The organism is Pantoea sp. CS_6, from assembly GCF_041954745.1.
Taxonomy (GTDB): Bacteria; Pseudomonadota; Gammaproteobacteria; order Enterobacterales; family Enterobacteriaceae; genus Pantoea; species Pantoea stewartii.
The window spans coordinates 1-46,053 of record NZ_JAVAYG010000017.1 but is presented as its reverse complement, the minus strand read 5'-3'; the positions used below and the strand labels follow the sequence as shown (position 1 = coordinate 46,053).

The window sequence follows — 46,053 nt, the reverse complement described above, 5'->3', positions numbered from 1 at the left end:
TAAACATTTGTTAGCATTTATTTCAAAATGTCTTTAAAGTTTTCAACATGATAGTCGATAAGCTTTATTAAGCGGTATGGGTCTATTGCCGGCTGCGAATAATTTCCTTTACCGGCTATCAGGGTGGAATTATGTTTATTACGCGGACGTTTTCCGATATGAAAATGGGGAAAAAGCTGGGTCTCAGCTTTTTTGTGCTGATAATGGCAACTCTGGCTATCGCGCTGTTAGCGTACAAGGGCTTTCAGGCCATTAAAGAGAATGCGCAAAAACAGGATATCACCGTCGATTTTGTCAACAGCCTTGGTAAAGCACGGACCAGTCGGCTGCTTTATCAGTACACAAAAGACAATCAATATGCGCAGGTCAATGCAAAAGCGCTGGGCGATTTAACGGCGCAGGTAAATAAACTTAAAACGTTTAGCTGGGACAGTCAGGGCGAAAATATTCTCAATACTGCCGCAAGCGAACTGGAAAACTACAAGACGCATCGCGACGTTTTTTATAATGCCTCCCAGAAAACGTTTGCTGCTGCATCCATCCTTCAAAATAACGATCTCCTCATGGTCGGCCAACAGCTTGACGGTGTCACGCTACCCACTCAGCCTGAAGCGATGCTTCAGGTACTGCGCTTAGCGTCGATACTGAAAGAGATCGCCGGCGATGTAGAGCGTTTCGTCGACAAACCGACCGAATCCAGTAAAAGTGAAATCAGCGACAATATTACTACCGTTTCCCAGTTGCGGGCGCAGCTACTCGAGCTGTCTGTGCCAGATATCCAGGCGGTGCTGGCGACGCAGAAAACGGATTTGACGCAACTCAGGCAGGCCTTCACTGACTATCTGTCAGCAGTGGCTTTAGAGACAGCTGCATCAAAGCAACTCAGTTCCACAGCCGAAAGACTGAATACGTCCGTTGCGGAGCTTTTTAACTATCAGGGGGCTGAATCCGCAAATGTGTTACACAAAGCAGAAATGCAGATTGCACTTGTCGCTGTAATTTGTGTTCTTCTTAGTCTGCTGATCGCCTGGCGAATAACACTTTCCATCACGGTTCCGTTGAAAGAAACGCTCAGCGTAGCCAAACGCATAGCTGAAGGCGATTTGACCACCTCGCTGTCCACGGCTCGTCGTGATGAACTGGGGCAATTGATGCAGGCCGTCAGCGTGATGAACGAAAGCCTGCAAAACATCATTACCCATGTACGCGACGGCGTGAACAGCGTGGCTCGGGCTTCCTCAGAGATCGCTGCCGGCAATATGGATCTGTCTTCCCGGACCGAGCAACAGTCTGCCGCTGTGGTGCAAACTGCGGCCAGTATGGAAGAGTTAACCTCCACCGTGAAACAGAATGCGGAAAACGCGCATCACGCCAGCCAACTCGCTACAGAAGCTTCTGCCAATGCCGGACGCGGCGGTGAGATCATCCGAAGCGTTGTCACCACCATGCAAGGCATTACGACCAGTTCAGGTAAGATTGGCGAAATTATCAGTGTCATTAACGGTATTTCCTTCCAGACGAATATTCTGGCCCTGAACGCTGCCGTGGAGGCGGCACGTGCCGGCGAACAAGGGCGTGGTTTTGCCGTTGTCGCTGGCGAAGTCAGAAACCTGGCGCAGCGCAGCGCTGTTGCGGCTAAGGAAATTGAGACGCTGATCCGCGATTCACTGAATCGGGTCAATGAAGGTTCGACCCTGGTGGATCAGGCGGGAACGACAATGGACGAGATCGTGCTGTCGGTGACTCAGGTTAAAGATATTATGAGCGAAATCGCGGCAGCCTCGGATGAGCAGAATCGTGGCATCTCGCAGATCGCCCAGGCGATGACAGAGATGGATACCACGACGCAACAGAACGCCGCGCTGGTTGAAGAGTCCTCAGCCGCTGCCAGCTCACTGGAATCGCAGGCAGAAGCGCTGGAAAAAACGGTTGCTGTATTCCGGGTACCCAGTAACAAGAAAAGTGTGGTGGCCAGTCAGGCTGTATCGTCCGCAGCACCTAAAGTCGTGGTGTCTGCACGCCAGTCCAGCGTAACTGAAGCCAACTGGGAAACGTTCTGATACCGGAAACAGTGACGCCGGCAAGCTGCCGGCGTCACTGTGGTTGGCTGAAAAGAGCGGTGCAACACGTATCCTGAACTGATTTTGTTGCCCTGCTTTGTAACGATGCCGGTTCCGACCTGGTCATTTCAGTCGGTTTTTTGCGGCTTAATGCACATACAGAGTAATCCTGCCAGCACCAACATGACGCCGACCATCGCGCCTGTATGAAAGGGCTCAGCGAACAGCGGCAGAGTGATTGCCATCAACCAGACCAGTACATAGCTGATGCTCAGCAACGGATAGGCCCGGCTGAGCGGCAGATGGCGCAGTGCCAGAAACCAGCTCACCATCGAACAGGCGTAAGCAGTCAGTCCGCCACACAGAATCAGCAGCGGCAGCCAGTTCACGGGGTGCTGGATCAACACGGCCTGCAAACTGGGCAACTGAAGCATCGCCCAGCGCAGCATTAACTGAGCGAGTGTCACCAGCAAAACGCTGCATAAGGCCAGCAAATAACCCTTCATGCGTAGCTCCCTATCAGGGCGACGCCTGCGACAATCAGTACCGTGCCAGCCCATTGCAGAGGCGACATTCTTTCACGCCAGATAAACCGTGCGGCCAGGGCAACCAGAATAAAGTTAATACTCAGCATCGGGTAGGCCAGGCTTACCGGCAAACGCTGCAGCACCAGCAACCAGGCCACCATCCCCAGCGCTAACATGATAAGACTGGCCAGCAGCCAGCCGGCCAGGTTAGCCCTGTTTGTTTGCCGTGCCGCCTGTTTCTGACAGAGCTGACCTGCGCAGGTGAGTAAACTGGTCAGCAGCACCAATAATAAACTCACGATCAGTTAGCCGCATTGTATTGCAGTAACAGCATCCGACCGTTGCGATAGACCGCATCCGCTGGCGGTAAATCTGTGGGTGTCGCTTCACCGCGTTCCAGCATCATGATCAACGAGACATTGCCCTGCTTACGGTGCGCCTGAAGCCATTGCGGGAAATCCTCGCTGCTGACATAGGCAGACTGGGCATCGGGATAGCTAAGACCATACTGCAGCTCGCCCTTTTGACTGTAGGCAATGATATCGCTGCGTTTCAGCGTCCAGGCGATGGCTGACGACACGCCGGAATTATCACTTAAGATATAGCGGCTGTTCGCCAGGCTGTTTTCAATACTGCGGATGAAGACCTGGGGTTGCTTAGTATTCTCAACGCTTTCCGGAATTGCCGAACCGACACAGAGCGCCAGCGCCAAAGGGCAAAGCGCGGCGGCCAGCCAGTTGCGTTGTGGCGATTTCAGGCTGAAAGCCCCCGCGACAGCCCAGCCCGCAAACGCGATCACGGCCATAATGAGTGCAACCAGCTGATGTGCGCCATAGAGCGGACGATGGCTTAATCCCCAGGGTGCCAGCACGACCAGCAATGCAACCACACAGATCGCGCCAAACAGGATATTGATCCAGGCGTTGACTTTAAAGACGCGCGTGTTCTCACCCACTTTACGCCAGGCATAGTCCGCCATCAGCAGCGCCAGCGGCGCAAAGCAAGGCAGGATATACGTCGGCAGTTTCCCTTTCGCAATGCTGAAAAACACCAAGGGGATCACGACCCAGCTCAACAGATAAACACCACCTGAGGACTGCTGGCGTTCGGTCCAGCCTGAACGCAGTGCGCCCGGTAACAACGCCAGCCAGGGCAGCGCGCCGGCAATCAGCACTGGCAGGTAGTACCAGAAAGGTGCCTTATGCTGTGCGTTGTCTTCGGCAAAACGCTGGATATGCTCAACCCAGAAAAAGTAATGCCAGAAATCAGGTTGCTGCTGCTGAATGGCAATCGCCCAGGGTGCACTGATGGCTGCCGCACTGACAATCGCCAGTGGGCCATAAATAACCAGTTCCCGAAAACGCTGGTTCCAGATCGCCCATGGAAGGATCGCCAGTACAGGAACCGCCAGGGCAAGGAAACCTTTGGTCATAAAGCCCATGCCGCAGGCTAAGCCCAAAATCAGATAACGGAGGATACGTTGCCGCACATTTTGCGCTTCGCTGGCGAACCAGTAGCTGCACATCGCCGCAACCATCCATAACGTCAGCATCGGATCCAGCACGGCATAAGTACCAATACCGTAGACCAGAAGTGAGGTCATAAAGATAACGCTGGCCGTGAGAGCAACGGTACGGCGAGCAAACAGGCGACAACCCAGCCAGTAAATCAGGATGGCGCTCATCAGGGTTGAAAAGACCGAACCAATCCTGACGGCGAAGTTATTGTGACCAAAAATGGCCTGTCCAACAGTATTGAACCAGTAACCGGCGATGGGTTTTTCGAAATAACGCAGACCGAAGAAGTGCGGCGTAATCCAGTTGCCGTTTTGCAGCATTTCACGGCTGATTTCGGCATAACGCGTTTCATCGGGCTGCCAGAGATTGCGGAACTCCAGAGGAAGTAAATAATAAAGAACGAAAAGTGAAACCAGTAGTACCGTCTTTTTGGTGGCAGTCATGGTGCTTACCTTGTTAAATTCTCACAACCCAACCAGCCTTCCCGGCCAGCAATGTGCCCACGAACAACCTTGCCGACAGGCAATGTGTCGAGGTCGTCAGGCAAGAGGTCGCTCAGCGGGCAAAATTGTATTCCCTGCTCGCGGGCACGCTGTAACAACGTATCGAACGCATTGAGTTGACTGATACCTTCGACTTCAGCATGGATGGTATACACCGGGGTGCCCTGATCGGCGTGGATCTGTTCCAGGATGTAATCGTTGAACCGTTCAGCACTCAGCGTGGGACCGACCACTTCGTCCCAGGTGGGTAACGTCACGGGGATCTGTACCGTACCCGGCTCGCCATTTCTCAACTGTGGGCGAAAAGGCGCGGTACCGCGGCAATCGCTGTTGTACGCAAAACCAAATGTTTGCTTGGCCTGAATAACACGACCATCCGCGCGCCAGCCCGCCACGGCGGAACAGGTGACAGGTTTGCCGATAATGGCCTCCAGCGCATCCCGTCCTTTCGCAATCTGCTGAATAAGCTGTTCTTCATTCCAGACGCCTGCCCACGTTTGCCAGGCAAAGTGATCCCAGGCGTGCAGGCCAACTTCATGGTAATCGGCCGTCATGCGGATAATATCGCGCATCCCTGCCCCAATCTGTTTTCCTGGCCAGGCGGTCCCGGCCAACAGGATATCCCAGCCATAAAGCGATGCTGCGCGTGAGCGCAGCATTTTCCACAGAAAGCGCGGCTTCATCAGACGCCATAAATGGCGTCCCATGTTGTCAGGCCCGACACTGAAGAAAAAGGATGACTGGACATCGTGTTTTTTGAAGACCTCAATCAGCGCGGGCACGCCAAGTTTTGTCCCGCGCCAGGTATCGACATCGACACGTAGACCGACTTTCCTCATGCCTTATCGTCCTGAAGCTCAACGGTGCGCAGGAAGAAGTCGAGAGTGTTATCGATGGTCGTATTCATTTGCACTTCAGGTGTCCAGCCCAGCAGGCGTTTTGCATTACGGATTGAAGGCTTACGGTGCTCAACATCCTGATAGCCCTTGCCATAATAGCTGCTGCTTTCCACTTCACGGAAACCGGCAAACGGCGGGAAGCTGGCACGCAGCGGGTGACGCTCAAAGCTCTCCAGCAGACGTTCTGCCAGCTCTTTGATACTCGCTTCGTTGTCTGGATTACCGATGTTAATGATCTGCCCGTCGCAGTTATTGTTTTTGTTTTCAATAATTCTGAACAGGGCTTCAACACCATCACTGATATCTGTAAAACAGCGCTTCTGACGACCACCATCAAACAGCTTGATAGGCGAACCTTCCACCAGGTTTAAAATCAACTGGGTAATGGCACGCGAACTTCCGATGCGCGCGGCATTGAGGTTGTCCAGGCGCGGACCCATCCAGTTAAACGGACGGAACAGGGTGAAGCGCAGACCTTCTTTTTCACCGTAAGCCCAGATGACCCGGTCTAACAGCTGCTTGGAAACCGAGTAAATCCAGCGCTGTTTGTTAATCGGACCGACGACCAGGTTCGAGTGGTCTTCATCAAAGTTGCTGTCGGTACACATCCCATACACTTCGGACGTTGACGGGAAAATGATACGTTTGCCGTACTTCACACAGTCGCGAACAATTTTGAGGTTTTCTTCAAAATCCAGCTCAAAGACACGCAGCGGGTTGCGGGTATACTCAATCGGCGTGGCGATAGCGACCAACGGCAGAATGACGTCACATTTTTTAATGTGGTATTCGATCCACTCTGAGTGGATGCTGATATCGCCTTCAACAAACTGGAAGCGCGGATGACCAACAAAGCGGCTGATCGCGTCGGAACCAATATCCAGGCCAAACACTTCGAAGTTGTCGTCCTGCAGCAGGCGCTCGGTCAGATGGTTACCAATAAAGCCGTTAACACCCAGGATCAACACGCGGGTGCGACGCTTCACGGCGGCCACAGCCTGAGAATACAGCAGTGCGCCATTTACCATGCCCAGATGTTGCGCCAGCTGAACACCGTTCATGTAAACGCTGTTCGGGGTTTGCCCCGTCTGGATTTCCAGCGCGCCTTCACCACAAGCCACGACAAACGGATCGGCTGACAGCACGGTTCCCGGACGAGCGTTGTGCGCGGTCGTTAAAACTTTGGCTTTCCAGACCACAAACTTTGTGGTGCCGGCAAACGCAAACGCGCCCGGCCATGGATCGGTAACGGCACGGACCAGATTATTGATTTGCTTAGCAGGCAGGCTCCAGTTGATGCGACCATCTTCTGGTGTTCTGCGACCCACAACCGTGGCTTCCGCTTCGTTTTGCGGCTTGCCGACGATATTGCCCTGTTTCATCGCGGGCAAGGTGCTTTCCAGCAGCTCACTGGCACAGTCAACCAGTTTGCGGTGCAGGGTTAACGCGTTGTCTTCTTCAGCAATGGCGATGCGCTGTTGCGCGATGATTTCACCCGCATCGGCTTTTTTCACCATGCGGTGTAAGGTCACACCGGTTTCCGTTTCGCCATTCACCAGCGCCCAGTTTAATGGCGCACGACCGCGGTATTTTGGCAGCAGTGAACCGTGCAGGTTAAAAGCGCCCTGCTTCGCGCAGTTCAGAATGTCGTCACACAACAGGTTGCGGTAGTAGAAGGAGAAAATAACATCAGGTTCTGCTGATTTAATGCGATCGATCCACAGCGGATGGTTAACCTCATCCGGAGCATAAACCGGGATTGAATTTTCAGCCGCAATTCGCGCCACTGAGCCAAAAAAGTGATTTTCTGACGCCGTGTCGGCATGGGTGTAGATGGCGCTGATAGTGAAGCCTGCTTTCAACAGCGCATTAATGCCCGCACAACCCATGTCGTGATAAGCGAAGACGATAGTTTTCATTACTCGGTTTCCTGTACAGAACGGTCTTTCTGAGGATTGATAACACGTTGAATAAAATAGCGTGGACGGGCACGTACATCGTTGTAGATACGACCAATGTATTCACCCAGCAGTCCCATGCCGATAAATTGCGCGCCGATAAAGATAAACAGGACGGCAAACAACATAAAAACACCATCGCCAGCCCAGGCTGCGCCCAGAAACAGCCGCAGCAGAATCAGAATCACGGAGAACGCAAAACCTGCAATCGCAATCAGGCTGCCCAGTACACTTAGCATGCGTAGTGGTGTGGTTGTGAGACAGGTGACAAGGTCGTACATCAGGTTAATCAGGCGCATAAAGCTGTACTTCGAACTGCCGTGTTCACGTTCTGCGTGAGTAACCGGGAGTTCAATCGTACGACGCGCAAAGGTGTTAGCCAGGATCGGGATAAACGTGCTGCGCTCATGGCAGTTAAGCATGGCATCGATAATGTGACGGCGATAAGCCCGCAGCATACAACCGTAATCCCCCATCGATTTACCGGTCACGCGTTGAATCATCTGGTTGATGGTGCGTGATGCCTGACGACGGAACCAGCTGTCCTGACGATTCTGGCGTACCGTGCCGACAACGTCATAGCCTTCCTGAGCGGCGGCCACCAGACGGGGAATTTCTTCGGGTGGGTTTTGCAAATCGGCATCCAGCGTGATGATGAGATCGCCGCTGACATTGCTGAATCCCGCCATAATCGCGGAGTGCTGACCATAGTTACGGTTGAGCAAAACGGCGACAATATGACTGCCGGGCAGTGAGGCTGCATCGGCGATCATCGTCGCGGACGCATCCTGGCTGCCGTCGTCGACCAGCAGAATTTCATAGTCCAGGTTCAGGCTCTTACAGGCATCATCGGTACGCTGAATCAATGCCGGTAAGCTTTCCTGCTCATTGTAAACCGGGATGACTACCGATACTTTTTCAATCTTTTTATCGTCGAACATTTAAACCCCAGCCAGTCCACGTAGTGCGCTGATAACGCGTTCAACGTCATCGTCAGTCATGTCGGGAAACAACGGAATGGAACAAATACGCTCGCTGTTCCACTCAGTGGCAGGCAGCGATAAATGCGGATAATGCTCACGGTAATATTTGTGCGTATGCGCTGCACGGAAATGCAGCCCCGTGCCGATGTCCTGCTCTTTCAGCGCCTGCATCAGTGCATCACGGGTCATACCGCACGCCTGCTCATCAACGCGAATAATGAAGAGATGCCAGGCGTGCTGATGCTGCCAGGCGGGCGGAACAAGAGGCTTAAACGGCGTATCTTTAAGGGCATCGAGGTAACGTTGCGCTATCGCCGCGCGACGCTGATTGATTTCGGGGAGCTTCTCCAGCTGAACCAGCGCAATGGCCGCGCTGATATCCGGCAGATTGTATTTAAAGCCCGGCATAATCACTTCTGCCTGCGGCTGACGACCGTGTGTTTGACGATCAAACGCGTCGACGCCCAGACCATGAAACTTCAGGCTGCGAATGCGATCGGCCAGAGCCGCGTCGTCGGTGACGACCAGGCCACCTTCTGCGCAGGTCATGTTTTTGATGGCATGGAAGGAAAAAATAGCATTTCCCTGGCCACCCACGTGTTTACCTTTGTAGTAGGTACCGGCCGCATGCGCGGCATCTTCAATGACCGGAATGCCATGGCGTTGGCCGATAGCATAGATCGCGTCCATATCCGCAGGCGCACCCGCATAATGGACAGGGATAATCGCCCTGGTTTTCGGCGTAATCGCCGCTTCGATAGCTTCAGGGGTCACCATCAGATTATCGATATCCACATCGATCATCACCGGCATCGCACCAAGTAACGTGATGATATTTAATGTAGAAACCCAGGTCAGGGAAGGTGTGATGACTTCATCACCGGCTTTAATGCCCAACGCCATTAACATGACGTGCATACCGGCAGTAGCAGACGTGACGGCAATAGCGTGTTGATTGCCGGTTAACTGGCAAAATGCGCGCTCAAGTTCAGCACACTTCGGCCCGGTCGTAATCCAGCCAGACGCAAAGACCTCACGCACTGCAGACAATTCAGTCTCGCCTAAAGAAGGACGAGAAAACGGAAGAAACGCCATTAAGTAATGTCCTTAAACTGTTTTGCCTTTTTTCCAGAAGAAAGAGGATAAGTTTGAAATATGAAAACAGCCAAAATGTAATCTTATGCTCATTTTTTTCCGTTAAAATCCGCGAAAAGAGGCAAAGTACACTGACCTCTGATCGTGAAGTCAAATATTAGAAAAATATTCACTTCATAACGATGCCAAATGATACGCTCGTAACCTTAACCAAACATTAAACGCTTCATTCAATTCACAAATTGACACGATCTTTATTAGGTTTACCAGATTAATCACATTAAATAAACAGATATGTTTGACAGTTTCATGAAGAGATTACCGCACATTCTGCAAATGCTGCCAGGCGGTATCTACATTGTTGACAGATAGCATTTTCTAAGGGAAAGTCGGAGTTTTGATACACGCGTTGCACTCATAATGTGACGGTGATCACTTTTCTAACTTTTAGATTTTTTTCTTATGAACAAGGAATTAGGCGTCACTACATCGTCAGTTGAACCTGCTGATTCTGGCTTCTGGAATTCGATGGTGCCGGAACTGACTGTCACTGATTTTGCCAGATCCTTTGCGTTTTATGTCGATGAACTGGGGTTTACTTTGAGAATAAGACGCATTCATTCAGACTTCGCTTATCTCTGTTATGGTGAAGCGCAATTAATGATTTAACAGCAGCATGACGCGGGCTGGCACACCGCAGAGATGCAGTATCCTTTGGGACGCGGTATTAACTTCCAGACAGAAGTCTCCAATATTCAGCAGCTTCACACGCGCCTGGTGAAAACGGGCACGCCCTTGTTCCGACCACTTAGCGAAAACGCCTACTCTACGGGTGAGAAATATGAACGCCAGCAGGAGTTACTGGTTCAGGATCCAGATGGCTACCTGCTGCGTTTTTGTCAGGTCTTAGACTGAAAAAACATTACAGCGCGACCACCTCGCTGACCTGATGGTGAAAGACATAGGGATCGGAGATCAACCCAAACTGTTCGTCATCCGCATAGGTAACTGCCACCGGGTAATCCTCGCCAGCAAACGCTTTCACTGCCGCCAGATCCCGCCAGTATGTGGCCAGAAAGAAATGCTGCCACTCTCCCTGTGCAACCTGATGAATAAAAGCGCCTGTGTTACCGGGTACCGATTCTGCATGCTGCACGCCCGTCTTCTGTAGATGCGTAAAAAATGCCTCTGCGTGCTGCTGAGGGACACAACCATGCCAGGTTCTGACAATCATCGTTTTCTCCTTTTAATGACGTAATGTCATGGTAACACGCTGTTTTTATAAAAAATTAAGACTGGCAGTGAAAAATAATGTTGTCGGCTGGCACAAATCCGAATTTGTTCTACATTTAGTGGCCCGACCAGGGGAACGACATTCATCACAGCAAAAAACAAAAACGGTAAAAATTATGGAATTGAGCAAGTTTGAGGTCAGAACGGGCCTGTGGCCACACATGCATTTCACGGATATTGAATACGATCACCGTGGCGGAAGTTACGAAATTTATGCCACCGATGTGACCAATCAAACCAAGAGTAAACTGTTTATCTGTCGTACCACGGATGAACAACAGGCGAAGCAACTGGCGGAGCAATTTAAAATCTGGCTGCCCAAAGTTAACAGCAGAAAGCGTAAAGCGACGGCGAAATCCGCACTTACCGGTTATGATCGCGTCGCGTGCCATAAAGGGTAAATACGGATTCATGCTGGCCGCCCCGTAGCAGATGAAGGCTGCTGTGGGGCGGCCTTGCACAGAAGCGATAAATCACGCGACCGATCAGGTTTGCGCCAGACATTACGCGGCGGCGTTATTAAACCGGGCGGTTTTTCATCGTATCAGTCGGACAGCCTTGTATGAACGTCACCTGGCCTGCCCGTAACCACTTCCTGCCCGGCACCATGCCAGTCTTGCCTGAGCAAAACGCTCACCATAAAAGTGACAGTGTCATTTTTTCTGCCCAGCGCTAACGCATCGGCATCGCAGACATTCCCCACACTGAGCAACCCCCGTAATGCCTTAAACGTAAACGTCTGACTCCGCCTGGTCAGCCGTTTGATAACAACATGAAAAAGCGTCTGATGTCCGTTCATTATTTCTGATCGAGCCCTTTTTCATCACGTTTTTTTATTAGGCGTATTGTTTTTCTCTCTGGCATCCTGCGCATTCCCTTCTCTTCCTCCAGCCGACATTAAACTGACCATGTCTTGCCGATTTTTTCAGGTTATTATCGTTTTGCTTAATCACATTAAATGCAGACGACACGGCTGACATGCCAATAGAGCGGTGCGGGCACATACGGGAAATGAGGGAGAAAAAGTCAAAGTGGCCCCAATGAAGTCTAAACGTGTACTGATTATCGAAGATGATGCCGATGCAGCCGGCGTACTTGAAGCCTATCTTAAACGTGAAGGCTACACGGTGATGATTGCTGGCGATGGAATGACAGGACTTGACCACGCGCAACGGTGGCAGCCCGATCTCATTCTGCTTGATGTGATGCTGCCCGTCATGAACGGCACGGAAGTTCTGGCGGCCCTTCGACGCAGGGGAAATACACCAGTGATTATGGTGACAGCGATGGGAGATGCCCCCGACAGGATCGGCGCATTACGCTATGGTGCAGATGATTATGTGGTGAAACCCTACCATCCTGGCGAGGTCGTCGCACGTGTTCAGGCCGTTTTACGTCGCACCCAACAAAGTACCGTCCCCGACAGCACATTGTGTTGGGCGGGCCTGGAAGTCGACACTGAATCGCTGACAGCGGTAGTAAAAAATGAACAGGGCATTCAGCGGCTCGATCTGACCCCAACGGAGTTTTCGATTCTGGTGACGTTGATGCGCGCCCCAACCCGCCCGTTTAGTCGCTTATTCTTGCTTGAACACTGCCTGCCTGAAAGTGATGCGCTTGAGCGCGTGGTTGATACCCATGTTTATAACCTGCGACGCAAACTGGAAGCCGCAGGCATGTCAGATATCTTACCTGCGGTTCGCAGCGCGGGTTACAGGTTCAGACAACCATGAAACTAAAAACGCACGACTCAATGTGGCGCTGGATCTGCATCCGTATTTTGATAATCGGTCTGGGAAGCGTCATCCTTATCGCGTTTTGCATGTGGCTGCGTTTCGCGCTGCAAATGCTCTGGGTTTACTCTCGCATGCCTGCGGACGTCTGGGCGGAGTTTTCCCGCATACGGTTACACCCGGAGCAGGCACCGGCTCGCTTTCATCAGATTGTCGATCAGTGGTGGGGCGTCGGCTTTTCCGACCCGTCAATCGCCTCGGCTGACTGGCTGACGGTCGCCGTGCTGGTCGCCGTGGTGATTCCGTTCTTTATTGTAATGGGGCTGCGCTTCGCCCGACCGCTGGCGAAACAGTTTAGTCAGCTGGCGAATGCGGCACGCGATGTGGCACAGGGGAAATTCGGCACATCGGTCGGTCAGGTCGACGGCGCGCCACAGGAATTAGTGCGGTTTACGGAAGACTTTAATCTGATGACCCAGCAGTTAGCCCGTTACGAACGCGAACTTAAAGCTTCGCAGGTTGCCATTGCTCATGAACTACGATCGCCACTCACCGCAGCCATTGGCCGCTTACAAGGCATTGTCGACGGCGTATTTGCGCCGGAACCTCAGCAGTTCTCCATGATCATGAAGCAGCTGACGCAGCTGAGCCGCCTGACGGATGAACTGCACTTATTATCGTTAGCGGAAGCTGGCCAGCTTACGCTCAGCCTGAGCCGGTTTAACCTTACCGAACTGTTACGCGAACGTACGGCGTGGCTAGCGCCTCAGGCTGAAGCCGAACAGATGGTGATTGAGGTGCAGTCACCCGGCCAACTCTCTTTCACTGGCGATGTCTCCCGGCTGGGCCAGGTGGTAACCATCTTAACGGAAAATGCACTGCGCTATGCCGCAGAGGGGAAACGGTTTTATGTGACCGCTCATACCTCGCCCGCCGCTGTCACACTGCAGTTTCGTGACTATGGGCCGGGCGTGGATCCTCAGTTTCTGCCTGTCATTTTCGACCGTTTCACCCGGGCAGAATCGTCACGCGCACGGCATTCCGGCGGAAGCGGTCTCGGCATGTCTATTGCGAAGGCTATCGTGGAGGCGCACGGTGGGGAGATATTTGCACGTTTGCCTGCGGACGGCGGACTGCAGATTACGATCGCTTTGCCTTTATCTGACGACGCGCGCTCAATCTGAGTGCGTGCTGGCCTGTACAGGCTTTTTTGTCTGCCTTGACCATTTCTTGATAATTCATCGAAGGTTTCTGGACATAACCCGCTTTAAATGAGCCTGTCTCATTTCAGGAATACGGTTATGACAGATTTTATTCCCGCTTTTGCCCGCCAGGCGCTGCGTCATCTGAGCTTTCCGGGTTATGTGTTACCGTCACTGTTTGTCGTGGCAGGCATGCTTATCCTGTCAGGCTGCCGGGAGGAAGCGCCGCCTGCGCGTGAAGCGCCTCGTCCCGTGCGGACAGTACTGGTTCCGCCCTTCTCCAGCGGTGGACTGATGACGCAGACGGGTGAAATTCGTGCCCATGAAGAAATTTCGCTGGCTTTCAGGCTGGATGGCCGCGTCATTACCCGCACCACGGACATTGGACAGCATGTGAATGCCGGTCAGGTTCTGGCGACCTTAGACAGTAATGCCGCTCAAAACCAGCTCAGCAGTGCCACTGCCGATCTGGCGAGTGCGCGCGCTTCAGAACATGTTGCCGCACTAACGCTGCGTCGTATGCAGCAGCTGATGCCCGGTGGGGCCATTTCCCGTTCGCAGTTAGACAGTGCAAAAGGTGACTGGCAGGCGGCCGTTTCACGGCGTCAGAGCAGTGAAGCCGCGCTTAAAAATGCCCAGGATAATCTCAACTGGACGCAGCTTACCGCGCCGCGCGCCGGTGTCATTACCGCCGTCAATGTCCAGCCGGGTCAGGTGGTAAGCGCCGCGCAGTCCGTAATGACGCTTGCCGCTGATGGCGATCGCGATGCTGTCTTTGACCTTGCTGAACCCTCGCTGGCGGAGTACGCCTCCTCCACGCCCTTCAGCATTACGCTGTTATCGAACCCTGCGATAAAGACACAAGGGCATTTTCGCGATATCAGTCCGCAGGCCGATCCGCAGACCCGCACCTGGCGGCTGCGTGTCATGCTGCCTCAACCGCCGGTCGCTATGGCGTTGGGGTCGACCGTCGTGGGGGCCTTTCCCGGTAAAGCCGAACAGGTTGTCACCCTGCCCGCCAGCGCTCTCACGCGTGCCGGTGATCGTCCCGCCGTTTTTGTGGTGAACACCCAGTCCCATCAGCTTTCACTCAGGCCGGTCACGCTGGCGCGCTTCGATGCCCAACATATCTATCTCAGTGCTGGCGTGATACCGGGTGAGCGCGTAGTCACCGCAGGCGTGAAAACGCTCTTGCCGGGAGAGCGGGTACAGTCCGGGGAGGATGAAAAATGAGAAGATCGGCTGAAAGAGCCCGCTTTAATCTCTCTGCCTGGGCGTTAGCACATCAGCAACTGGTGGTGTTTTTCATGCTGTTGGTGATGACGACGGGTGTACTGAGTTACATCGATCTGCCCCGTAATGAAGATCCGGCGTTTACCATCAAAACGGCGGTCGTGTCCGCACAATGGCCCGGTGCCACGGTGGAAGACACGATGCAGTTAGTGACGGATACGCTGGAAAAAAAACTGCAGGAAACACCGTTCCTGGATTTTATCGAGAGTGAAACCCGGGCGGGAAAGGCCGTCATCTTTGTTAACCTGCGTGATGATACGCCGCCGGATCAGGTCCCGACTATCTGGTACCAGATTCGGAAAAAAATGCAGGATATCGCCTCATCGCTTCCACAAGGCGTTCAGGGTCCCGCTGTTAATGACGAATTTGGCGACACCTATGGCACGATTTATGGCTTTACGGCCGATGGCTTCAGTCCGCGAGAACTGCGGGATAAAGTCGATGAGATCCGTCGAAGCCTGATGGATGTGCCAGACATGGGTAAAATTACCCTGCCCGGCGAACAGGAAGAACACATTGTTATCGCGTTTTCGCCACGGCAGTTAGCGGGCATGGGCCTTACGCTTCGGGAGGTAAGTGATGCTCTGGCCGCGCAAAATGCCGTTGCGCCCGCAGGTGTAATACGCACTGATAAAGAAAATATTGCACTTCATGTCAGTGGTGCATTGACCTCGGCTGATAACCTTAATGCCATTACCTTACATATCGGCCAGCGCTTTATCCCGCTGACCAGTATTGCCACGATAACGCTTCAGCCTGCTGAACCGCCGGCATCAACCTTCCGGGTCAACGGCGAGCCTGGCATTGGCCTGGCCATCTCCATGGCCCCGACGGGTAATATGCTGAAATTTGGTCAGGCCATTCATGCGCGCATGGAGACGATTGCCGCCCAGCTCCCGCACGGTATCACGATGGTGAAGATCGCCGATCAATCCACCGTTGTTAAAACCGCCGTCAGTGGCTTTGTGCGGGTGCTGGCGGAAGCGGTACTGATCGTTCTGGCAATCTCGTTTTTCTCGCTGGGTTTCCGTGCCGGGCTGGTGGTCGCCGCTGCGATTCCCCTCGTTCTGGCCATGACATTCGTCGGCATGACAGTGGCCGGTATTGGCCTGCAACGCATTTCGCTGGGGGCTCTCATTATTGCGCTGGGTTTACTGGTCGATGATGCCATGATCACGGTTGAAACCATGGTTTCCCGCCTTGAGGCGGGAGACAGCAAAGCGCAGGCCGCAACCTTTGCGTTTAAAACCACCGCGTTTCCTATGCTGACGGGAACGCTGGTGATGATCGCCGGTTTTATTCCGGTCGGTTTTGCGGCCTCCAGCGCCGGTGAATATTGTTACTCTCTTTTTGCAGTCGTGCTGATCTCGCTGCTGTGCTCCTGGGTCGTGGCGATTCTGTTTTCCCCTGTTATCGGCACCTGGCTGTTAACTGAGCAGGTGACAGCCCCATCACCACCTCCCGGTCTGATGGCCCGCTGCTATCGTCGTCTGCTTGATCGGGTTTTACACTACCGCTGGACAACCGTGATAAGCGCCTTGTTATTGCTGGGAATGGGGATTGCAGGCACTACATTAATGCAGGGCGAATTCTTCCCCGCGTCCGATCGTCCCGAGCTGTTAGTGAATCTTTCGCTGGCGGCAAATGCCTCTCAAAGTGAAACGACACGGCGTACCGCACAGCTGGAAACCCTGTTGCGCGCCGATCACGATGTCGATCACTTCTCCAGCTATGTCGGCGCAGGTGCCGTGCGGTTTTATTTGCCCATGGAAGTCTTGCTGGACAATGAAAATGTGGCGCAACTGGTTGTGGTGACTAAGAACCTGGAAGCGCGCGATCGCGTTCGACGCCGCCTGGAGGCGACACTGGCGCGGGATTTCAGCGATCTGACTGCCCGTGTGGCCCCTCTCGAACTGGGTCCACCCGTCGGCTGGCCATTGAAATACCGCGTCACCGGCCCTGACTACAGCAAAGTACGGGACATCGCGGAAAAACTGGCTGCTCAACTTTCGCGTTCGCCGAATACGCGTGAGGTAAATATGACGGCTGGCGAGCCCGAGCGGGAAATCAATGTTGAGGTAAACCAGACTGCTGCACGCGCCGTCGGCGTCTCCTCAGAAAGCATTGCTTCCACACTAAATACTGTCATGTCCGGCAGTACCGTGACCACGGTTCGCGATCATAACCGGCTGATAGATGTGGTTCTGCGCGGCAACGATCGGGAACGACAGGACACAGCCATCTTAGACAGCCTGATGCTCAACACAGCTTCCGGGCAAAAAATTCCGCTTGGGCAGGTCGCCACACTGAAATGGCAGCTCGACGATCCGGTGATTTGGCGACGACAGCGTTTGCCCTATATCACCGTGCAAACCGATATTGCACCTGAGCAACGGGCCGAAACGGTGTCTGATCAACTGAGACCTGGCCTGGATACTCTGCGGGCAACCTTGCCCGCAGGTTACGCCATTGAAGAAGGTGGAACCGTCGCCGAGTCGAATAAAGGTAACAGTTCGGTGTTTGCCGTTTTGCCGGTCACCCTGTGCTGCATGCTTGTGTTATTGATGCTGCAGTTGAAGCGGTTCTCCAGAATGCTGCTTGCGCTGCTGATGGCACCTTTCGGCCTGCCGGGGATTGTCCTGGCAATGTTACCGGGTGGCACGCCGATGGGGTTTGTCGCACTGCTGGGCATCATTGCGCTGGCGGGCATGATTATCCGTAACGCCGTAATCATGATCAGCGAGGTAGACAGCCATGCGCAGGCTGGCATGGCACAGGGTGACGCCATCCGCCATGCCGCACTGCACCGGGCGCGTCCCATCCTGCTCACTGCCTGCGCGGCAATCTTCGGCATGTTACCTATTTCACATCAGGTTTTCTGGGGGCCAATGGCATTCGCGATCATCGGTGGGCTGATCACCGGCACATTGGTCACGCTGACCCTGCTGCCTGCCTCACTCAGCCTGATAATGGCATGGGAAAACCGCGGCGCGCCCCGATCGCGCAAATGAGGGCGGCGAATATTGTCACTGGGTTACGGATCGCAGTGCGCAACGGAATGAGGCATACGGTCCGGGTATGGAGGGCATGAATGGCGCACAAGGCCTGCACAGTATCACTAGCGTGCATCGAAGGAGAGAAACGCGTCTTATGCGCCAAAAAGAAGGCTTTTCGCCACGCAAAACGTATATCAAGAAGAAAGCGCTGCGATATCGCAGCGCTCGTGTTGTGGGCCTGAAGCGATCAGGCCCAGTGACAGCGCATCAGAAACTTTCCCAGTTAACCTTGTCTGCACCGGTGGCATTCAGTTGCGGTCTTTTTAACACAGGCGATGCATAGCTCACGGCTACAGGGGACGATACTGCCACCTGCGTGACGCTCTCGTTAACTTTGAACGTTGACACCAGTCTCGACAACGTTTCCGCCTGCTCCTGTAAAGATTTGGATGCAGATGAAGCTTCCTCAACCAGGGAGGCGTTCTGCTGCGTGACCTCATCCATCTGGCCGATAGCCTGGTGCACCTGCTCAATGCCTTTGCTTTGCTCGGCTGTAGCAGCGGCAATTTCATTAACCAGATCGGCAACCTGCTGAATAGCATGGCCCACGTTATCGGAGTTACTGCCTACGCTTGTTGCCTGCGTCAGCCCCTGTTCAACCTGCGAAACAGACGTGGTGATTAACTCTTTAATTTCACGCGCCGCGGATGACGAACGTTGTGCCAGATTGCGAACTTCTGATGCCACGACCGCAAAACCACGGCCATGCTCACCCGCACGGGCAGCTTCAACCGCGGCGTTAAGGGCCAGAATATTCGTCTGAAATGCAATACCTTCGATCAACCCTGTGATATCAGATATTTTGGCTGAGCTACCGCGAATTTCATCCATCGTGGTCAGCATCTGACTCACGGCTTCGCCGTTCTGCCTGGACAGTTTATTGGCGTTATTGGCCAGGTTGCTGGCCTGGACTGCGCCCTCGGCATTTTGCCGTACGGTATCGCTGAGCGTAGCCATACTAACCGATGTCTCTTCCAGCGAGGCGGCCTGTTGCTCAGTGCGAGATGACAAATCTTCGTTGCCAGCCGCAATCTGCGTCGATCCTGTGCTGACGGATTGCGCCGCATGATTGACTGACAGCAGCGTAGTCGATACACGCTTAAGCAGATCATTAAACGCCATAGCCGTTTGACCAATCTCATCCTTTCTCAACACCGGCGCTAAGCGTGTCAGATCCAAATTGCTGCTCACTTCAGCCATGGTATCTTTGATGCTGGTAAGGCTACGTTTAATGCCAACAATAATATTTATTGAGAACGCACCGAGCAGCAAAATAATCAACAGTGATGCACAGGTCATCATCCAGACGGTCTTAGAATAAATCTGATTATTCTGTGCTCTGAGTGCATCACCAATCTGAATGTTCAGCTCAATTTGTTTAGTGAAATCAGACTCCATTTTACGTGCGGCAGCGCCAATGCCATTGTCACTTTGCAGGAGAGAAAGTGACAGTTCATTATTATGGCTACGTGACGCAGCAAGAAAAGCAGGTAACGCGCTGCGGACCGCATCGAGGTTACGATTGGCCCCAACGGTCATTTCTTTATCTTCATCACTGGAAATATCATTCGCCATATAATAATCATTTAATGACTTGATGTTATTAATAATGGTATTAATTTTTTGTTCTGCTTCAGCCTGATTAGCGCTGTCTGTCGCCGTCTGATGGCGATACAGGGCCAGCCCCAGTTGGTTAGTTGCGCTAATTGACTTATTCAGATCTTTAATGCTGGGAATAGCATTAACCTGAACATATTCAAAGCGCGACTGAAAGCCCGAAATCACAGATAAAGAAACAGCAACAAGCGCACAAAGTGATAAAGCAAGCAAAGAAAATGCCAGCACTAAACGCTGCGTGATTGTCATAGAAAAAACTCCCCCGGATAGGTAAAAACTACAATTATTTTCACAGGCCTTTATCGGCAAATAACTAACCGGCTTTACAACGTAATTTTATTTCCAGAACCTTGAAAAAAAGAAAACAGCGACTATGACGGGATATTTTGTCACTAACAGAAACTATAGGGTTAAATGTGAACAGGTTGTTTCATTAAAATATAAATCCATGATAATAAGCGCATATTGCTACGCACCGCCTGTGCGTTAAAATAGAACGTTCTCCATAATGACAACCGCAGTTCGTGCAGCTAAGGTAGCGGTTTTTACACAGAGATTATGATGGAAAGGTTATTCGTTTATGGGACTTTGCGCCCGGGCCACAGTAATGCCCACATTCTCGACAGGGTCGGAGGCAACTGGCAGGCAGGCTTTGTAAGCGGCATTTTCTATCCTCAGGGGTGCGGAGCAGCCGCAGGCTTTCCTGGTCTGGTGCTGGATAGCCGAGGTCCGCGCGTTGAGGGTTACGTTTTTAGTTCTGATAATCTCTTATCATATTGGTCCATGCTGGACGAATTTGAAGACGGGTACGATCGCCTCAGGACGGAAGTGACCCTTGAAAACGGTGACACTGTCACCGCTTACGTCTATCAACTGCAACCGCAATGCACACCGCCGCGCGCATAAACAGCTAATGCGCGTTTGTCAGCGCTTTACGCCTGAACCACTGCATGGGGCGGGCAAACATTACCAGGTTACCGCTTAAAATCAGTAGCAAGCCGGCCACACTATGACTTTGCCAGGTATAGCCTTCAAAAAGTGTGGAGAACGATAACGCGACCAGAGGGAACATAAGTGTGGTGTAGGCGGCTTTGCCCGCACTTGTGCGTTTGATCAGGGTGAAATAAGCCCAGAAAGCGATGACGGAACCAAACACCGCCAGATAAAGTAAGGCGCCGAGATAAGTGAAGGTCCATTGCGGTGAGAAGCTGGCACCACGAATAATAGCGATAAGGCCCATAACGAGAGCACCATAAAACATGGCCCAGGCGTTGGTGGTCATCGTCTCAAGATGCCGACGCTGATGGCGCAGGCTGATCATATTGCCTAATGAAAAACCAAAGGTACCCAGTGCTGACAGCCCCATTCCCATGAGCGCGTTACTGTTCCAGTCGCTGATATGCAGATCGTGCCAGAACAGGACGACCATGCCGGTTAATCCCAGTGCGGCGGCAAACCAGAAACGGGGGAGTGGGCGCTGGCCAAAGAAAATATAACTGTTTACCGCGTTATAGAGCACGGCCATCGAAAAAATCACCGACTCCAGGCCTGTATTAATGTAAGCCGCAGCCGTGTAAAAACACCAAAAATTAAAGCAAAACACACAGCATCCCTGGATCAGACAAAACAGATGGTCCTGCCATGCCAGGCGGCGCAGGCGTCCCAGCAGCGTTAACAGTATCAGCATAATGACGCTGGCGATGGCAAACCGCCAGAATACCGAAACCGTGACATCTACAGGCCCCTGCTGTAAAAAAATAGCGATCCAGGTTGTTCCCCAAATCACGACCACAATGGCGTAAAGTATTGCGTTCATCGTTATCCCTCTGCCTCAGACTCTCTTCAACTGTGACGTAATCGCGAGGGGTCGGCTTTCATCATGTTGCGGTCGGGTTGCAAAATCTTGCGCATTTTAGCGTGATACATCTGGCTACCTGACGTCTGTCATCCTAGACTGGACCTCTGTTTATCAAGCGGAAGCATGCCATGTCTCGCGTTTACGACACCTTTGAAACACTGCGTCAAAAAAAGGCCGTGCTGCGGGAATCGGTGATGCTTAATTCGGGCATCCGACTGGCCGCCTGGCACAACAAACAAGACCGCGTTACCGTTAACAGCAATCATCATACGCTCAGCCTGTATATTGCTGATGGTTATGAGAGTTACCACAAAACGGCAAACGGATGGCGCAACGGCGGCGGACCGAATAAATTTTGCCTGATGCCGCAGCACAGTGAATCGACCTGGGATGTACGCAGCGATCTCTCCTTCGTGCATCTCTACTGCACAGATGAGCACCTGCGAGAGGTCGGTGAAAAGATTTGGGATCGCAGCCCGGCCTCGTTATCCCTCGATGAAAAGATTTTTGCCAGTGATGACACGATTACGGCGTTGTATCGCCAGTTTTTACTTAGCTGCGACTGGCAGCAGCCAGCCAATCAGCTGATGCTGAGCACCGCCAGCACGTTGTTGTTAACCCATCTGATTCAACACTATTCGTGTGTCCAGTGGCGGCTTCCCTCTGTCACGGGCGGACTTGCTCCCTATGTGTTGCGCAATACCCTGGCGTTTATTGATGCGCACCTGGCTCTGCCCCTTACTCTGAACGTTCTCGCCAGCCAGGCCAGTCTGAGTGAATATCATTTTGCCCGGATGTTTCGTCAGTCACTCGGCGTTGCACCTCACCAGTACGTGATGAAGCGCCGGATGGAAAACGCGCGTCAGATGATCGTATCGACATCATTGTCGTTAACCGAGATTGCACTGGAGAATGGTTTTAACTCACTGAGCCATTTCAGTAACCGGTTTAAGCAGGTGACCGGATCGACACCGTCGCAGTTACGCATGGCCAGCGGCCCTCAATTGTTATGAATCGTCTCAGTCATGGACGAAGCACCCCGCGAGTTAACCTAAACCAATCCTCACACATTGGCGGTTCGTGCTTTGACGCATTGTGTAACCTGATTACACTACGTGCAGATTCATTCGGACGCCCTGTGACGGGATAACCTTCTTTTTACCCTCCGGTGAGTAAAACGCTTTCGTGATGGTTTTGCTCGCCCTGGGGCGACAGCAGGCTTCCCGTCGCGATGACTGGCCTTTTGTCCGGTTAATCATGAATCAGACCATAAGGACCACCGTCATGTTTATGTTCAAAAATGCGCTATTCCCGCCTCCCGGATGGACGGCATCCTTGCTGTAAGGCATCCGTAAAGCGTTTTTAAACGCGGAACGGCAATGCGGCACCCCTGCCTTGCACAACGGAACCACACCACTGACGTACTGGCAGACCTCACGCTGTTCCTGTGACGCGCTAACCCCTTTTTGAGTGAGGCGGCTTTACGCCTTTACCGGAAACCGGTGAGCCCCTGCTCTGCCTGAAGCCATGAAACAGACCTGTCCTGCCCCGATTTGTTGCTTTCTGCACAGTAGGGTCAGGCGCTCATCATTAACCAGGGAGGAATACTATGAATCGTTCATCCGAAACCGCGATAACCCTGATCTTTCTTTTTGTCGGCTTTATCGTGATGTCGGCAGGTATTTGGCAAATACTGACGCAGTGAGGGAAGGCAATGCGCAAGTTCACGCTTAACCAGATTTTTATTCAGGTTGTTGCCATAGCGGCCATCCTCATCCTGCTGACGATCGTGATTCGTTAACCACTCAGGACCAGACATTACCTGCGTCTGGTCCGTCAGATACCGGACCCGGTGGGCGCAGCGTAATGCCCACGACGGTGCCTGAGAACCCATTAAATTTTCTGGTCAAACATCCACTTTCGCGGAACACACGTAACCAACCCCCATAAAACCTTCGCTTTCATAATCTTGCTCAACACCGCGCTATGCCTTATGCGCTACCGTCTGCTGGCAAAGGCTGAACGCCCCTGCAACCTTTTAAAAACCCTTAACAATTCATACTTTCTTTCAACGTCTCAGGGAATAATTATGAATGTATGCCACACTTTTTTTATTGGGGGACTGGCCGTAATCAAGACGATGAGTAACGCGATGGCAACGAAAAATACTGAACTGACCGGATACCGTGAAGGCGCAAAGGTGATTGAAGTCCACCCTGTGCGCAACCAGATTGATGCGATCACTGGCGTGGTTTATTCGCAGATTACAACGCTACGATCGGTCAGACCGCTTCACATGTCATTACTGGTGCCCCGCACCGATGCAGTCAAACCCGCAATTGTTTACTTTCCGGGCGGGGGGTTTACCAGTGCCGACCACGAGAAATTTATTCAGATGCGCATGGCGCTGGCAGAGGCGGGCTTTGTTGTGGCCGCAGCTGAATATCGTGTTGTACCGGATACCTTCCCTGCGCCGGTTGTTGACGGGAAAGCGGCCGTACGCTATCTGAGACAGCATGCAGAAACGTACGGTATCGATCCTCATCGTATTGGTGTTTTAGGCGATTCGGCAGGAGGCTGGCTGGCACAAATGCTGGGCATGACAAATGGTCAGACCGCTTTCGAACAGGGTGATTTTACAGAAACATCATCTGACGTCCAGGCCGCCGCCACGATTTACGGTATTTCAGATTTACGCAATATTGGTGAAGGCTTCTCTGAAGAGAATCAACAGGTCCATGCCTCACCGGCCGTCACTGAAGCCCTTTTGATTCATGGACCGGCCTTCCACGATTTTGCAGGCGCGTCTGTCATGGATGATCCCGATAAAGCCCGTCAGGCAAGTCCCATGGGCCATCTTGCGAACCCCAAACCGCCTTTCCTGATTATGCACGGTGACAAAGATTCACTCGTTTCACCGCATCAAAGTGCGCAACTCTTTGATGCGCTGAAAAAGGCAGGTGATAAGGTTGAGTACGTCGTGGTGAAAGGTGCAGAACATGGTGATGAGGTCTGGTATCAACCTGACGTCATCCGCCTGGTTGTGAACTGGTTTTCAGAGGTGCTGCACCCTGATACACGAACAGGCAGCAAGAGCACAGCCAATTTAAACGACAATTTGTAATGCACCAGGCAAACCACTTTATGTGGTTTGCCTGGTCATCAGTCTGCTGACACGTCAGCCATCAGGTCAGCGACAGTCTGTTTTGCCCCTTTGTCCAGTAGATGGAGATAGGACTTAACCACCTGCTGCACAAAACAGGGATTATCGGGCAGCGTGTGGCCGAATATAGCTTCCAGTCCTAACAGCGCTTTTACCCTCGCCTCCCCTTCTACGCTGCCGTCAACGGCGGTTCGTATAGACGCCAATAAAGGATCGCAGATCTCAATCTCTTTTCCCTGGTCATCCTTACCGCTGACATAGCGCATCCATGCGGCAATACCTAATGCAAGCAGATCAAAACGGCTGCCGCGCTTGAGGTGCCAGCAAACGGAATGTAACCAACGTTGCGGTAACTTCTGGCTGCCATCCATCGCAATTTGCCAGGTACGATGCTGTAGCGCGGGATTTTCATAGCGTGCAATCAGCCGATCGGCATAATCGATCAAATCAACGTTCTTAACGGTTAGCGTCGGTGCCTGTTCTGTCAACATTAAGCGTCGTGCCGCAAGGCGAAAGTTCGGGTCCTGCATACAGTCATAAATATGCTCATAACCCGCAAGGTTGCCCAGGTAAGCCAGAAATGAATGGCTGCCGTTCAACATACGCAGTTTCATCTCTTCGTAAGGCAGCACGTCTTTGACTAACTCTGCACCGGCTTTTTCCCATGCCGGCCGCCCTGCGACGAAATTATCCTCAATAACCCACTGGCGAAAGGGCTCACAGGCTACCGCGACGGGATCGGCCACCTGAATAAGCGCCGCGATCGCGTCAAGACTCTGCGGATTCATCGCCGGTACGATACGGTCCACCATGGTTGAAGGGAACGTCACCTGCTGTTCAATCCAGTCTGCCAGGTCGTTGTCACGTTGTCGGGCAAAAGCACGCACGACCTGACCGATCACTTTTCCGTTTTCTGGAATATTGTCGCAGGACAGCACAGTAAACGCAGGCAGACCAGCAGCCTTGCGACGCGCCAGTGCTTCAACGATGATCCCTGGCGCAGAAAGCGGCTGGTGAGGCTGAGCCAGATCAGCGACAATCTGAGGATGGTCGCGCATCAGCTCGCCCGTTGCCGGTGAATGACAATAGCCTTTCTCGGTAATCGTTAAGGAAACGATGGCAATTTCGGGCTGACACAGGGCGTGAAGTACGGCTTCGGTTCCATCGACCTGAGCGTGAAGCGCCTGCTTGACCACACCAATCACGCGCCCTTCCCAGCCATGAGCCGACATTTCTGCCACGCTGTACAATAATCCCTGACGTTTCAGATCGGCAATCTGTTGTTCCCCGCCGATGAGATTAACTTCGACGTAGCCCCAGTCGCTGTTATGTTCTGCTGCAAGAATATCGGCATAGACCGCCTGATGAGCCCGATGAAAAGCACCGAATCCAAGATGGACAATACGCGGAACGAGCTTATTCCTGTTCCATTTTGGAACCGTCGCCTTCGCATTCAGTAGGGTAGTTTGCATTTCTTTCTCACCTTATTTTTTATTAGCTGCGTGGACACTGACGTTAAATAACGGCAGCACCTGGAGATCGCCTTGATGTTTTCCTGTGCGGCGCCGTTTGGATCAAGCGCCTGAGAACACCACGGCAAAAGGAAAGTTTTTAAAACAGAATTGGTGCGGGAAGCCTATCGTCAGCGGCAGAATTGTTCCACTACCATACCAGTTATAATTAAAAAATGTGATGAATGGCAATTATGTCTTTTGGCAAAATTGTATTAATTAACAAAGAAAATAAAAATCATAACTTCTTTATAACTATAAATATTACTGGCACTACAGAAGAATTAACCTTCAAACAGGCTGATGCATATTAGCACGCTGTTTTGCGATGCGGGTGAATAACCAAAATTTAAAAAAATCCGAAAGAATGCTTTTAAAAAGGGCCGACCTCATCAGGCGTCATGTATAAAAAGACTTAATCGCACCAATGGGTTTAAGAGCACTCGGGTTTGAGGATGAGTTATTTCGCTACGGACAAAACGGAAATCAGGCAGAAACTCAACGCCGTATTTGACTGACGGGACATTAACGCTGAACGCTTTTTATTCCCCCATCTGGCGTCATTCGACGTGTACGTGGTAAGGCTGTCAGTTATGCCTCTGTGGAGCCGGAGCATTTAAACCAGTCCGATACGGTGCTGTATTGATATTGCACCCGCATGCGATGACAGACACCCGTTTCCCGACGCGTCGCTGTATTAAGGTTATATCGGTTCAGGTGCCCGTTTTATCGCGAAGGTTTGCACAACCGCCCAGAAGCCGTATGCAGGGCAACGCAATCATGTCACCCTGAGCCTCCCTTCCCGCACAACGCTATGCTTGCGTAATTTGCAGCGCCATATCAATCGAGATAGCCATACTTTCGGGATTCGCTTTACCGGTCCAGGCAATGTTAAAGGCCGTGCCATGATCGGCTGAGGTGCGCAGGAACGGTAAGCCTGCGGTAATATTTACGCCGTCGTAGAAGCCCAACAACTTGAGCGGAATATGGCCTTGATCATGATACATAGCCACAACGATGTCATACATGCCCTCATTGCATTGCATAAATACGGTGTCCGGCGGGCACGGGCCATAGACGTTTATGCCCTGCGCCTTCATCGCGTCAATCGCCGGTGTCAGCACGCGAATTTCCTCATCTCCGAACAACCCATTTTCACCCGCGTGTGGGTTAACGCCCGCAACCGCAATACGCGGCTGGCTATAACCGACCCGGCGCAAAAACGTATCGGCAATTCTGATTACCGTTTCAACGCGCGCCTGGCTGAGCGTATCCAGGAATGTCCGCAGAGAAATATGCGTGCTGACGTGGATCACTTTGAGTTTATCGGTGTAGAGCACCATCGAATAATCTTTGGTGTCAGTTAATTTTGCCAGTAATTCCGTATGGCCTGGATAATGATGGCCGGCCATATGCAGCGCTTCTTTATTCAGCGGAGCCGTCGCAATCGCTTTCACGTCACCGCGCATCGCCATTTCTGTTGCACGTTTGATGCATCGATAAGCCACATCGCCCGCTTCAGGCTGCACAACCCCACACTGTAGTGCCTCAGGATGTACCACTTTCTCATCGATAATATGAATAACGCCCGGCATAAAGGTGGCTTCGGACACGTTATTAATGACGTTTAATTCCGCCTGCGGCGTTATGTTCATTGCCAGTATGCGGCGGAACGTTTGTACACAACCGATAACCACAACGGGCGAACCCGCTAACGCGCCCTCGGTTAAGGCCTTAATAATAATTTCAGGACCGATCCCAGCCGGGTCGCCCATCGTAATCGCCACAACATTCGTCACTTATTTTCTCCTCAACGACGCTCAAAATTTTTAAAGGGGGAGATTCATTACCCAAACACCGGCTTTCGTTAATCCCGCCTGACGTCAGTCACAACCGGATGCATGCCCACCAGGAACATATTCCGCCGCCCTTCTGTGCCGCGTTGCGTCCGGGCCGAGACGGTTGCAGCAGCCCATTTAGCCATCCCTGACGCCTTGTCGCTAAAATCAGCCCAGCGTGCAAACCCGCATTGCCGTCGTTGAGCGTTTTCACTCATCCGGTCAACGGTCAGAGATATGGCCCTCTTGTTTTGTCGCCCCATGTCGTCAAAAGCGCCTGAAGATCAGAGCCACAACGCACCTCATCAGTTTTTACCCCTCACCTGAATGATTATATTCAATCACATTAGATTATATGTGAGCAAGATCAATTTAATAAAGCGCCATTTTATTTATAAATTTAGCCAGTGAGTGAGCGAAGTTAAGCGGAATGAAGAATTTCAGTCATTTATGGGGAGACAGACGTGGCATTAATTAACAGCACAATATTGAGCGGTTCCGACGCGATAAAGGCACTGACGCCGGTCGTCGCGGACAAACAACACCTGCTGGTTTTAACAGACAAGAACATTGTAAATTTGCCCGCGACCACGCAAATCATGACATTGCTCAGTCAGGATGGCCGTCACGTTAAACTGATCGATGATGTTCCGGCAGAACCCACGCATACCGATGTTGAAGCAGTGCTGTCGCGTACAGCAGGTAAAACGTTTGATTTAGTGGTGGGCATTGGCGGTGGAAGCGTACTGGATGTGGCGAAGCTGCTTTCTGTGTTATGTCACGTTGCGTCACCCTCCCTTAAGGCGCTGCTTGATGGCGAGAAAATTACAGCCCGTTTACCCTCACTGCTTATTCCCTCGACGGCGGGAACGGGTTCGGAAGCAACGCCCAATGCTATTCTGGCTATCCCTGAAAAAAACACCAAATCAGGCATCATTTCCCCTGTGATGCTGCCGGATTATGTCGCATTAATTCCAGAACTGACCACCAGCATGCCTGCGCATATCGCCTCATCAACGGGCATTGATGCACTGTGCCATTTACTGGAATGTTATACCGCCACCATTTCGAACCCTGTGGGTGACAACGTTGCGCTGATGGGCCTGCATAAGCTGTTCCGGAATCTGGAAACATCCGTCACTGAACCGCATAACCTGAACGCGAAGCTGGAAATGCTATGGGCTTCTTATTATGGCGGCGCGGCAATCGCGCACGCCGGCACCCATCTTGTTCATGCGCTTTCGTATCCTCTGGGAGGCACTTATCACCTGCCTCACGGCGTCGCCAATGCCATTCTGCTGGCACCCTGTATGAAAGTGGTGCGCCCGTTTGCCATCGACAAATTTGCCACTGTCTGGGACCTGATTCCGGGCGCCGATATCACATTGACCCCGGAAGAAAAATCGCACGCGCTGGTCGACTATCTCGCCAAATTAGTTAAACGGCTCAATCTGCCGGATAACCTGGAAACATTAGGCGTGCCGTCAGGTGATATTGATGCGCTGAGCGAGTCTGCACTCAATGTGAAGCGTTTAATGAACAATTCACCCTGCGCTGTAAGTCATCAGGATGTGGCTGATATTTACCGGACCCTGTTCCCTAAAATTTAACCGCCGAAAGGAGTGGATAAAGATGAAAAAAATAGAAGGTGTACTTACAGCGATTGTGACGCCTTTTACTCAGGAAGGTGATCTTTATCTTGATGAACTGAAACGCCAGGTTACCCGACAACTCAATGCCGGTAACGGTATTTTTTGCGGCGGCACAAATGGTGAATTCTTTGTTCTCAACGAAAAAGAAAAGCTTACTGTTACAGAAACCTGTGTTAACGAAGTGTCGGGGCGGGCAAAGGTTGTTGCCCATATTGGTGAGATCTCGACCCGGGACACCCTTCGCCTGGGTAAACAAATTGAAAAGCTGGGCGTGGATGCGGTTTCAGTAATCACGCCCTATTTTGTGCCGTTAAATCAACGCGAACTGATTAACCATTACACGGCAGTTGCGGATGGCCTTTCCGTACCGGTTTTTCTGTACAACATTCCGGCCAGAACAGGCAATACGATTGAACCAGAAACCGCCCGCACCCTTGCTGCCCATCCCAATATCATTGGTGTAAAAGACAGTGCCGGAAGTTATGAAAGCCTGCGCGACTATCTGGACGCGGTAAAAGAATGCGATAACTTTGACGTGCTTAACGGCCCCGATTCACTTATCCATCAAGGCTTTGTTGAAGGGTGCTCTGCCTGTATATCAGGTCTGGCTAACGTTGCACCGCACCAGATAAATGCGATCTGGTCACGCTTTCATGCCGGCGATATTGACGGATCACGTCAGGCGCAGGAACAGGTCACAGGGTTACGCACCGATCTTTATAAGGTCGCCTTTTCACCTGCAGCAGTAAAAAAAGCGCTACAAATTTTAGGCCATAACGTGGGCGAGAGCCGTTATGCCATTCATTTTGACGCTGCGCAGAAAGAGGAAATTCGCAGAATCATTAACCTGTACCTGAAATGATAATAAGAATTTATAAATTTTAAATACCGGGAGCATAAAGCGCTCCCCGAATTTATCTTGCTCTATCTGAGGCTATAATGAAAACATTCAACGCTCAGGACACCCTGATAATTATCGGCATTGTATTGGCATATATTCTTTTTACCACCTGGCTGACATTCCGCTTACGTAGTAAAAACGCGGGCGATTTTATGGAAGGCTCAAGAGCCATGCCAGCCTTTATTGTAGGCATTCTGCTGATGTCAGAATATATCGGTGCAAAATCGACTATCGGCACGGCTCAGGCCGCCTTTGAAGGTGGGATTGCCGCGTCCTGGTCAGTCATTGGCGCCGCTATTGGCTTTCCCCTTTTTGGCATGATTCTGGTAAAACGCATTTATAATACGGGTAAAATTACCATCTCGGGTGCGATTGCTGAAAAGTACGGTAACAGCACCAAAAATATTATTTCACTGATCATGATTTATGCCCTGCTTTTGGTCAATGTGGGAAATTATGTCAGTGGTGCGGCGGCAATCGCCACTGTATTACACGTGACATTGCCGGTTGCCGCTTTTATTACGGCTGTAGTCAGTACGTTCTATTTTGCCTTCGGCGGTTTAAAAGGAATCGCCTGGGTCACCATGCTACACAGCGCGCTGAAATATTTTGGTATCCTGGCTATTCTTTGGTTTGCATTGTCACAAACGGGTGGCCTCAAGCCTATGATCAATGAAATGCCCGCTTATTACTGGACCTGGGACGGTAATATCGGCGCGTCAACCATTGTCGCCTGGCTTATCGGGACGATTGGCTCGATCTTCTGCACCCAGTTTGTCATTCAAGCTATCTCGTCGACCAGAAGTGTGAAGTCGGCGCAGCGCTCGACCTGGATTGCCTTTCTGTTCTGTATGCCGATTGCGTTGGCGATTGCCGTTATCGGTGTGGCAGCCAAATATCTCCACCCCAATATCGACAGCCTGTATGCATTGCCGGTGTTTCTGCAGGATATGAATCCCTGGCTGGCTGGTCTGGTAACGACCTCACTGGTTGCCTCTATATTTGTCAGCGTCAGTACCGTTGCCCTGGCTATCGCGTCGCTGGTGGTGAAGGATTTCTATGTGCCTTATTTCAAACCCACGACAGAGCAGGAATTTAAAACCACGCGCTGGTTGTCGCTGCTGATTGGCTTTCTGCCGCTGATCTTTGTCCTGTTTGTCCCTGAAGTTCTGAAACTGTCCTTTTTTACCCGAGCGATTCGCCTGTCTATTACCGTTGTCGCGGTCATTGCCTTCTATGCCCCGTTCTACAGAAGTACTCGCGGTGCCAATGCCGGCCTGATTGGTGCGTGTGTCGTGACCTCAGTCTGGTATCTGGCAGGCGATCCGTTCGGTATTAATAACATGTATATCGCGCTACTGACGCCCGCATTGATCATGGCGATTGACCATATGATCCCCAGCAAAGCCAGAACCGCAGCGGCTGAACACGCCAGAGCTGCCGCAGGAAAAGGAGAATAAAATGATTGTAACCGTAACGCGCGATGGCATCCTGACGCCATGGGAAAAAGATGACCGCGTACTTACCGCAATGCTGCCTTCGTCATGCCCACAGAACCACGCCGCCAATATTTTACCGCTGCACGATGGTTCCCTGCTCTGCGTCTGGTTTGGCGGCACACAGGAAGGCATAGCCGATATCTCTGTCTGGTGCTCGCGCTTACCTGCAGGCAGCCATATCTGGAGTGAGGCGGTAAAACTGTCCGACGATCCAACCCGTTCTGAGCAGAATCCCGTTCTGTTCCTCGCGCCCGATAACGTGCTGTGGCTATTGTGGACCGCACAGCTGTCCGGTAATCAGGATACGGCGATTGTCCGCTACCGCCAGTCTGGCGATCTGGGTAAAACCTGGGGGCCCATTGACACGTTACTGGATAAACCTGGCACCTTTATCCGTCAGCCCATCACCGTGCTGGAAAACGGCAACTGGTTACTCCCGGTGTTTTACTGCCGCACACAGCCGGGTGAAAAGTGGGTGGGTAACGACGATATCAGTGCGGTGAAGATTTCATCCGACCAGGGTAAAAGCTGGCGGGATGTGGTTGTGCCGGAAAGCCTGGGGTGCGTGCATATGAATATCACTGCCCTGCAGGATGGTTCGCTGGTTGCCCTTTACCGCAGCCGTTGGGCAGACAATATCTATCTCAGCCGATCCACCGATGGTGGTGAGAGCTGGACAGCGCCTGAAGCCACGGTGTTACCTAACAACAATTCGTCAATTCAGGTGACGACGCTGCAAAGTGGCGAACTGGCGCTGGTGTTTAATAGCATGAGCGCAGCCGGGGCAACGGAACGTCGCGCGTCACTCTATGATGAGATCGATGACGGTGACGGCAGAAAGGAGCCAGAAGCAACCGGACGAAGCGCTTTCTGGGGGGCGCCACGCGCCCCAATGACTGTCGCAATTTCCGCCGATGGCGGCAAAACCTGGCCGTGGCAGAAAAACCTGGATGAAGGTGACGGTTACTGTATGACAAACAATTCTCAGGAAAAACTGAACCGTGAGTTTTCCTACCCGAGCATTAAACAGGATGCACAGGGTACCTTACATATCGCGTATACCTATTTCCGCCAGGCGATTAAATATGCGCGCGTCACACCCGACTGGGTGAAGGAGTAAGCAGATGATTATCGGCAATCTGAACGCCCTGCCGCTGGCAGGGTTACCCGAATCCTTACTGGCTCTGCTCCGGTTACCCGACTGTTCTCTTGAAGCACTGGCCGCAAGGGATATCGGTAGATGGCAGCCGGAAAATGCAGCGTGGTTTTGCACGATCCAACAGGCCACCACCCAGGACGCCACGCTGCGTCATACGGAATACCACCATCTTTGGACTGACATTCAGGTGATGCTGGAGGGTGAAGAGGTCATTTATGCTGGCGCCCAGTCCATTGCCAGGGCCGGAGATGAAGAGCGCAAACCCGATTTGTATATCGCGCAGCCAGAACCATTACCGGTTAGCATCACTTTGCGTAAGGGAGACTTTGCGGTCTTTTTGCCCGGTGAACCTCATCAGGCCCTGTGTGCCGCAGGCGCGCCAGTAGCCGTTCGTAAAGCCGTCTTTAAGGTACCGAAATCGATGTCAGGAGGTTGAGATGCGTCACGCTATCGTTACAGGCTACAGTTCTGGCATCGGCAAAGCGATTACTCAGGATTTATTGCAAAAGGGCTGGAAAGTTACGGGGCTGAGCCGGACGCAGGGCGAGGCAGCCTTACCCAACCTCAACGGCATCGCCGTTGATCTCACTGATGCCGATCAACTCAGGTCGGCAATCAGCGGGCTTGAAACGCCGGATGCGCTGATTCACGCCGCAGGAATGATCGTCGCCGCCCCGCTGGGCGAACTGGACGGAGCGGCCAGCAAACGCTTGTGGTCGTTGCACGTTCACGCAGCCGAAGTGCTGATCAATCACTTTGCGCCAACGCTTAAGCCAGGCAGCAGGATCGTCGTTATCGGCAGTCGTACCTCGCGCGGTGCCGCCAATCGCTCGCAGTATGCGGCAACCAAAGCGGCGCTGGTTGGCATGGTCCGCTCATGGGGAATGGAACTGGCTCCTCGGCAGATTACGGTGAATGTTGTCGCTCCCGGCGCAACCGAAACGCCGATGCTGACCAAACCTGAACGGGCCTCATCCGCCCCCATCCTGCCGCCAATGGGACGCCTGATTCAGCCAGAAGAAGTGGCTTCACTGGTGAGTTATTTACTCAGTGAACGCGCTGCTCCCATCACAGGTCAGGAGCTGGTGATATGTGGAGGCGCTTCACTTAAAGCCTGATTCGCCGCGTGGTTAAACCCGCGTTTACCGGCTGGTTTAACCACGGCTGTCGCGCTTATTCCGGTGAAATGACGTGAGCCCTTCCCCTTTTTTATTCACATTACGTCACGGGCTTTGCCCGCATAGCGATCTAAAACTCTTCCGGCTCGCCGGGTAGCGGTTCGGTCAGTTCCTGCCCTTTCACACCCGCGTACGTGATAATCAGCTCAGCAGGACTTTCCAGCGTAAAACCACGATGCGCACTGTTGATGGTTTCATTCAACGCTTCACCAGCCTGAAAAGTTTGCTGCTCACCCGTTTCTTTATCCTCCACCACTAACGTCCCTGAAAGGACAAATGCTGCATTGGGCATCGGATGAGTATGCCAGGGCAAGGCGGTTTGCGCCGGAAGGGTTAAGCGTATGACTGTCAGTTCGGGTTGTCCCTGCGGATAAGCGTCAATATGTTGGCCATTCTATGCCTGGCAACTTTTGAGCAGCGTTACCGCCTTAATTTCTGATGCTGATGCGTTATCGCTGTTTTCACCTGACATCGTTTCTCCTGTTAATGACGCCCCGGGCCGGGCTGAGTGACTCGTTTAAAAATAGCTGATAATCCGCCAGCACACTTAATATCAGCAATTGAAAGGCGGCAGAGACAGCGATAACAGCGCTGATGTTTTTTTATCCCAATCAGAGCATGATGGTTATATCTTATAGCGACGCGTAAGTACGCAATACCGTGAATTTGTATTAGGCTTTCGGCATCAAATACTGATGGGAATCCCTACATATGAAAGGTTTATTGACGGCGCTAATCGCCAGTTCCGTATTATTATTGTCCGCCTGCTCGCCTGATAACGATCATAAAGTGAAAGTGGCTATTAATACGGGTCCTGATGAAGCTATCTGGAAAGAAGTACAGAAAGTAGCCAAAGATAAGTATCAGCTGGATGTTGAAGTGCTGAACTTCAATGATTATATTTTGCCCAATGAAGCACTGAATAATAAAGAAGTGGATGCGAACGCCTTTCAAAGCCTGCCTTACCTTGAAGAGCAGTCAAAGGAGCGCGGCTATAAATTTGCCGTTGTGGGCAAAACGTTTGTTTTCCCTATCGCTGCCTATTCGCACAAAATTAAAAATATCAGTGAGCTGAAGGATGGCGATACCATTACGATATCAAATGAAGCCACCACGCTTGGACGCAGCCTGCTGCTATTACAGGCTCAGGGGCTGATTAAGCTAAAAGACGGTGTGGGTTATTTACCAACATCGCTGGATATTACCGATAATCCCAAACAACTGAAGCTGGTCGAAGTGGATACACCACAGCTTACCCGCACGCTGGACGACCCAAACGTCACCCTTTCCATTATTAATACCAACTTCTCTGCGCAGGCGGGGTTATCTGCTCATCGCGATGGTTTGTTTATGGAAAGCGCCTCTTCGCCGTACGTTAACGCCCTGGTTTCACGTCAGGACAATAAAGACAGCGATAAGATTCAAAAGCTGAAAGCTGCATTTCAGTCTCCTGAGGTCGCAGCAAAAGCAGAAGACGTTTATAAAGGCGATGCCATTAAAGGTTGGTAAATCAGATAGCCTGGGGCAAGCCGCGCAGCAGGCGGCCTGTTCCAGGCATAACGTGCCGTCAGGCGGCAGCGCCTTTGGTTTGTGCGGACAGATGCCCGGCCCATAAGCTGGCAATCCACCGGACCCCTTTCGTGGTAAACCGCGCCTGTGAGAAAGTATGCTGATTTTCTGCCGTTCCTGCGTGCAGGGTAAAGTAACCCGCCTGCAGATGGTAATGCTGTGGTGTCAGTGCGCCCTTTTCACGGTACATGATATTGCGGTCGAGCAGAAACTGACGAAAATCCGTTTCTTTCACTTTCAGCATTTTACACAGCTGACGAAAACCGAGCGCGGTGTCCACATTCACGAAATCGTCGAAAAAGGCGGCTTTTGGCGCAGATTCGGCCAGTTGCTTTTCTGCAGCACGGCGCTGTTCAAACTGCTCCGCCCAGGCGCGGGCCGCTTCGGCGGGATTCGTGAAATCAGGGAGATGAACGCGTTCTTCACGCGCCTGCCAGCGATCAAGCGCTTCCGCGGTAAAGCCAGGCGAAAGCCGGGCCACCGCCAGAAGTGAATCGCGTTTATTCAGGTGATATTCCTGGCGCATTTCGCCCTGGTGTTCATAGAGATTGACCAAAAGTGGCTGGGACAGGCGCTGTGCCGTTTCAAGGCTTTTGATTAACCGTTTAACTTCACCATGTGTATTTCCGGTCATTTGAGCAATTTCCCGGCTACTCATTGTGATGGCATGATCCGTTGCGTTGAAAGTTTCTGTCGACATCATCATGGGCTTTACCCCCTAATCATTCCAGACAACACCCAGCGGGCAGTGGAATAATTATACAATTACCTGTTTAAATATCCAGTGTTATTTTTAAGCAACATCATAAATGGAATGCGTTACACAATCGAACAGCGATCGCGATACCGGAGGCACGCAAAGCATGGCCCTGTGCTTTTCACCTTGCCAGGGAACCCGGGGCACACGCGGAAGACCGCAAAAGCGAGTGAAAGGTAAGCGCACGGGGTTTACATCGGTTTATACTGTTCGCTATTCATCACTGAATTCAGCCGGATACTGCTGTCCGGCAGCGGGATCGATGTCTTTATGATGTGTGACTGGCAATGGTACGCATCAGAGAATTTATAGTCATTCGGGAAGATGAGCGCGTCTGCCGATCTCTCAGGAACCGGATGTCACGTTGACTGGAGTAAGTTATGCAACCGTTAAGAGTCGCCTTTATCAAGGCAAGCTGGCACAGCGAAATTGTTTCTCAAACCCTGGCTGGATTTCAGCAGGAAATGGACAACAGCAGCACGCCCTGTGAAATCAAAACCTGGGATGTGCCTGGCGCCTTCGAAATGCCGTTACTGGCACAACGCCTGGCACAAACCGGTAAGTTCGATGCAATTGTCTGTGCGGCTCTGGTCGTGGATGGTGGCATTTACCGCCACGATTTTGTCGCTCAGGCCGTCGTGAACGGACTCATGCAGGCACAACTGGCGACCAACGTGCCCGTGTTTTCCGTCTCACTGACACCACATAATTTTCAGCCTGCCGATGAATTCATTCGCTTCTACACCGAGCATTTTGTGAAAAAAGGCAAAGAAGCGGCACGCGCAGTACGTCAAATTCACGCCATTTCACTGTAAACGCACGTGGTTTTGTCTGTTTAACAGTCTGTTTATCACAGCCAGGCGGCGCGCTTATCCAGAGTGCCGCTATTTCAGGAGACAGTATGGAAGCCCCACGCCAGCCTTTACCACCGTTTACCGATGTACAACAGGCCATAACGAAAGTGCGTCTGGCCGAAGATGCCTGGAACAGCCGCGACCCCGAACGCGTTTCACTGGCTTACTCGCCTGACAGCGTCTGGCGAAATCGCGATATCTTCCTGAGCGGACGTAGCGAAATCGTGGCGTTTTTGCGCGAGAAATGGCAGCGAGAGGCCGAGTATCGGCTGATAAAAGAGCTGTGGAGTTTTCACTCAAACCGCATTGCGGTTCGGTTTGCCTATGAATGGCATGACAGCGCGGCAAACTGGTTTCGTTCTTATGGCAATGAAAACTGGGAATTTGACGAGAATGGCTTCATGGTCAGGCGCCACGCCAGCATAAACGATGTGGCGATTGCCGAGAGTCAGCGTTTGTTTCACTGGCCTCAGGGCCGCCGACCGGACGACCATCCTTCACTCAGTGATCTTGGCCTGTAGGCAATTTCCGTGAAACATGTCTGAGATCCACCTGACGCACCTTCTCGCGTCGGGTGAAACAGAAAAGAACAGCACCATATTGTCTGAACCGTTCACCTTCAGGCCGTAAACAGCAGCCCTGACTTTTCCACTACCTGGGCATTTTAGTTCCGGCAAGGCTGTTCACGCCGACAATTCAGGTCAGTCACATCGGACTGACCCTCCCGCCTGATGCCTTAACCTTGTTCCTGCGCGGCGTCGTTTGATTTAGGTTGCTCAACAAAGGTCGCTTTATTGCGCGTCACCGTGTAGGCCACTTTTTTCACGTCGTTAGGTGACGTTGTCACCTCAAGGGGATCAATGGTTACGCGTCCCAGACCAAATAAGGTACGGACGTAACCGCCGACTTCATGTTTACCCGCCGGGACATGCAGGACTTTACTTTCGCCATTCGGCAATTCGCCAGCATCTTTACCATCTACGGTCAGGTAAATATGGGAACCGTCGTCAGCACGCGTAATCACATGAGAGACATCAATCTGCGTTTGTCCTTCGGCAAAGGCGTCAGCAGGATTGGCGGCAGGCTGCTTTTTGGCGCAGCCTGACAAGGCAGTGGCGACCGCGAGTGCGGCAAACAGATAACGATAACGCATTGTGGCTGTGTGACTCCCTGACAAATGAGCACGTTATTTTAGCGATTTCAGAGCATGATGGAAGCCCGCAGGCGCTCGGCATGCTCTGAATTTTGTCAGTAAGCAATGCGAAGGGTAACGAGAAACGGCCTGGCTGAACAGAGGTCGCCTGGCACAAGCGTGCCAGGCCTGATCGCGATCAGCTAAAGACCATTCCGCCATCAACCAGGATAGACTGGCCGGTAATATAATCCGAGTCCGGTCCTGCGAGGAAGGCTACACAGGCGGCCACATCGTCGGGCTCGGATAAACGGCCCAGTGTGATTCTTTTGGCGAAGGCCTCGGTACCATAACCTGCAGGCTGACCTGCGGCTTCGGAAATTTGCCGATCAATTTCTGCCCACATGGGGGTTTTGACAATGCCCGGACAAAAACCGTTTACGGTAATGCCCGCCGGTGCAAGATCCCGGGCTGCCGTTTGAGTCAGACCGCGCACGGCAAACTTACTCGAACTGTATATCGCCAGTTCAGGATTTCCGACGTGGCCAGCCTGGGAGCAGGCATTAATGATCTTTCCGCCGTGCCCCTCCGCTGCAAAGGCTTCAACCGCGGCCTGCATCCCCCAAATCACGCCTTTCACGTTGACGTTGTAGACTTTATCAATGATGTCTTCCGTAATGTCCTGAACAGGCGTGGACGGCGCAATCCCGGCATTATTGACAATGACATTAAAGTCGCCCAGCACTTCACGTGCCTGCTCAACCGCGTGAAAAACTTGATCACGCTTTGATACATCAACCTTGATGGCTAATGCACTGCCCTGCGCTTTTTTAATTTTTTCCGCGACCTGAGAAGCGGTATCAAAATTAAAATCCGCTACCGCAACGGCAAAGCCATCTTTCGCCAGGCGTAACGCAATCGCCTCACCAATGCCCTGGCCCGCACCTGTTACCAGCGCCACTCGATTTTTCATCATCATGTCCTCCGTTCCTTCGTGATTAAAGAAGCTGACTCAGATGGAGTTGTCCCATCAAAAGGGGGTTATCCGCATAATCCACCGGTACAGCTACAACCGCCGGCCCCTGCACATCCATTGCTTTACGCAGTGTCGGCTCAAGTTCAGCTGCGCTGGTCACCGCAAACCCCGCGGCGCCAAACGCCTCGGCATAGGCTTTAAAATCAATGGGCCCAAAATTGACACCGGACACACGTTGATATTTTTTCTCTTCCTGCATCGCCACCATGTTGTAGGCATTGTCAACCCAGATAATGTGCAGGATATTGGCGTTGAGCCTGACCGCCGTTTCCAGCTCCATACTGGACTGGAGAAAACCGCCATCCCCTGATACCGACACCACTTTACGTGATGGATCGACAAGCCAGGCACCGATAGCCCAGGGCAGCGCAACGCCCATGGTTTGTTGTCCGTTAGAAATCATGATTTGACGCGCACGGAAGCTGTAGAGGTAGCGGGCAATCCAGATATGAAAACTGCCCATGTCCACGGTAAGACTGACGTCACTGTTGATGATGTCCTGCATCGCCCGGACAATACGCAGGGGATGAAGTGCAAACTGATTCAGACTGGCCCCCTGAAGCGCCAGTAACTGTCGCTGTTGTTGGCGATCGTCCAGTATGCTGGCAGCCTGCTGGCTAAGTTGTAAGGGTGAGGTTATCCGCGTCGCCAGCTTGCCCACCGTTGCCGCGATATTCCCCACTAACTCAGCATCAGGTAAATAGCGGTTGTCGGTTTCCGCCGGGACGACATCAATATGAATTAACGTCGCATTACCGGTATTCCACATCGCCGGTTCGTACTCAACCGGGCTGTAGCCAATCGTGATAATCAGATCCGCCTGCTGGAGTAGTTTGTCACCGGCCTGGTTATTGAAAAGACCCACGCGGCCAGCAAAACGGGAAAAGTGCTCCTGACGTATCGCGCCTGCTGCCTGATAGGTGCTGGTAACAGGGATATGGCTGCGGTTTAACAGATCGTGAATGGCCTCGCTGTTCTCAGGCTGGCTTGCCATCAGGCCAAGCAGAATCACCGGATTTTTTGCTTTGGCTATTTCACGACTGACCGCATCAATCATGACGTCGGGTGCCGCCCCCAGGGTGATACCGCCTTTGCTGGCCAGGACTTTGCCCGTCACCGGCTGGTCGACAATATCCTGTGGCAGGCTGACAAAAGCACCGCCTCCGCGACCATGCTCCGCATGGCGAAAGGCATTTGACACGCATTCAGCCAGGGCGGAGGGATCGGTCACCTCTACCGCATATTTTGTAACCGGGCGGAACATAGAGACGGTATCCAGGCTTTGGTGGACCTGCTTGGCGCTGTCAGAGCGTTTGACGGCGCCCCCCAGCGCCACAACCGGATCGCCTTCGCTGGTCGCGGTCGCCATACCGGTCACCAGATTGGAGCAACCAGGACCGGAGGTGACCAGCGCCACCCCTGCTTTTCCGGTCAGTCTGCCCACCGCAGCGGCCATAAACGCAGCATTGGCTTCATGCCGCACGGGAATGGTATGAACAGACGAATCCAGCAATGAATCAAAGACTTTATCGATTTTTGCACCCGGAATACCAAACACATGGCTGACGCCCTGTGCTTCCAGTTGCGCGACAACCAGATCGGCGCCGCAGGTCCAGAGGGTTGTATCTGAGAGGGTTTTCATATTCAGGCCTCGTTATTAGCTTTCGACAGAACGGATAGCGTCATCCAGGTTTTCGGGCGTCAAATTGGCGTGCAGGAAATCACTGTTTTCCGGCAGGTCGATGACCAGCTTGCTGATGGCGCCAAAGGTCAGCGAGCCCTCTTCAAGCACGTAGTCGAGAATGTGACCGCCTCCGGTTCTGTCGTCGGTGATAAAATGTTCGTGGTACCCGGCGACGTTAATGCCCTGCATGTACTGTGGCGTACGGAACCCGATAAGCTCACCGCTGCGATGAGAAAATTCGAAGATGGGCTGATTGCCGAGCACTTCTGGCATCGAGCGGTATGGGCGGCACTGACACGGGACGGTACGGGTTTGTACCGATGAAAAGTGGCCGCTGACACGTAAGGCACAGAACTGATTGTCCGAGGTGATTTCACTGTCAATTAACTGGTGCAGCTCATGCCGTGGAACAGCACGTTCGAAAGTGTGTTTATGCTGAGGCTGAAAGAAGGTCATAACCGCAAAGGGCGTTTTCTGCTCAGGATGTGCAGGACGGGCGCTGCCATCCGCCCGTAACTGATAAACATTGCTGTCGAATGCAATCAATTCTCCGTCGAGCTGGTTGAACGTGCCCAGGCCAAAGTCGCCTTTACGCAGTAAATCTGCAATTCGGGTTTCACCTTCGTAAACACCGCTCAGAAGTGCACTCATCAAAGAGGTTTGATACATAACACTTTCTGGCATATTTTTTTGCAGTTTGTTCACCGTATCTTTAAGTTGATCCTCGCAGGAACAATCAGTTACAAAATTGCTCATTGGATGCCTCATGGGTTAACTGTTAAGCCGTGTTAACATTATGGTGGTCCCGTTTGCCGACAGAATCCAATAGCAAAACCTGTTAACTTTGAGACGTTTTTAATATGGAACTGCGCCATCTACGTTATTTTGTTGCGGTCGCACAGACTCAACACTTCACCCGAGCGGCTGAACTACTGGGCATTTCGCAGCCGCCGCTGAGTCAACAAATTCAGCGCCTGGAGCATGAAATTGGTACCCCGCTGTTGAAGCGGCTGACACGTGGTGTGGAACTGACAGAGGCTGGAAAGACTTTTCTGACAGACGCGATTGAAATTGTTCAGCTGGCCGATTATGCCCTAGAGAAAGCCAGAGGCGTTGCCCGTGGGATGAGCGGAAAAATGTCATTAGGTTTTGCGAGTTCGGTGGCGTTTAATCCTCGTGTGTTCGAAATCATTCGGCACTTTAAAGCCCGCTATCCTGCACTGGAATTAATGACCCGCGAAGAAAACATGTCTTTACTGATACAGGATCTTCAGGAAGGACTACTGGACGCGGCGTTTATTCGTTTACCCTGTGAAAGCAGTCGGTCATTTAATTTGCGGGTTATTTCGACCGAGCGGATGGTGTTGGCACTGCCTGCCGACCATCATCTGAAACATAAAACGGCCATTGCGCTAAGTGAGTTGGCAGACGAAACGTTGATTATTTTTCCACGTGAAGTTTCGCCCAGTTTGTATGAACTCATTGTCAGTGCCTGTTTACGGGCAGGTTTTTCATCTTCCTCTTTCCAGCAGGCCCCGCAAATCAGCTCTTCGCTGGGGATGGTCGGCGCGGGCTGCGGGATTGCGCTGATCCCTGAATCCATGATTTGCGTACAGAATCCCCACATTTGCTTTCGTGACATTGCAGAGAATACGCTCTTTACGGATGTCGCTTTTGCCTGGCGGCGTAATAATGCCTCCAAGGCCGTGAACCATTTATTAGCACTCATTCCTGCGCGTTAAACACTCAGCGATCACTCCTTTCGGTGGCAGAAACGAAGCGGGAAAAATAAAAGATGCAGTATGAAAAGGGGAAATAAGCGCTGCGAATATATCCCCCTGATGCGTCACCGGGGCTATTTCATGTTGCCTTTGTGTTTTCACATAAATGAAATTTTCATTCGCATTAGCTGAATTAATGCACCACGTTGGTGCAAAAAAGTCAATGCCATTTCTAACATTTAATTAACTTTTTGAACCTTCTCAAAGAACTGATAAATGGCTGATTTTTTAGTTTATGCATCTTTTATGCATTTCTTATGCAACCAGCGCGGGGATTTTACCCGGTTTATCTGCACTATTATTCACTCTTATTCAGCGTTAATCGAAATAGCATAGCGATAATGCGTGCCGGGCCGACATCATATTTTTTCTGGCAGTGATAAATTATACATGCGCTGAAAAGCGTGTTGTTTCCACGGCTCAACACAATAAATAACGTCGATAAGAAAGGTTTTGTATGGATAAGTTATCTTACGCGTCTGACAGTAGTACATCCGCCTGGTCTACCTACCTTCAACAAATCGATCGCGTTGCCCCTTATTTGGGCGATCTCTCTCGCTGGATCGATACGTTACGTCATCCTAAACGTGCCTTAATCGTTGATATTCCTTTGCAAATGGATGACGGTACGATTCGTCATTTCGAGGGTTACCGTGTTCAACATAATCTGTCACGCGGCCCCGGCAAAGGCGGAATCCGCTATCATCCGGATGTTGACCTGAATGAAGTCATGGCACTCTCCGCCTGGATGACCATCAAATGTGCCGCTGTGAACCTGCCTTATGGTGGTGCTAAAGGCGGGATTCGTGTAGATCCCTTCAAATTGTCTGAAGGTGAGCTTGAGCGTTTAACCCGCCGCTATACCAGCGAAATTGGTATCATCATCGGTCCACAAAAAGACATTCCGGCACCCGATGTCGGTACCAACGGTAAAGTTATGGCCTGGATGATGGATACCTACTCCATGAATCTGGGCACCACCGTGACGGGCGTCGTGACAGGTAAACCTATTCACCTGGGTGGATCGCTGGGTCGCGAAAAAGCCACCGGTCGCGGCGTATTTGTTACAGGTCGCGAAGTGGCGCGCCGTGCCGGTATTGAGATTGAAGGTGCGCGCGTCGCCGTTCAGGGCTTCGGTAACGTTGGCAGTGAAGCGGCACGTCTGTTCAGCCAGGCTGGCGCACGCGTCGTGGTGATTCAGGATCATACCGCTACCCTGTTCAATGCCGACGGTATTGATATGGATGCACTGACGCAATGGCAGGCCGAAAACAAACAGATTGCTGGCTTCAAAGGCGCACAAGTCATTGATAAAGAGGCCTTCTGGCACACGGAAATGGATATTCTCATTCCGGCAGCCCTTGAGGGTCAGATTACCCGTGAACGCGCTGAGACCCTGAGCTGTAAACTGGTACTTGAAGGTGCCAACGGTCCTACCTATCCCGATGCTGACGATGTGCTGGCAAACCGTGGCGTGATTGTGGTCCCAGACGTTATCTGTAACGCCGGCGGTGTGACGGTCAGTTACTTCGAATGGGTGCAGGATATGGCCAGTTTCTTCTGGAGTGAAGACGAGATTAATAAACGGTCTGATAAAATCATGACTGAAGCCATGATTCACGTTTGGGAAAAAGCCAAAGAGAAAGACTGCTCTCTGCGCACCGCAGCCTATATCGTTGCCTGTGAGCGTATTCTGATGGCCCGTAAAGATCGCGGTATCTATCCGGGCTAAGCCAGTAAAAAAACAACCCGCGATGTGCGCGGGTTGTTTTTATTCAGCGGCTTTCGCTTAACGGAATTGCTGCACCGTCTGGGCCAGCTGTTGCGCCTGATCTTCAAGCGAACTGGCTGCCGCCGACATTTGTTGCACCAAAGCCGCGTTTTGCTGCGTTGTTCCGTCCATTTCATTTACCGCAATCGTCACCTGACTAATTCCTCGCGCCTGTTCATCTGACGCGGCAACGATTTCGTTGATGATACTTTGTACAGAGGAGACAGCCTGGGTCATTTCATGCATCGTTTTGCCTGCCTCATTGACCAGCGTGACGCCGCTTTGTACCCGGGCACTGGACTCCTCAATAAGCGCGGCAATGTCTTTGACCGCACCGGCACTGCGTTGCGCCAGGTTTCTGACCTCAGAGGCCACTACCGCAAATCCGCGCCCTTGCTCGCCCGCCCTGGCCGCCTCAACGGCTGCGTTGAGCGCCAGGATATTGGTCTGGAAGGCAATGCTGTTGATCATGGTCGTGATATCGCCAATTTTCTTTGAGCTGTCATCAATTTGCGACATGGTCTGTACCACCTGGCCCACCAGGTTTTCGCCCCGGCTGGCAATGGTTGTCGCATTTCCGGTCAGGTGCGTAGCCTGCTGGGCGTTATCCGCGTTCAGGCGAACCGTGGCGCTGATTTGTTCCATGCTGGCTGCTGTCTCTTCCAGTGCTGCCGCTTGTTGTTCGGTGCGCGAGGCTAAATCCAGGTTTCCGCTGGCTATCTCACTGGCCCCCTCTCTGACAGACGCGCTGGCATCTTTAATCTGGCCCACAATGGATTGCAACTGGCTTTGCATGGTGTGCAGGGCGTAAAACAGGCTGGCGTTGTCACCGTGCGCGACCTTAATGTCATTGCTGAGTTTGCCTTCCGCAACGGCCAGCGCAATGCGGGCTGCTTCTGCGGGTTCGCCACCAAGCGGGCGCATTACTTTGCGATTAAACAATAACCCCAGTACCTGTCTCTTATTACACATCT

The 46,053-nt window shown here is 52.1% G+C and carries 40 protein-coding genes and 2 pseudogenes; 23 read left to right on the top strand and 19 right to left on the bottom strand.

Annotation, left to right across the window (positions count from 1 at the left end; genetic code table 11):
* Positions 1 to 131 precede the first annotated feature (131 nt).
* Entirely contained in the window at positions 132 to 2,060 is a 1,929-nt protein-coding gene (locus tag RAC90_RS19725; protein ID WP_058708903.1) for a methyl-accepting chemotaxis protein, read from the top strand.
* Positions 2,061 to 2,188: 128 nt separating this feature from the next.
* On the opposite strand, the gene arnF is transcribed toward RAC90_RS19725, so the two are convergent.
* From arnF to arnB, 7 genes are read right to left on the bottom strand one after another with little or no spacing between them, the layout of a single operon-like run.
* Positions 2,189 to 2,566: a 4-amino-4-deoxy-L-arabinose-phosphoundecaprenol flippase subunit ArnF gene (arnF, locus tag RAC90_RS19720; protein WP_058708902.1), complete on the bottom strand. Its 378-nt coding sequence runs from the start codon at positions 2,564 to 2,566 to the stop codon at positions 2,189 to 2,191.
* Positions 2,563 to 2,886: a 4-amino-4-deoxy-L-arabinose-phosphoundecaprenol flippase subunit ArnE gene (arnE, locus tag RAC90_RS19715; protein WP_006121943.1), complete on the bottom strand. Its 324-nt coding sequence runs from the start codon at positions 2,884 to 2,886 to the stop codon at positions 2,563 to 2,565. The genes arnF and arnE overlap by 4 nt, the downstream gene beginning before the upstream one ends.
* 2 nt (positions 2,887 to 2,888) lie before the next feature.
* On the bottom strand, positions 2,889 to 4,547 hold the full coding sequence (gene arnT / locus RAC90_RS19710) for a lipid IV(A) 4-amino-4-deoxy-L-arabinosyltransferase (RefSeq protein ID WP_262960123.1): 1,659 nt from the start codon (positions 4,545 to 4,547) through the stop codon (positions 2,889 to 2,891).
* A gap of 5 nt (positions 4,548 to 4,552) precedes the next feature.
* Positions 4,553 to 5,446 carry a 4-deoxy-4-formamido-L-arabinose-phosphoundecaprenol deformylase gene (arnD, locus tag RAC90_RS19705; RefSeq protein ID WP_039339451.1) on the bottom strand — a complete coding sequence of 298 codons (894 nt, stop codon included), beginning with the start codon at positions 5,444 to 5,446 and terminating at the stop codon, positions 4,553 to 4,555.
* Complete coding sequence (gene arnA / locus RAC90_RS19700) at positions 5,443 to 7,425, bottom strand: bifunctional UDP-4-amino-4-deoxy-L-arabinose formyltransferase/UDP-glucuronic acid oxidase ArnA (RefSeq protein ID WP_006121946.1); 1,983 nt, start codon at positions 7,423 to 7,425, stop codon at positions 5,443 to 5,445. Before arnA ends, arnD begins: the two co-directional genes overlap by 4 nt.
* Positions 7,425 to 8,405: an undecaprenyl-phosphate 4-deoxy-4-formamido-L-arabinose transferase gene (gene arnC, locus RAC90_RS19695; protein WP_033742463.1), complete on the bottom strand. Its 981-nt coding sequence runs from the start codon at positions 8,403 to 8,405 to the stop codon at positions 7,425 to 7,427. The genes arnA and arnC overlap by 1 nt, the downstream gene beginning before the upstream one ends.
* Entirely contained in the window at positions 8,406 to 9,542 is a 1,137-nt protein-coding gene (gene arnB / locus RAC90_RS19690) for a UDP-4-amino-4-deoxy-L-arabinose aminotransferase (protein ID WP_058702544.1), read from the bottom strand. It lies immediately after the preceding gene.
* 528 nt (positions 9,543 to 10,070) lie between these two features.
* Here arnB and RAC90_RS19685 point away from each other — a divergent pair.
* Positions 10,071 to 10,457: pseudogene (locus RAC90_RS19685) on the top strand (bleomycin resistance protein).
* 7 nt (positions 10,458 to 10,464) lie between these two features.
* Here the strand turns inward: RAC90_RS19685 and RAC90_RS19680 are convergent.
* Positions 10,465 to 10,776 (bottom strand): hypothetical protein, encoded by a 312-nt coding sequence (locus tag RAC90_RS19680; protein WP_006121950.1) that lies wholly within the window; start codon positions 10,774 to 10,776, stop codon positions 10,465 to 10,467.
* A gap of 175 nt (positions 10,777 to 10,951) precedes the next feature.
* Between RAC90_RS19680 and RAC90_RS19675 the strand changes: the two genes are divergently transcribed.
* The 5 genes from RAC90_RS19675 to RAC90_RS19655 all read left to right on the top strand — a co-directional run bounded on the left by RAC90_RS19675 (position 10,952) and on the right by RAC90_RS19655 (position 18,074).
* Positions 10,952 to 11,236, top strand: a complete 285-nt coding sequence (locus RAC90_RS19675) for a hypothetical protein (RefSeq protein WP_006121951.1) — start codon at positions 10,952 to 10,954, stop codon at positions 11,234 to 11,236.
* Between the two features lie 639 nt (positions 11,237 to 11,875).
* Complete coding sequence (locus RAC90_RS19670) at positions 11,876 to 12,568, top strand: response regulator (protein WP_375124692.1); 693 nt, start codon at positions 11,876 to 11,878, stop codon at positions 12,566 to 12,568.
* On the top strand, positions 12,565 to 13,752 hold the full coding sequence (locus tag RAC90_RS19665; RefSeq protein ID WP_058708900.1) for a cell wall metabolism sensor histidine kinase WalK: 1,188 nt from the start codon (positions 12,565 to 12,567) through the stop codon (positions 13,750 to 13,752). The genes RAC90_RS19670 and RAC90_RS19665 overlap by 4 nt, the downstream gene beginning before the upstream one ends.
* 117 nt (positions 13,753 to 13,869) lie before the next feature.
* A complete protein-coding gene (locus RAC90_RS19660; protein ID WP_058708899.1) occupies positions 13,870 to 15,003 on the top strand; it encodes an efflux RND transporter periplasmic adaptor subunit in 1,134 nt (377 codons plus the stop codon).
* Positions 15,000 to 18,074: an efflux RND transporter permease subunit gene (locus tag RAC90_RS19655; RefSeq protein ID WP_324030731.1), complete on the top strand. Its 3,075-nt coding sequence runs from the start codon at positions 15,000 to 15,002 to the stop codon at positions 18,072 to 18,074. Before RAC90_RS19660 ends, RAC90_RS19655 begins: the two co-directional genes overlap by 4 nt.
* Positions 18,075 to 18,326: 252 nt before the next feature.
* Here the strand turns inward: RAC90_RS19655 and RAC90_RS19650 are convergent, their stop codons facing one another.
* The gene (locus RAC90_RS19650) at positions 18,327 to 19,985 is read right to left on the bottom strand and encodes a methyl-accepting chemotaxis protein (RefSeq protein WP_375124691.1); all 1,659 of its coding nucleotides are present in this window, start codon (positions 19,983 to 19,985) and stop codon (positions 18,327 to 18,329) included.
* 312 nt (positions 19,986 to 20,297) lie between these two features.
* Here RAC90_RS19650 and RAC90_RS19645 point away from each other — a divergent pair, with 312 nt between their 5' ends.
* Complete coding sequence (locus RAC90_RS19645; RefSeq protein ID WP_044243074.1) at positions 20,298 to 20,642, top strand: gamma-glutamylcyclotransferase family protein; 345 nt, start codon at positions 20,298 to 20,300, stop codon at positions 20,640 to 20,642.
* 4 nt (positions 20,643 to 20,646) lie between these two features.
* On the opposite strand, the gene RAC90_RS19640 is transcribed toward RAC90_RS19645, so the two are convergent.
* Positions 20,647 to 21,552 (bottom strand): DMT family transporter, encoded by a 906-nt coding sequence (locus RAC90_RS19640; protein WP_324030732.1) that lies wholly within the window; start codon positions 21,550 to 21,552, stop codon positions 20,647 to 20,649.
* Between the two features lie 170 nt (positions 21,553 to 21,722).
* Between RAC90_RS19640 and RAC90_RS19635 the strand changes: the two genes are divergently transcribed.
* The 4 genes from RAC90_RS19635 (at position 21,723) to RAC90_RS19620 (ending at position 24,718) form a co-directional block, all read left to right on the top strand.
* Positions 21,723 to 22,607 (top strand): helix-turn-helix transcriptional regulator, encoded by an 885-nt coding sequence (locus RAC90_RS19635; RefSeq protein WP_039339471.1) that lies wholly within the window; start codon positions 21,723 to 21,725, stop codon positions 22,605 to 22,607.
* Between the two features lie 596 nt (positions 22,608 to 23,203).
* Positions 23,204 to 23,299, top strand: a complete 96-nt coding sequence (mgtR, locus tag RAC90_RS19630; RefSeq protein WP_110268492.1) for a protein MgtR — start codon at positions 23,204 to 23,206, stop codon at positions 23,297 to 23,299.
* Positions 23,300 to 23,308: 9 nt separating this feature from the next.
* Positions 23,309 to 23,395 carry a magnesium transporter protection protein MgtU gene (gene mgtU, locus RAC90_RS19625; RefSeq protein WP_353247409.1) on the top strand — a complete coding sequence of 29 codons (87 nt, stop codon included), beginning with the start codon at positions 23,309 to 23,311 and terminating at the stop codon, positions 23,393 to 23,395.
* 288 nt (positions 23,396 to 23,683) lie between these two features.
* Complete coding sequence (locus tag RAC90_RS19620) at positions 23,684 to 24,718, top strand: alpha/beta hydrolase fold domain-containing protein (RefSeq protein ID WP_375124690.1); 1,035 nt, start codon at positions 23,684 to 23,686, stop codon at positions 24,716 to 24,718.
* A 38-nt stretch (positions 24,719 to 24,756) separates the two neighbouring features.
* On the opposite strand, the gene RAC90_RS19615 is transcribed toward RAC90_RS19620, so the two are convergent.
* Together RAC90_RS19615 and RAC90_RS19610 are read right to left on the bottom strand one after the other, a co-directional pair.
* Complete coding sequence (locus tag RAC90_RS19615; RefSeq protein ID WP_262960128.1) at positions 24,757 to 26,229, bottom strand: mannitol dehydrogenase family protein; 1,473 nt, start codon at positions 26,227 to 26,229, stop codon at positions 24,757 to 24,759.
* 851 nt (positions 26,230 to 27,080) lie between these two features.
* Entirely contained in the window at positions 27,081 to 28,067 is a 987-nt protein-coding gene (locus RAC90_RS19610; protein ID WP_058702533.1) for a D-threonate 4-phosphate dehydrogenase, read from the bottom strand.
* A 503-nt stretch (positions 28,068 to 28,570) separates the two neighbouring features.
* Here RAC90_RS19610 and RAC90_RS19605 point away from each other — a divergent pair.
* From RAC90_RS19605 to RAC90_RS19580, 6 genes are all read left to right on the top strand, one after another.
* Positions 28,571 to 29,716, top strand: a complete 1,146-nt coding sequence (locus RAC90_RS19605; RefSeq protein WP_375124689.1) for an iron-containing alcohol dehydrogenase — start codon at positions 28,571 to 28,573, stop codon at positions 29,714 to 29,716.
* Positions 29,717 to 29,738: 22 nt separating this feature from the next.
* Entirely contained in the window at positions 29,739 to 30,620 is an 882-nt protein-coding gene (locus tag RAC90_RS19600) for a dihydrodipicolinate synthase family protein (RefSeq protein ID WP_033742431.1), read from the top strand.
* Positions 30,621 to 30,697: 77 nt separating this feature from the next.
* Positions 30,698 to 32,119 carry a sodium:solute symporter family protein gene (locus RAC90_RS19595; protein ID WP_039339478.1) on the top strand — a complete coding sequence of 474 codons (1,422 nt, stop codon included), beginning with the start codon at positions 30,698 to 30,700 and terminating at the stop codon, positions 32,117 to 32,119.
* A 1-nt stretch (position 32,120) separates the two neighbouring features.
* Positions 32,121 to 33,278 (top strand): exo-alpha-sialidase, encoded by a 1,158-nt coding sequence (locus tag RAC90_RS19590; protein WP_058702530.1) that lies wholly within the window; start codon positions 32,121 to 32,123, stop codon positions 33,276 to 33,278.
* Between the two features lie 4 nt (positions 33,279 to 33,282).
* Positions 33,283 to 33,753 (top strand): YhcH/YjgK/YiaL family protein, encoded by a 471-nt coding sequence (locus RAC90_RS19585; RefSeq protein WP_058702529.1) that lies wholly within the window; start codon positions 33,283 to 33,285, stop codon positions 33,751 to 33,753.
* A gap of 1 nt (position 33,754) precedes the next feature.
* Positions 33,755 to 34,435, top strand: a complete 681-nt coding sequence (locus RAC90_RS19580; protein WP_006121971.1) for an SDR family NAD(P)-dependent oxidoreductase — start codon at positions 33,755 to 33,757, stop codon at positions 34,433 to 34,435.
* Positions 34,436 to 34,565: 130 nt separating this feature from the next.
* Here the strand turns inward: RAC90_RS19580 and RAC90_RS19575 are convergent.
* Positions 34,566 to 34,967: pseudogene (locus tag RAC90_RS19575) on the bottom strand (cupin domain-containing protein).
* A gap of 239 nt (positions 34,968 to 35,206) precedes the next feature.
* Between RAC90_RS19575 and RAC90_RS19570 the strand changes: the two are divergent.
* Positions 35,207 to 36,004 (top strand): MetQ/NlpA family ABC transporter substrate-binding protein, encoded by a 798-nt coding sequence (locus tag RAC90_RS19570; protein WP_375124688.1) that lies wholly within the window; start codon positions 35,207 to 35,209, stop codon positions 36,002 to 36,004.
* Between the two features lie 58 nt (positions 36,005 to 36,062).
* Here the strand turns inward: RAC90_RS19570 and RAC90_RS19565 are convergent, their stop codons facing one another.
* Complete coding sequence (locus RAC90_RS19565) at positions 36,063 to 36,770, bottom strand: phage antirepressor KilAC domain-containing protein (RefSeq protein ID WP_006121973.1); 708 nt, start codon at positions 36,768 to 36,770, stop codon at positions 36,063 to 36,065.
* A gap of 431 nt (positions 36,771 to 37,201) precedes the next feature.
* Here RAC90_RS19565 and RAC90_RS19560 point away from each other — a divergent pair, with 431 nt between their 5' ends.
* Both RAC90_RS19560 and RAC90_RS19555 read left to right on the top strand, forming a co-directional pair.
* Positions 37,202 to 37,636 carry a 6,7-dimethyl-8-ribityllumazine synthase gene (locus RAC90_RS19560; RefSeq protein WP_058702527.1) on the top strand — a complete coding sequence of 145 codons (435 nt, stop codon included), beginning with the start codon at positions 37,202 to 37,204 and terminating at the stop codon, positions 37,634 to 37,636.
* A gap of 86 nt (positions 37,637 to 37,722) precedes the next feature.
* Positions 37,723 to 38,196 (top strand): nuclear transport factor 2 family protein, encoded by a 474-nt coding sequence (locus RAC90_RS19555; RefSeq protein ID WP_033742417.1) that lies wholly within the window; start codon positions 37,723 to 37,725, stop codon positions 38,194 to 38,196.
* 215 nt (positions 38,197 to 38,411) lie between these two features.
* Here the strand turns inward: RAC90_RS19555 and RAC90_RS19550 are convergent, their stop codons facing one another.
* The 4 genes from RAC90_RS19550 to budA all read right to left on the bottom strand — a co-directional run bounded on the left by RAC90_RS19550 (position 38,412) and on the right by budA (position 42,283).
* Entirely contained in the window at positions 38,412 to 38,828 is a 417-nt protein-coding gene (locus tag RAC90_RS19550) for a hypothetical protein (protein ID WP_006121976.1), read from the bottom strand.
* A gap of 178 nt (positions 38,829 to 39,006) precedes the next feature.
* Positions 39,007 to 39,780, bottom strand: coding sequence for a (S)-acetoin forming diacetyl reductase (locus RAC90_RS19545; protein WP_033742618.1), 774 nt, complete (start codon positions 39,778 to 39,780; stop codon positions 39,007 to 39,009).
* Between the two features lie 25 nt (positions 39,781 to 39,805).
* The gene (gene alsS / locus RAC90_RS19540; RefSeq protein ID WP_054687844.1) at positions 39,806 to 41,485 is read right to left on the bottom strand and encodes an acetolactate synthase AlsS; all 1,680 of its coding nucleotides are present in this window, start codon (positions 41,483 to 41,485) and stop codon (positions 39,806 to 39,808) included.
* 15 nt (positions 41,486 to 41,500) lie between these two features.
* A complete protein-coding gene (gene budA, locus RAC90_RS19535) occupies positions 41,501 to 42,283 on the bottom strand; it encodes an acetolactate decarboxylase (protein WP_058708889.1) in 783 nt (260 codons plus the stop codon).
* 104 nt (positions 42,284 to 42,387) lie between these two features.
* Here budA and RAC90_RS19530 point away from each other — a divergent pair, with 104 nt between their 5' ends.
* Together RAC90_RS19530 and RAC90_RS19525 are read left to right on the top strand one after the other, a co-directional pair.
* Positions 42,388 to 43,269: a LysR family transcriptional regulator gene (locus tag RAC90_RS19530; RefSeq protein ID WP_033742412.1), complete on the top strand. Its 882-nt coding sequence runs from the start codon at positions 42,388 to 42,390 to the stop codon at positions 43,267 to 43,269.
* A gap of 496 nt (positions 43,270 to 43,765) precedes the next feature.
* Entirely contained in the window at positions 43,766 to 45,040 is a 1,275-nt protein-coding gene (locus RAC90_RS19525) for a Glu/Leu/Phe/Val dehydrogenase (RefSeq protein WP_033742410.1), read from the top strand.
* Between the two features lie 57 nt (positions 45,041 to 45,097).
* Here RAC90_RS19525 and RAC90_RS19520 read toward each other — a convergent pair.
* Positions 45,098 to 46,053, bottom strand: a 956-nt coding sequence (locus RAC90_RS19520; protein WP_375124687.1) for a methyl-accepting chemotaxis protein, incomplete at its 5' end; no start/stop codon positions are given.

Coding starts and splice junctions, on each gene's coding strand:
- RAC90_RS19725 (WP_058708903.1), top strand. CDS start 132: ATGTTTATTACGCGGACGTTTTCCGATATGAAAATGGGGAAAAAGCTG.
- arnF (WP_058708902.1), bottom strand. CDS start 2,566: ATGAAGGGTTATTTGCTGGCCTTATGCAGCGTTTTGCTGGTGACACTC.
- arnT (WP_262960123.1), bottom strand. CDS start 4,547: ATGACTGCCACCAAAAAGACGGTACTACTGGTTTCACTTTTCGTTCTT.
- arnD (WP_039339451.1), bottom strand. CDS start 5,446: ATGAGGAAAGTCGGTCTACGTGTCGATGTCGATACCTGGCGCGGGACA.
- arnA (WP_006121946.1), bottom strand. CDS start 7,425: ATGAAAACTATCGTCTTCGCTTATCACGACATGGGTTGTGCGGGCATT.
- arnC (WP_033742463.1), bottom strand. CDS start 8,405: ATGTTCGACGATAAAAAGATTGAAAAAGTATCGGTAGTCATCCCGGTT.
- arnB (WP_058702544.1), bottom strand. CDS start 9,542: ATGGCGTTTCTTCCGTTTTCTCGTCCTTCTTTAGGCGAGACTGAATTG.
- RAC90_RS19680 (WP_006121950.1), bottom strand. CDS start 10,776: ATGATTGTCAGAACCTGGCATGGTTGTGTCCCTCAGCAGCACGCAGAG.
- RAC90_RS19675 (WP_006121951.1), top strand. CDS start 10,952: ATGGAATTGAGCAAGTTTGAGGTCAGAACGGGCCTGTGGCCACACATG.
- RAC90_RS19670 (WP_375124692.1), top strand. CDS start 11,876: ATGAAGTCTAAACGTGTACTGATTATCGAAGATGATGCCGATGCAGCC.
- RAC90_RS19665 (WP_058708900.1), top strand. CDS start 12,565: ATGAAACTAAAAACGCACGACTCAATGTGGCGCTGGATCTGCATCCGT.
- RAC90_RS19660 (WP_058708899.1), top strand. CDS start 13,870: ATGACAGATTTTATTCCCGCTTTTGCCCGCCAGGCGCTGCGTCATCTG.
- RAC90_RS19655 (WP_324030731.1), top strand. CDS start 15,000: ATGAGAAGATCGGCTGAAAGAGCCCGCTTTAATCTCTCTGCCTGGGCG.
- RAC90_RS19650 (WP_375124691.1), bottom strand. CDS start 19,985: ATGACAATCACGCAGCGTTTAGTGCTGGCATTTTCTTTGCTTGCTTTA.
- RAC90_RS19645 (WP_044243074.1), top strand. CDS start 20,298: ATGGAAAGGTTATTCGTTTATGGGACTTTGCGCCCGGGCCACAGTAAT.
- RAC90_RS19640 (WP_324030732.1), bottom strand. CDS start 21,552: ATGAACGCAATACTTTACGCCATTGTGGTCGTGATTTGGGGAACAACC.
- RAC90_RS19635 (WP_039339471.1), top strand. CDS start 21,723: ATGTCTCGCGTTTACGACACCTTTGAAACACTGCGTCAAAAAAAGGCC.
- mgtR (WP_110268492.1), top strand. CDS start 23,204: ATGAATCGTTCATCCGAAACCGCGATAACCCTGATCTTTCTTTTTGTC.
- mgtU (WP_353247409.1), top strand. CDS start 23,309: ATGCGCAAGTTCACGCTTAACCAGATTTTTATTCAGGTTGTTGCCATA.
- RAC90_RS19620 (WP_375124690.1), top strand. CDS start 23,684: ATGAATGTATGCCACACTTTTTTTATTGGGGGACTGGCCGTAATCAAG.
- RAC90_RS19615 (WP_262960128.1), bottom strand. CDS start 26,229: ATGCAAACTACCCTACTGAATGCGAAGGCGACGGTTCCAAAATGGAAC.
- RAC90_RS19600 (WP_033742431.1), top strand. CDS start 29,739: ATGAAAAAAATAGAAGGTGTACTTACAGCGATTGTGACGCCTTTTACT.
- RAC90_RS19595 (WP_039339478.1), top strand. CDS start 30,698: ATGAAAACATTCAACGCTCAGGACACCCTGATAATTATCGGCATTGTA.
- RAC90_RS19590 (WP_058702530.1), top strand. CDS start 32,121: ATGATTGTAACCGTAACGCGCGATGGCATCCTGACGCCATGGGAAAAA.
- RAC90_RS19585 (WP_058702529.1), top strand. CDS start 33,283: ATGATTATCGGCAATCTGAACGCCCTGCCGCTGGCAGGGTTACCCGAA.
- RAC90_RS19580 (WP_006121971.1), top strand. CDS start 33,755: ATGCGTCACGCTATCGTTACAGGCTACAGTTCTGGCATCGGCAAAGCG.
- RAC90_RS19570 (WP_375124688.1), top strand. CDS start 35,207: ATGAAAGGTTTATTGACGGCGCTAATCGCCAGTTCCGTATTATTATTG.
- RAC90_RS19565 (WP_006121973.1), bottom strand. CDS start 36,770: ATGATGATGTCGACAGAAACTTTCAACGCAACGGATCATGCCATCACA.
- RAC90_RS19560 (WP_058702527.1), top strand. CDS start 37,202: ATGCAACCGTTAAGAGTCGCCTTTATCAAGGCAAGCTGGCACAGCGAA.
- RAC90_RS19555 (WP_033742417.1), top strand. CDS start 37,723: ATGGAAGCCCCACGCCAGCCTTTACCACCGTTTACCGATGTACAACAG.
- RAC90_RS19550 (WP_006121976.1), bottom strand. CDS start 38,828: ATGCGTTATCGTTATCTGTTTGCCGCACTCGCGGTCGCCACTGCCTTG.
- RAC90_RS19545 (WP_033742618.1), bottom strand. CDS start 39,780: ATGAAAAATCGAGTGGCGCTGGTAACAGGTGCGGGCCAGGGCATTGGT.
- alsS (WP_054687844.1), bottom strand. CDS start 41,485: ATGAAAACCCTCTCAGATACAACCCTCTGGACCTGCGGCGCCGATCTG.
- budA (WP_058708889.1), bottom strand. CDS start 42,283: ATGAGCAATTTTGTAACTGATTGTTCCTGCGAGGATCAACTTAAAGAT.
- RAC90_RS19530 (WP_033742412.1), top strand. CDS start 42,388: ATGGAACTGCGCCATCTACGTTATTTTGTTGCGGTCGCACAGACTCAA.
- RAC90_RS19525 (WP_033742410.1), top strand. CDS start 43,766: ATGGATAAGTTATCTTACGCGTCTGACAGTAGTACATCCGCCTGGTCT.